Raw genomic sequence first — 57,671 nt, forward strand, 5'->3', positions numbered from 1 at the left:
TGCATCAGGCTGATGAATCTTAATTCGATTGGTTTTCGAATAGTCCTTGTTATTAGATTCTGCGTTCATCGTGACAGCCTTTTACTGCTTTAATATTGGACGAAAACTGGCTTATTATACCCATATTACTAATGGTTATTCACTTATGTTGGACTAAAAGATGAAAGGTTGGATCATATTAGCGCTCCTTTGTGGTGCATTATATTACTTATACACAGAAACCGACAAACTAGATGCACCTATAGCTAAAACAGAAGAAATGGTTCAGAAGATAGAAAGTAAAGTGAGTTCAGCAATGGGCACTCAAATAATTAAAATGGATCAAAATCTAACAAAGGTCCGCAAGGATATATTAGAGCGCCTCTCTGCCGCCGAAGTTGAAGAATTTAATAAAATCCCACTTACCGAAGATGGCATTGCCGATTTTAAAGAGAGCTACTGCGGCACTAATGCAGTTGAGCATTCTACTTTTAGCCAAGACAACTTGCTGTTTATCTGCGACAACCTCTAATCACACTCCAGAGACAAGCGGAATTTGGCATCCAATCTAAGCGTAACGCTTAGATTGACCAACTGCATTATTCCGCCTAGCCTCAGAGCTTCAACAACATAGGCCTTATATCATGACTCAACCAGTATCAGACACTTTCGATCCTACATTGTGGGATGAAGTCAGCGGATTTAGCTTCACCGATATTACTTACCATAGAGCCAAAGCCCACGGCACTGTACGTATCGCCATCAATCGACCTGATTGCCTCAATGCCTTCCGTCCAACAACAGTCGATGAGTTATATATCGCCCTCGATCACGCTCGCCAATGGTCCGATGTTGGTTGTGTCTTACTCACAGGCAACGGTCCCTCAGCCAAAGGTCAATACTCGTTTTCCTCCGGTGGCGATCAACGCATTCGTGGTAAAGATGGTTATAAATATGAAGGCGCAGAGGAAGGCAAAGCCGATTTAGCTAGGATGGGGCGTTTACATATCCTCGAAGTGCAAAGATTAATCCGCTTTATGCCTAAAGTGGTTATCGCAGTTGTGCCAGGGTGGGCAGTTGGAGGTGGCCATAGTTTACATGTTGTCTGCGACTTAACCTTAGCCTCTAAGGAACACGCCATATTCAAGCAAACCGATCCTGATGTCGCGAGCTTCGACTCTGGCTACGGCAGTGCTTATCTTGCCAAGATGATTGGTCAAAAACGCGCCCGCGAAATTTTCTTCTGCGGTTTTAATTACAGTGCCGATGAAGCCTTTGCCATGGGCATGGTGAATAAATCGGTTCCCCATGCTGAACTCGAAGTCGAAGCATTAAGATGGGCCAAAGAGATTAACTCTAAATCCCCAACAGCGATGCGCATGTTGAAGTACGGTTTTAACATGACCGACGACGGCATGGTTGGCCAGCAACTGTTTGCCGGTGAAGCAACACGTTTAGCCTATGCCAGTGCAGAAGCCCAAGAAGGGCGTGATGCCTTCCTCGAGAAACGCGATCAAGACTTCTCTGCCTTCCCTTGGCATTACTAATCGAAGCTGATTGCCATATAAAGCCCTCATTGGAGGGCTTTATACTTTTTAACGCTTATAGATAGAAAAAACCGTTTAAACTAATCTCAAAATACGGGTTTAAATTTTAATGAGAATTGTTATCATCTAATCATTCCCAAAAGGGGCTAAAATTAGAGGATAGAATCATGACCAAGACACTTACTTTTGCCGTATTACATTTCACCGTTGCTTTTACTGTCACTTATTTATTAACAGGCAGTGTGCTTGTTGGTGGGGCAGTCGCATTAGTAGAGCCCGCGATAAACACTGTAGTGTTTTATTTCCACGATAAAGTATGGAAACGTTTAGAAGCAAAAAAGCAACACGCGCTTGATGCGATAACAGCTTAATAGCCTAAGCCACCAGCAAATAACTCTAATTAAGCCCCAATAAAAAACCGCCTAAGTGGCGGTTTTTTATTGGCTTTGATTTATTCCACCGTCACCGATTTAGCAAGGTTGCGCGGTTGATCCACATCTGTGCCCTTAATTAAGGCAACATGATACGAGAGCAACTGTAATGGGATAGTGTAAATCAGCGGTGCCATAAAGATATCGCAGTGTGGAACCGGGATAACCTTCATGGTTTCGTCAGACTCGAACTCCGCATCCACATCGGCAAACACATACATTAAACCGCCACGGGCACGCACTTCTTCAACGTTAGATTTCAGCTTTTCTAATAATTCGTTGTTTGGTGCCACCACGATGACGGGCATATCGGCATCAATCAAGGCCAGAGGGCCATGTTTTAATTCGCCAGAAGCATAAGCCTCTGCATGAATGTAGGAGATCTCTTTAAGTTTTAGCGCGCCTTCCATCGCAATCGGGTATTGATCGCCACGGCCAAGGAATAGCGCATGGTGTTTGTCAGCAAAGTCTTCTGCCAGCTCTGCAATCGCACCATCTAAGCCTAATGCTTGCTCCACTTTAGCGGGCATAGACTGTAGGCTTTGGGTGATCTCGGCCTGCATTTGCTCTGACATGCCATTATGTCGACCGATCACCGCCGTTAACATTAATAAACCCGCTAATTGCACGGTAAAGGCTTTAGTTGAAGCAACGCCAATTTCGGCGCCTGCTTTCATCATGTACGCCATATCTGACTCACGAACTAAGGAAGAGCCAGGCGCGTTACAGATGGTCAGTGTCGCTTTATAGCCCATTTCTTTGGCTAGGCGCATCGCTGCCAGCGTATCGGCAGTTTCACCGGATTGAGAAATAGTCACCAACAGGCTATTGGGGAATAAATGCGACTTACGGTAGCGGAATTCGGAGGCGATTTCGACATTACAAGAAACGCCAGCCCAATCCTCTAACCAATAACGCGCCGCCATGCCCGCATGGTAGCTAGTACCACAGGCAATAATCTGTACGTGCTTGATATCTTTTAAGAACTCAGCGGCATTATCACCAAAGGCCGTGTCCAGCACTTGCTTGTTAGCGATGCGACCTTCGATAGTGCGTGTCAGTGCCAATGGCTGCTCATAGATTTCTTTGAGCATATAGTGGCGATATTCGCCTTTGTCGCCAGCATCATGGGTGATTTCTGACTCTTTAACTTCGCGCTCAACTTTATTGCCATGCACATCGAAAATGCTCACGGTGCGACGAGTCACTTCGGCCACGTCACCTTCTTCTAAAAAGGCGAAAGAGCGGGTGACAGGCAGCAGTGCCAGTTGATCGGAGGCGACAAAGTTTTCACCTAAACCAAAACCAATCACTAATGGGCTGCCTGAGCGCGCGACAACCATGCGCTCGCTGTCGCGGCGGTCAATCACCACAGTGCCATAAGCGCCTTCGAGTTGTTTAACCGTGGCTTGCACCGCGGCCAGTAAGGTGTCGTGGGTTTTTAATTGGTGATGAACTAGGTGGCAAATCACTTCAGTATCGGTATCAGAGCTGAAGTGGTAGCCGTGTTCTTTAAGCATTTCACGCAGTTTATGATGGTTTTCGATAATGCCATTGTGCACAACGGCAATATCGCCTTCAGATAAATGTGGGTGAGCATTGCGCTCGCTTGGCTCACCGTGGGTAGCCCAGCGCGTATGCGCAATGCCAGTGCCACCCGCTAATGGGTCGGTTTCGAGTGCAGTAGAGAGCTCCTGCACTTTACCCACGCGGCGCGTGCGATTGAGTTCGCCATTGTGGATAACGGCAACACCTGCGGAGTCATATCCACGATATTCTAAACGACGTAAACCTTCGACCAGAATTTCAGCCACATCCCTTTGCGCCACGGCGCCAACGATTCCGCACATAGTTTTTACCTATAAATGAAAAATAAAAATGAAGTTATTTTAGTCATTTGCTCTGACTTATCACGGGCAAATGCCTAAGGCGAGTAGGGCGCTAAGATGACTTTCACGCCTTGCTCGGTAATTTGGTTAAGGGCGCTCTCTTCGATGCGCGCATCGGTGACTAACACGCTAATTTGCGACCACGGCAATTCTAAATTAGGGATCCGCTTGCCTATTTTGTCCGAATCCACCATCACGATGACTTCGCGGGAAACCTCAGCCATCACCTTACTTAAACCTGTCAGCTCATTAAAGGTGGTGGTACCACGTTCAAGATCAATACCGTCGGCACCGATAAACAGTTGGTCGAAGTTGTAGGAGCGTAATACCTGCTCGGCGACTTGGCCTTGAAAGGATTCAGAATGCGGGTCCCAGGTTCCACCTGTCATCAATAGGGTCGGCTCATTTTCAAGCTCATGAATTGCATTAGCTAAATGCAGGGCATTGGTCATGACCACCAGCCCACGTTTATGGTTGAGTTCAGCAATCAAGCCAGAGGTGGTGGTACCGCTATCGATGATGATGCGATTGTGATCTTTAATCAGCTGCGCCGCAGCTTTAGCAATGGATAACTTATTAGGCGCAATCTTGGCAGAAAACTGTTGCGTGACTTCATCAGGTATAGCCACAGCACCACCGTAGCGGCGTAGCAGCAGTCCGGTTTTTTCAAGTTCGGCCAGATCTTTACGAATAGTCACTTCTGAGGTTTCGAAACGTAATGACAACTCATCGACACTCACTTCACCCTGTTCATTCAGGATGCTAATGATACTGTGGCGTCGTTGCTGTGTGTTTCGTTTATTCATAAAACCTTTCAGTTAAGTTTCGAATCGAAAGATATATTATAAAGAAACGAAACTTTTTTGCTAGTATTCGAAAGATAATTTCGAATCAAGATGGGTAGCCTTTAAGTTGGATTAATTAACTTTATGAAAAATAATAAAAAAGCAGTTAACCCAAAGGTAAACTGCTTTAATTGTATGAAACTTAAAAGGGGAGCTGAGCTTAAAACTTAGCCTCAAGCGCCACACTGAAGTTACGATCTTGGCCAATAGTGACCATCTTATCGCTACCACCATCTAAGTATTCAGTATCAAATAGGTTTCTCACGTTTGCACGGATGCTAACTTCTTTACCCATAATATCCATAGTATAGGCAGCACCAACATCAAAACGGACGTAACCATCTTTGGTGATAGTGTTAGCAGTATCAGCAAAACGCTCACCAACGTAGATAGCACCAAAGTTCATCGCAAAGTTGTCAGTTACTTCGTAACGAGTCCAGATATTGGCCGACCATTCAGGGGCATCGATAGGCGTTTTACCTTCGCGAGCATCACCCGTCTGATATTCAGCATCTAAATACATCATAGATGAAGTCACAAACCAGCTATCTCCAATTTTGCCTTGGGCACCCATTTCAAAACCACGGTGCTTTTGCTCACCGCCTTGGGTAGTGATATCAGTATAATCACCAATAGGTGTTGGCAATTTCTCAGAAATGGTGATGTTTTCAAGTGTGATATCAAATACCGCTGCCGTTAGCAGCAAACTATCGTCAAACAGTTCCCACTTTGTTCCCACTTCATATTGAATACCGTATTCAGGCTTTAGGTTAAGTTTGTTATTGATATCGTATTCGTTATTCACTGCACCTTGTGGGGTGAAGCTTTTTGAATAGTTGACATAAATACTGCCATTATCCATAGGCGAATAAATCACCCCGAATTTTGGCGATACGGCATAGCTATTTTCCCCTTCACCGTCTTTTTTCTGCTCGTCATAACGCACACCTGCAAGCAATTTCCATTGTTCGTTGATGGTCATTAAATCTTGCAGATAGAAACCGTAGTATTTGTATTCGCTTGGAGCACTTAATTTACCCTGGTGGTAATCAAGGTCAGGCTGAACAACCGGTTGTCCAGGGATCACTGTTTGAGTTGCGCCACGGGCGATTTGTTGCTGGTAGAAGTAATCTAAATAGTTGGCACCAATAAGGAATTGATGTTCCAAGCCTGCTAATTCAAACTCACCCGTAAAATCAACATAAGCAGTTTTATGCTGCCAATCGTCATATCGATCAAAAGGCTTGATGCTATACCCCTTGGTGAAGGGATCTGCCGAATAAACCGGAGCTGAATCGAAACGTTGGCGATTAAACTGTTGATCGTTGTAACCGACTTTAACTTTCCAGTCGTTACTCATTTGCCAAGTTAGATCAGCACCTAAATTTGAGACGGTATTATCGGTAAAGGCCCAAGGCGCATCCCATACAGTTTTACGCTCGCCAATCACATTACCTTGTTTATCTAACCAACCACCCGCATCGATGCCCGCTTTATCTTGGGTATGGTCGTACTTAACCGATAACAGAACATCATCACTGATATCAAATTCTAAGTTTAAGTAACCCAGCCAACGATCACGCTCTTGGTTTTCATTAGTAGTTGAATATTCGCGCCAGTATTTAGTGTCTTGTTTGACTAACACACCACGATAACGAATGCTCTGCGCTTCGTTTAAGCTACCACCCGCATCTAACTGCGCACGGGTAGAGCCGTAGCCATCAGTATCAAATCCTAAATCGAGCATTGAATCATAGGTCGGCTTTTTGGTGACCATATTCACTAAACCGCCAGGACCGGATTGACCATACAGCATACTTGAAGGGCCTTTAAGTACTTCTACCTGCTGCAGCGTTTCGATAGGTTGAACGTAATGAGACCATTGCTGGTGGCCATTGATGAGATAACCATTACCGGAATCGAGTTCGAAGCCTCGGATACTGAAGACTTGACGGTTCCAACGGGTGGTTCCCGCTGTCACACTTGAATCGTTTACCAATACTTCGGCAAGGTTAGTCGCTAATTGCTCATCGGTAACAAAGTCGGGGATCACATTCACTGACTGTGGGGTATCCATTAAGTCAATATCGCCACGCATGGCGCCCGATGCACTACCGACCTTGTAGTCGTTAAAAGTACGGCCTGTTACATTAATACGTTCAATGTTTGCATCGTTTGGCGCTTCTGCCATAACAGGCATCGCCATTAATGCAGCCCCAACGGCCAAACCTACAACTGAATATTTAAATAGCATTGCCAACACCTCAAATAGACCTTTCGTCTTAGAATTGCAGGCAATATAAATAAGAATTGTTTTTATTTAAGGTTATTTACACGAATTTACAATCTTGCGTGATACAGATCAAAATTAAACAAAAACAACAAATTGCTCATACCACAAAAGCATTAACTCAATATTAATTCGACTGTTTTTGTAAAACTAAGGATTTTGACCTTTGACAAAAAAACATAAAGCGGCTAATTGCCGCCTTATATTACAAAAGATTAGCGGTTACTTCTTTATTTTAACCGGGCGCTGCCAGCCTGTGAGGTGTTTTTGTTTAACACGGGTGATCACTAGCTCGTCCTCACCCACATCACGGGTAATGGTTGACCCTGCACCGAGCGTCGCGCCTTTACCAATGGTCACCGGTGCCACCAGTTGAGTATCACTCCCCACAAACACATTATCTTCAATCACAGTGAGATGCTTATTCGCCCCATCGTAATTGCAGGTGATAGTGCCAGCACCAATATTCACGCCAGCACCAATTTGCGCATCACCCAAATAAGCTAAGTGACCCGCCTTAGAACCCACACCTAAAACGGCTTTTTTCATCTCAACAAAGTTGCCGATATGGGCATCTTGCATTAATTCAGCACCAGGACGTAAACGGGCAAAAGGCCCTGCGCTTGCTGCAACACCCAGTTTAGCGCCTTCGATAATAGAGTTAGGTTTGATTTCGGCATTATCGGCAATTTCACAATCAATAAGAATTGCGCCAGCACCAATAGTGACATTATTACCTATTACCACTTTACCTTCGAAAATCACGTTCACATCGACCATCACATCCATACCGACAGTCACTTCACCACGGATATCAATACGGCTTGGGTCACGTAGATTCGCACCAGCAATCATCAGTTTTTCGGCTTCACGGGCTTGGTAAGCTCGCTCTAATTGGGCGAGCTGCACGCGGTTGTTAGCACCTTCCACTTCGATAGCAGATTGCGGCTGAGCGGTATTAATCTCAATCCCGTCGGCGTGGGCCATGGCGATAATATCAGTGAGATAGTATTCGCCCTGAGCATTGTTATTCGATAAACGGCCAAGCCAGGTTTTCAATGCATTACCTGGGACAGCCATAATGCCCGTATTGACTTCATTAATGGCAAGTTGTTCTGGATTTGCATCTTTTTGCTCAACAATGCCAATCACCTTACCTTGCTCACGCACAATTCGGCCATAACCCGTTGGATTAGCAAGATTAACCGTTAAAATCGCCACGCCATTATCGGGACGCGCAGCAAGCAAAGCTTCAAGCGTAGAGGCTTGGATTAATGGCACATCACCGTAAAGGATCAGTACAGTATCATTATCGTCGATATTCGGAATGGCCTGCGCCACAGCATGGCCTGTGCCCAACTGCTCCGCTTGCAACATCCAATTCAGCTTTTGTTCGCCCAATGTGGATTTTAATTTATCGGCACCGTAGCCATAAACGAGCTGAATAGAGTCACTGCCAATACTGTTTGCAGTATCAATCACATGCTGCACCATGCTCTTATGGGCGATAGGATGTAATACCTTAGGAAGATCCGAGCGCATGCGAGTTCCTTTTCCTGCCGCTAAGATCACTACATTTAATGCCATTGCCATATCCTTGATTAACATCCCAAAGGGATAAACTGAGCTCGATTTTATGACACAATTTTAACGGAAAGGCACAGCAAAGCGAAAGGCAGATATCAAAACGCAGCGAAAAAACCAACAAAAAAGGCGGGTATCTTTCGATAACCGCCTTTTATCACAAACAATAACCTTTATCTGGCAATGTTTTTCTTGATGGTTTCAACAACACGTAATTGAGCCATTGCTTTCGCTAACTCAACCATAGCGGCGTCATAATTGAAGTCCGCACCCGCAGTTGCCATATGGGCTTCTGCACGACGCTTGGCTTCTAATGCTGCCTGCTCATCAATATCTTTGGCACGCATAACCACATCAGCCAACACAGAAACAGAAGAAGGTTGTACTTCCAGTAAACCACCAGAAAGGTAAAACACTTCTTCGCTGCCGTCTTGTTTGACGATGCGCGCCATGCCAGGTTTGATATAGCTTAACAGTGGAGCGTGGCCATGCATGATGCCCAACTCACCTTCAGAACCGGTCACTTGTAGGCTAGCTACGCGACCAGAGAAGATGCTGCTCTCTGCGCTTACTATATCAAGCTGTACTGTCATGGCTGCCATCCCGTTCTCCTTAAAAAACTAAGTATGACTACTTAGTTATTTCTTTTTGTTAGCTTTCTCGACAGCTTCGTCGATAGAACCAACCATGTAGAACGCTTGTTCTGGAATGTGGTCGAACTCGCCACTCAGAATTCCCTTGAAGCCACGGATAGTGTCTTTCAGAGATACGTACTTACCAGGAGAACCAGTAAAGACTTCTGCTACGTGGAAAGGCTGAGACAAGAAACGCTCAATCTTACGTGCACGGGAAACGGTCATCTTGTCATCATCTGACAATTCGTCCATACCCAGAATCGCAATAATGTCTTTCAGCTCTTTGTAGCGTTGCAGAACAGTTTGTACACCGTTAGCTACGTCATAGTGCTCTTGACCAACCACTAATGGATCTAATTGACGAGAAGTCGAATCCAATGGGTCAACCGCTGGGTAAATACCCAGAGAAGCGATTTGACGTGACAATACAACAGTCGCATCTAAGTGAGCGAAGGTTGTTGCGGGTGACGGGTCAGTCAAGTCGTCCGCAGGTACGTATACCGCTTGTACAGAGGTAATAGAACCCGTCTTAGTTGAAGTAATACGCTCTTGCAGAACGCCCATTTCTTCAGCCAGAGTGGGTTGGTAACCTACTGCAGAAGGCATACGACCTAACAGTGCTGATACTTCGGTACCGGCTAGGGTGTAACGGTAGATGTTGTCAACGAACAACAGAACGTCACGACCTTCGTCACGGAATTTCTCAGCCATAGTCAGACCGGTCAGTGCTACACGCAGACGGTTTCCTGGTGGCTCGTTCATTTGGCCATACACCATGGCTACTTTGTCGAGAACGCCAGAATCCTTCATCTCGTAGTAGAAGTCGTTACCCTCACGAGTACGCTCACCTACACCGGCGAATACAGAAAGACCTGAGTGAGCTTTAGCGATGTTGTTAATCAGTTCCATCATGTTAACTGTCTTACCAACACCCGCACCACCGAACAGACCTACTTTACCACCCTTAGCGAATGGACATACAAGGTCGATAACCTTGATACCAGTCTCTAACAGTTCAGTCGTGTTTGATTGCTCTTCGTATGAAGGAGCGCTGCGGTGAATCACATAACGTTCTTCTTCACCGATTGCACCCGCTTCATCAATAGGGTCACCTAAAACGTTCATGATACGGCCAAGAGTGGCTGTACCAACAGGAACAGAAATAGGTGAACCTGAGTTTACTACCTCAAGACCACGACGCAGACCATCAGAAGTTCCCATAGCGATGGTACGAACTACACCACCACCTAGTTGTTGCTGAACTTCCAGCACCAAACCATTACAGGAGCCTTCACCTGTGATCTTCAGAGCGTCATATACCTGAGGTACGGCATCTTGTGGAAACTCTACGTCCACAACCGCGCCAATCACTTGGACAACAGTACCTGTGCTCATGATTAATCCTCTAAAACTTGTATTCGTTACCTAACCTAAACCGCAGAGGCACCAGAAACAATTTCCGACAGTTCCTGCGTAATCGCAGCCTGACGAGCCTTGTTATAGACCAATTGCAAATCGTCAATTAGTGTACCCGCGTTGTCAGTTGCCGCCTTCATCGCCACCATACGGGCAGCTTGTTCAGAAGCAATGTTTTCAACAACACCTTGGTAAACCTGAGATTCTACATAACGAACCAATAAGGTATCCAAAAGGGCTTTTGGATCAGGTTCGTAAATGTAGTCCCAACGATGAGCAACCTCATCATCTTCCGATTTAGGCAAAGGTAGCAGCTGCTCGATCACAGGAGTCTGCGTCATAGTGTTGACAAACTTGTTGAACACTACATACAGACGATCCAGTTTGCCTTCGTTGTAAGCTTCTAACATGACCTGCACAGTACCAATTAAGTCATTCAATTTAGGTGCATCACCTAAACCCGATGCTTGTGCCGATACTTGTCCGCCGAAACTTTTGAAAAACTGCACACTACGAGCACCAATTGGGCAAAATTCAAATTCTGCACCTTGCTCTTTCCAGCTTTTCACGTCTGCTACAACCTTTTTAAAGAGGTTGACGTTCAGACCACCACAAAGGCCACGGTCGGTTGCTACAACAATGTAACCAACCCGCTTAGCCTCTCTCACCTCTAAGTAGGGGTGTTTATACTCGAGAGAACCTTGCGCTACGTGACCGATCACCTTACGCATGCTTTCCGCGTATGGACGGCTCGCAGCCATGCGTTCCTGCGCTCTGCGCATTTTGCTGGCTGCCACCATTTCCATGGCGGACGTGATCTTCTGAGTGTTTTTAACACTCGCGATCTTGGTTTTAATCTCTTTAGCGCCGGCCATCTCTACTCTCCAATCTGGACCTGAGGTGCCTTAAGACACCTCTATCATTGTTACCAGGTTTGGGTTGCTACGAACTTGTCGAGGCCAGCTTTTAATTCAGCTTCGATATCGGCGTTATAATCGCCAGTCTCGTTGATAAGCTTGATTAAAGCAGCATGCTCGCTGTTCATGTACGAGAGCAGAGCGGCTTCGAAATCACCAACTTTTTTCAGCTCAACGCCCTTCAGGTAACCTTTTTCAGCTGCGAAAATTGACACAGCTTGAGCGGCTACGCTCATAGGAGCATATTGTTTTTGCTTCATCAGTTCGGTAACACGCACACCATGCTCTAATTGAGCACGAGTTGCATCGTCAAGATCAGATGCAAACTGTGAGAACGCAGCAAGTTCACGATACTGTGCTAGAGCGGTACGGATACCACCAGACAGTTTCTTGATGATCTTAGTCTGAGCCGCACCACCAACACGAGAAACAGAAATACCTGGGTTAACCGCTGGACGTAAGCCAGAGTTAAACAGATCGGTCTCAAGGAAGATCTGACCGTCAGTAATCGAAATTACGTTGGTCGGTACGAATGCAGATACGTCACCCGCCTGAGTTTCAATAATAGGCAGTGCGGTTAAAGAACCAGTTTTACCTGTTACTGCACCTTTAGTGAACTTTTCTACATACTCTTCGTTTACGCGTGAAGCACGCTCTAATAAACGAGAGTGTAGATAGAATACGTCACCAGGATAAGCTTCACGGCCTGGTGGACGCTTCAGCAGTAACGAGATCTGACGGTAAGCAACAGCTTGCTTAGACAGGTCATCGTATACGATCAGAGCATCTTCACCGCGGTCGCGGAAGTATTCACCCATAGCACAACCAGAGTACGGTGCTAAGTATTGCAGTGCTGCAGCTTCAGAAGCTGTTGCAACCACAACGATAGTGTTAGCTAACGCACCGTGTTCTTCTAGCTTACGTACAACGTTAGCAATAGTAGAAGCCTTTTGGCCTACCGCTACGTACACGCACTTAATGCCAGAATCACGTTGGTTGATGATTGCATCGATCGCCATCGCTGTTTTGCCAGTTTGACGGTCGCCAATGATCAATTCACGTTGGCCACGACCGATTGGGATCATAGCGTCAACGGCTTTATAACCAGTTTGAACTGGTTGATCTACTGACTTACGTTCGATAACACCTGGAGCAATCACTTCAACAGGAGAGAAACCATCGTTGTCGATCGCTCCTTTACCGTCGATAGGCTCACCCAGAGTGTTAACTACGCGGCCTAACAGGCCACGACCGACTGGAACTTCCAGAATACGGCCAGTAGTTTTAACTTTTACGCCCTCTGCTAAATCAGCATAAGGGCCCATTACTACGGCACCGACAGAATCACGTTCAAGGTTCAACGCGATTGCAAAACGGCTACCAGGCAGTTCGATCATTTCACCTTGCATCACATCGGCTAGGCCGTGGATGCGGATAATGCCGTCACTTACCGCAACGATAGTTCCTTCGTTACGAGATTCGCTAACGACTTCGAACTGCTCGATCCGCTGCTTAATCAGATCGCTGATTTCAGTGGAATTCAGTTGCATGCTCAAACTCCCAATTACGACTGCAGCTTTTCAGACAGACGCGATAATTTACCGCGGACAGAGCCATCAATGACTAAGTCTCCTGCCTTAATGATTACACCGGCGATGAGCGCGGCGTCAGTGCTGCAATTCAGCTTAACTTTGCGTGCGAGACGTTTCTCTAAAGAAATACTGATCTGCTGCTGTTGTTCAGAGCTGAGCTCAGCTGCAGAAACCACATCGGCTTCCACTTCTTTTGCCCACTCATTACGGTATTGAGCAAAAAGCTCAGATACAGCAGGTAGTACCTTTAAGCGACCGTTTTCAGCCATTACCTTTATCAAGTTCTGACCTTGCTCATTGATTTGCTCACCACACACACTAATAAAGAGTGCGGCAAGTTTAGTGCTGGCTAAAGAGCCAGTCAGCAGTGGCTTCATGGTTTCGTTTTCACTAACCAAAGCGGCAAACGTGAGCATTTCAGCCCAGTTATCCACTGCATTGTGTTCAACAGCAATGTCAAAAGCTGCCTTTGCGTAAGGGCGAGCGATGGTGGTTAATTCAGCCATAACTCAAACTCCCTTATCAAATTTCAGCGACAAGTTTATTAACTATGTCACTGTGGGCGGCTGGATCAATAGAACGCTCAAGGATCTTCTCAGCACCCATGATGGCAAGAGTAGCAACCTGCTTGCGCAGATCCTCTTTCACGCGATTACGTTCAGCTTCAATTTCTGCTTTACCCTGAGCGATGATTTTTGCACGCTCAGCGTCTGCTTCGGCTTTAGCTTCTTCCACTATTTGAGCTTTACGCTTGTTAGCTTGCTCAATAATTTCGTTAGCCGTCACCTTGGCTTCTTTTAGTTGGTCAGTCGCTTTCGCTTGAGCCAACTCTAGGTCTTTTACCGCACGATCAGCATCAGCTAGACCGTCAGCAATCCTTTTTTGGCGCGCTTCGATGGCATTCATCAAAGGGGGCCATACAAACTTCATGCAGAACCACACGAAGATGATAAAGGCGACCGTCTGACCGATTAGGGTAGCGTTGAAATTCACAACAGCCTCCTATTTAGAGTTAAGACAGAAGCGTTTTCTTACAGCATTGCACCCAGCGGGTTGGTGAACAGCATGAATAATGCGATACCAACACCGATCATTGTTACGGCGTCTAACAGACCCGCTACGATGAACATTTTAACTTGCAGCATAGGAGCCATTTCTGGTTGACGCGCAGCGCCTTCCAGGAACTTGCCACCTAATAAGCCGAAACCGATTGCAGTACCAAGAGCACCCATACCAATCAGCAGAGCAACAGCGATAGCTGTCATGCCTAAAATCGTTTCCATCTGTATCTCCAGTATCTAAAATCTAAATCTAATTAGTTGATGATTTAGTTTAAAATTTCTTCAGCAATCCTTAATGATCTTCATGAGCCATGCTTAAATAAACAATGGTCAGCATCATGAAGATAAACGCCTGCAGCGTGATAACCAAAATGTGGAAAATTAACCAACCTAGTTGCAGAGTCACACCTAGGGAAGATAATAACAAGTTGGTTCCATACATCAGCGCAATAAGGATGAAGATCAACTCACCTGCGTACAAGTTACCAAATAGACGCAATGCCAATGAAATTGGCTTAGCGATTAAAGTAACAGTCTCTAATAGGAGGTTGACGGGTATCATTGCCTTATGGTTAAAGGGCTGTAGCGTCAGTTCTTTAACAAAACCAGACACGCCTTTGACCTTAATGCTGTAGTAAATAATCAGCACAAACACACCGATAGCTAAGCTGAAGGTGATGTTTACGTCAGTCGTCGGAACCACTTTTAAGTATGGAATTCCCGCTAAACTTGCTAACCAAGGTAGCCAGTCTACAGGAAGCATATCCATGAAGTTCATCATGAATACCCATACAAAAATGGTCAGAGCTAAAGGCGCGATCAGGGCATTGCGGCCATGAAAACTTTCTTTCACGCTGTTATCAACGAACTCTACGATCATCTCGATAAAGCATTGCAGCTTACCGGGAACACCTGAAGTCGCTTTTTTACCAACACTACGGAAAATCCACAGGAACAGAACACCAAGACCAACCGAAAAGAACAACGAATCAATGTGCCATGTCCAGAAACCTTCACCAACGTGTAGGTTGGTAAGGTGATGCTGGATATAGCCCTGCGGTGTTAACGCTTCACCAGGTGCAGCCATGATTCATCCCACTTAACTTTGCTTGAAGTATAAAGGAGCTGTCCAATGCACGATTAACGTCAGCACGTAACAAACAAAAAGCGGCATAAATGCGACCTTAAGATTGATAAACACTAGCGAAAACATTGCTATGGTTAACAGCAACTTTACCGCTTCCCCCCAGTAAAAAGTTTTAATCACTTTTGCAGCTGAACTTGCTCCCGTATGGGAGAAAGCGAGGGTCGCGAATACAAAATTAGGGAGTACAGCAATTGAACCACCTGCTAACGCAGAATAGCCAAACTGAACTCCCCACACGACGAAAAAGAGAATTGAAGCACCCCCAGCCACCGCCGCCTGCATCATCACCAATTTATAGGCTGACCACCGGCCACGGCGCGCTAAAACCTTACTCAACTCATCTTCTCCGCATTTATACTTTTTGTTTCGATGACCGGATGACAAATATCCGTATTTATGTCCATGCACAAAAAGCTTGCGAAAGTATACCTTTTCACGCCTTCATTGCAACTTAGAGATAAGGAAAAACAGCACTTTTAACGTGATATAGCGCCAAAACAGTCAAAATCCAAAATTAACAAATGTCACAAATTTACATTAAAAACTGTTAATCTACAGACATTAACGAATTTTGCTAAGAATTCCGTCTAATTCAGCCAGATTCTGATAGTTAATTACAATTTTACCCTTACCCTTACTGCTATGAGCTATCGAAACTTTGGCACCTAATCTTTCAATTAACTGCTGCTCTAAACGACAAACATCTTGATCTTTAGTCGTAGTTTCGACGGGTTTGGGCGGATTTAAGGTTTGATTAATTAATCGTTCAGTTTCACGAACGGTTAATTCCTTGGCTGCAACTAATCTCGCCAGGTTTGTTTGTTCTTCACCCTCAATTGCGAGTAAAGCGCGCGCATGGCCCATATCAATATCGCCATACTCGAGTAGACGCTTAACCGGTTCATTTAAACCGTTTAAACGCAACAAGTTAGATACACTCGCCCGAGATTTTCCCACAACATCGGCAACCTGTTGGTGAGTCAGTTCAAATTCTTGCATTAAACGTTGTAATGCTATGGCTTCTTCCATCGCATTTAAGTCTTCACGTTGAATATTTTCGATCAACGCGATAGCAACAGCAGCTTCATCGGGAACAGGTTTTACAATACAGGGAATTTTATCCACACCAGCCAATTGAGAAGCACGCCAACGGCGTTCACCCGCGATGATCTCATACTGGGTCTCACTCACAGGGCGTACCACAATTGGCTGGATAATGCCTTGATTGCGAATCGAATGGGCTAATTCTTCCAAGGCTTCTGGAGACATGTCTTTACGTGGTTGATACTTTCCAGGCTGTAAAAGGTCGAGATCTAAATGAATCAGCTCTTCTTTTTTATCGACAACAGCCACTTCTTCCGTCTGTTTTTTATTGGCGGCGTGACTATGGCTCAGTAAAGCATCTAGCCCTTTACCTAACCCTCTTTTCTTTAACGTCATGGTTATCCTTTACGCTCGCTTAGCCTGAATGTTCTGTTCGGAACGGCGGATCATTTCACCAGCCAATGCCAGATATGCTTTAGCGCCCGCGCTCGACTTATCGTAATACATCGCAGGCGCACCAAAGCTCGGCGCTTCAGCCAAGCGCACATTTCGAGGGATAACTGTACGGTAGACCTTATCACCAAAATGTTGTTTTAGCTGATCGGACACATCATTTGAGAGACGATTACGGGGATCATACATAGTCCGTAGAATCCCTTCGATACCCAGCACAGGGTTAACCACGGCCGCCAACTTGGTAATGGTATCAATAAGTGCTGTTAAGCCTTCAAGCGCAAAATACTCACACTGCATAGGTACGAGCACAGAATCTGCTGCTGACATCGCATTTACCGTCAGCATATTGAGTGAAGGAGGGCAATCGATAAAGATATAATCGTATTGATCTTTTATTGGCGCCAGCGCATTACGCAGGCGAACTTCACGGGCGAAAAACTCCATCAGCTTGATTTCAGCTGCCGTGACATCACCATTACTGGCAATCAGATCGTATTTACCCGTGGTATCTTTCACCACTATGTCATTAAAGGGCTTTTCTTCTACCAATAATTCGTAAGCCGTATTTTCGACTTCATATTTATCGACGCCACTGCCCATTGTGGCATTGCCCTGAGGATCGAGATCGATGAGCAGTACTTTGCGCTTAGTCGCCGCTAAAGAAGCCGCTAAGTTGACACACGTTGTTGTTTTCCCTACGCCACCTTTCTGGTTGGCCACGGCAATTACTTTACCCACAATGTCACCCTGTATGTAAATTCTGGTTTATTGCCTACTTAAAAATCCATGCAAAAATGAGGAGCTTTAAGCCTGTTATTCTTTGATTATTTTGAGTAAATGTCTTTGCTCATCGAGTTTAGGCACTTTGAGTTCGATGGTTTCGGTCACCACAAATCCAGCTGGGATTTGTTGCATCTCTTCATCACTCAGTTGTCCCTTGAGCGCATAAAATTGCCCATGTTCAGCGGGTAAATGATGGCACCATGTCAACATATCATGGATTGACGCAAAGGCACGGCTCAGCACACCATCAAACTTCTGCTCAGGTTGATAGGCCTCAACTCGACTCTCTATCGAGCTAATATTATGAATACCGAGTTCAAAGGCGACCTGCTTTTGAAAACGAATACGTTTACCTAAGCTATCGAGTAATACAAAGGTTTTATCTGGATTCATAATCGCTAGCGGAATAGCAGGAAGCCCAGGTCCAGTACCTACATCAATAAAGCGATCACCTTGCAGATGTATCGAAACCACTAAGCTGTCCATAATATGACGGACAAGCATGATCTCAGGATCCCTTACAGACGTTAAGTTATAGGCTTTATTCCATTTGTTGAGCATGCCAACAAAATCAAGCAGTTGTTTTTTCTGCTCAGCGGTGGCGGGCAGATTAATTTCGGCTAAATAGGCCTCTAACTGGGCAGATAACACTGAACAACCTCAATAAAGATGCGATGATAAACTCGTTGGCTATTATGAAGCCCTGAAACGTCGAAGGGAAGCCTGAATGCTTCCCTTCTGCGACCAAACTGGCGATTAAGCTCGCTTTTACGCGCTCTTGCGTAATAAACCGCGTTTTTTCAAATGTACAAGCAAGATTGAAATCGCTGCCGGAGTAATACCAGAAATACGCGATGCTTGGCCAATGGTTTCGGGCTTATGGCTATTTAACTTAGCAATAACCTCATTTGAAAGCCCTGGAACCTCTTTGTAATCAAGGTTTAATGGCAGCCCCGTATTTTCGTTACGTACGGCTTTGTTAATCTCTTCCTGCTGACGTTGGATATAGCCAGAGTATTTCACTTGGATCTGTACCTGCTCAGCAGCGAGCGGATCGGCAAGTCCTGGACCAAAGCCTTCAATCTGCATCAGTTTGTTGTAATCCATTTCAGGACGACGCAGCAGCTCTTCAAACGACGCTTCACGGGAGATCGGCGTGTTTAAATGCGGATTTAACACTGGTACCAATGGTGAATTGGGATGGATCCATTGGCTACGAAGACGTTGTAACTCTAACTCGATCGATTCCATTTTTTCACTGAATGCAGCCCAGCGAGCATCATCCACTAAACCGAGCTCACGCCCTTTGGCCGTTAAACGCAGATCGGCGTTATCTTCACGGAGCAATAAACGATATTCCGCACGGCTAGTGAACATGCGGTAGGGTTCTTTCGTGCCCAAAGTTGATAAATCATCAACTAATACGCCAATGTAAGCTTCATCACGGCGAGGGCACCATGCTTCTTTGCCTTGAACTTGCAGTGCTGCGTTCATCCCAGCGAGTAAACCTTGGGCACCGGCTTCTTCATAACCTGTAGTGCCGTTGATTTGGCCTGCGAAAAATAACCCATTGATAGTTTTAGTTTCTAATGAGTTTTTAAGATCTCTAGGATCAAAATAATCATACTCAATCGCATAACCAGGACGCACAATCTCAGCATTTTCCATGCCTTTGATCGAACGAACTAAATTTAACTGCACATCAAATGGGAGGCTGGTGGATATGCCGTTAGGGTAGATCTCGTTAGTGGTTAATCCTTCCGGCTCGATAAAGATCTGGTGCGATGATTTATCTGAAAAACGATGGATCTTATCTTCAATTGACGGACAGTAACGTGGACCGATCCCCTCGATCACACCTGAATACATTGGGCTTCTATCTAAGCCGCCACGAATAATATCGTGAGTTTTTTCATTGGTATGGGTGATCCAGCAAGAAATCTGCTTAGGATGATGACTTACATCACCCATAAATGACATCACAGGTAATGGTGTATCGCCTTTTTGTTCGGTCATTTGCGAAAAATCAATTGTATTGGCATCAATACGTGGTGGTGTACCGGTTTTTAACCGACCGACACGAATAGGTAATTCGCGTAAGCGATGGGCCAGTGCGATGGATGGTGGATCGCCAGCGCGGCCGCCGCTGTAATTCTCTAAACCGATATGGATCTTACCACTGAGGAAGGTTCCAGCAGTTAGCACTACCGCTGATGCTTCAAAGGCTAAACCCATTTGAGTAACTACACCAACAACGTGATCGTTTTCCACAACAAGATCATCTACTGCTTGTTGGAAAATACGTAAATTAGCTTGGTTTTGCAGAATATTTTGGATCTTTTGACGATATAAAGCGCGATCTGCTTGAGCACGAGTCGCTCTTACTGCTGGACCTTTACTCGAGTTTAAGGTTCTAAATTGGATCCCTGCATAGTCGGTAGCGATCGCCATTGCACCGCCTAAGGCATCAATTTCTTTGACTAGATGACCTTTACCAATGCCCCCGATCGCAGGATTACATGACATTTGTCCTAAAGTATCAAGATTATGCGTTAGCAATAATGTCTTAGAGCCCATTCTTGCTGCTGCCAATGCGGCTTCAGTCCCGGCGTGACCACCACCAACAACAATAACATCAAACCGTTCATGAAAATGCATGACCTTACCTTTAATAACTTATGAGACCCAACAATAGCCGATCATTTTAGCATTTGCTTTGAATCAGGTGAATGATCATTTTTCGAAAATAGATCCGGTGGATCGGGACTAATAGATCTTAAGATCTTTATATAGATCTTCTTATTATGTTTACTATTAGGATCGCACTTTGCTGTGGGTAAGCCTATTTTCCCTTTTAGATCATTATGTAACGTGTAATCAATCCTGTGATCTACGCGAGATCTATTACCATAAAAGATGGGGATAGATCCGCCTTTTATCCACAGGGTGGATCTTTGAGCGGATCATGATGTGAATAGCACAGAGGTTGATCAGATCTAAATAATAGTTTATCCACAAAAATATACATAAAATTAGTTTTTTGTGGATAAATAGGATCTAAACTGTGGGTTGTTTAAGGTATTTTGCAAAAGAAGATCTTAAATTTGATCTTGCCATTGTGCCAACCACGCTAAAGCTGGGTCTTCTGGCACAGGATCTTGTTGTACATCGATCTGGATCTTATCCACAACGGCTTTTGCACCGCTATATTCAAGTGCTTCTATTAGCTTCTCTGGGCCTTGGCAAAAGGTGTCATAACTTGAATCGCCAATGGCACATAATGCGAATTTTACTTGGGTAAGATCTGGCGTGTTGAGTAGAAGTTCTTTACAAAATGGCTGTAAATTATCGGGAAGATCACCAGCGCCGTGGGTGGATGAAACAAGGATCCAGAGGGGATAGGGTTTTAGCCCATCTAGCGTTGGATGCAGGAAGGTATTTACCTCATGTCCTAAAGGGGCTAGCTGAGCCTGCATTTCATCTGCTATATATTCGCTGCTGCCGAGGGTGGTACCGACTAATATCGCGATCTTGGTCATGGTTACTGCTCTCTGTGGTCGTTAATTTTCTATCATTTTTGGGGTTTACATCTATTTACCGTGTTTTGTTGTATAAATTTAGCCAATATTGATTTGCAGTCTGTTAGTATTCTTGGCTGCAATCTTGGTTTTATACCTATAACCGTAAGTTTTTTATAACAATTATAATAGGATAACAGATGACTACACCTGTTGATGCGCCAAAATGGCCACGTCAAATCCCCTATATTATTGCCAGTGAAGCCTGTGAGCGTTTTAGCTTTTACGGCATGCGCAATATTCTAACACCTTTCTTAATGACGGCACTTTTGCTGTCTATCCCTGAGGAGCTCCGCGGAGCAGTGGCAAAGGATGTGTTTCACTCCTTTGTCATAGGTGTGTACTTTTTCCCCTTACTGGGTGGTTGGATAGCCGATCGTTTTTTTGGTAAATACAATACTATCTTATGGTTAAGTTTGATTTATTGTGTTGGCCATGCTTTCTTGGCTATTTTTGAGCACAGTGTGCAAGGTTTTTATACTGGGTTATTTTTAATTGCTTTAGGTTCTGGTGGGATAAAACCTTTAGTATCTTCCTTTATGGGCGATCAATTTGATCAAAGTAATAAGTCGTTGGCTCAAAAGGCCTTTGATATGTTCTATTTTACGATCAACTTTGGTTCCTTCTTCGCATCATTATCTATGCCACTGTTACTTAAGAATTTTGGTGCTGCCGTGGCTTTTGGGATCCCTGGTGTGCTGATGTTTGTCGCGACGGTATTTTTCTGGTTAGGTCGTAAGCGTTATGTGCATATGCCGCCAGAACCAAAAGATCCCCATGGTTTTTTACCTGTGATCCGCAGCGCATTGCTTACTAAGGTGGAAGGTAAGGGAAATATCGGTTTAGTGCTTGCACTCATCGGTGGCGTTTCTGCGGCCTATGCGCTGGTTAATATTCCAACCCTTGGCATTGTTGCAGGCCTTTGTAGTGCCATGGTGCTAGTGATGGGATTTGTTGGCGTCGGCGCTTCGTTACAACTTGAACGCGCTAGAAAAAGTCATCCAGATGCTGCGGTAGATGGTGTGCGTTCAGTTCTTCGAATTTTGGTTTTATTTGCTTTGGTGACCCCATTTTGGTCGCTATTCGATCAAAAGGCTTCGACTTGGATTTTACAAGCTAACGATATGACTAAGCCTGATTGGTTTGAGCCTGCCATGATGCAAGCCTTGAATCCACTGTTAGTGATGCTTTTGATCCCATTCAATAACTTTGTGTTATATCCAGCCATTGAGCGTATGGGGATTAAACTGACTGCGCTACGCAAAATGGGAGCGGGTATTGCGATCACGGGGCTAAGTTGGATTGTGGTTGGTAGCATTCAATTAGTGATGGATGGCGGTTCGGCACTCTCCATTTTCTGGCAAATCTTACCTTATGCCTTACTGACCTTTGGTGAGGTACTGGTATCTGCCACTGGATTAGAGTTTGCTTACAGTCAGGCTCCCAAAGCAATGAAAGGGACTATTATGAGTTTTTGGACTCTGTCGGTCACTGTCGGTAACCTCTGGGTATTGCTGGCGAACGTCAGCGTGAAAAGCCCGGCGGTGACGGAGCAAATTGCCCAAACGGGGATCAGTATTACGGCGTTCCAGATGTTTTTCTTCGCGGGATTTGCCATCTTGGCGGCATTGATATTCGCGCTTTATGCCCGTTCATATCAAATGCAAGATCACTATCGGCAAGTGACATAACGCAGCGCTTACCGTGTTGAGTTTGAAAACAAAAAAGCCCATGAAAATAATGGGCTTTTTATTGGCTTAAATTTAATGGATTGTCTATTTCCCGATGCAGAAACTAAAAATGTAAAAAAACACTCAAAGTGTTAGAAAGCGATTGGCGCACATGTAGAGTGCAACCTTTTGTTAGGTTTTGCCATGGAAGAACCCATTCTTGGGAATTTTTAGTATTTTAAAAGTGGGATATCTGGGAAAGTAGGAAGTAATAAATAGACTTTTGATTCATTAACTTGAAACCTTTTATATTTAAATAATTTATTATTTGGCCGTGCAACAACATGCTAGTAGTAAGCCTGCCATTGTTAGGACTAGCTTACTACTATTCCTTGGGGAGCCTAGGAGCCTACACTCAGTACACATGTATAGGTGTTTATCCTTTGGTCGTTTTGGAATTATTACGTCTTACTAGCTTGTCTTGTGTGCCGATGACAAAGACAAAAAAGATCGGAACAAAGAATATTGCTAGTATGGTTCCGCTAAGCATACCGCCGAAAACACCGGTGCCGATAGCATGCTGAGTTTCTGCACTCGCGCCGCTTGCAAGCATCAAGGGGACGACGCCAAGGGTGAAGGCTAGCGAAGTCATCAAGATTGGACGCAGACGCAGACGTGCAGCGGTTACTGCTGCATCGACCAAACTGCGTCCCTCGGCGTGTAATTGGCGGGCAAATTCGACGATGAGAATGGCGTTTTTCGCTGATAGGCCAATGATGGTAATCATCCCCACCTTGAAAAACACGTCATTAGGCATGCCTCGTAGCATAACCGCTGCTACGGCTCCGATGAGTCCCAGCGGTACTACCAGCATTACCGATAGCGGAATTGACCAGCTTTCGTACAGTGCAGCAAGAACCAAAAATACCACCAGCGCAGACAACAACATCAGCAGCGGCGCCTGTGTAGCCGATTGGCGCTCCTGTAATGATGCCCCCGTCCACGCTATCGTATAGCCTGGTGGCAACTGTGCCACTAGACGCTCCATTTCAGCCATAGAGGCTCCGCTGGAAATGCCTGGCGCAGCACCTCCCGAAATTCGCACTGCCGGAAAGCCTTGAAAGCGCACAATTTGTTGTGGCGATTCACTCCATTTGGGTGTCACGACTTCTCGCAGTGGTACCATGCCACCGCTAGCATTACGTACCCGCAGGCTTAGCACGTCATCTAGCTGCATACGTGCAGATGCTTCCGCTTGCAGAATGACCTGCTGCATACGTCCATTATTTGGAAAATCATTGACATACATTGATCCCATGGCCGCCGAAAGCGTGCTGCTTACCACTGCGAAAGATAGGCCCATAGCCTCGGCTTTTGGTCGATTGATATCTAGGTTAATGCTTTCACCGGGCGGTAAACCATCTGGGTAGACATTGTTAACCACCTTGCTTTGAGCCGCTAACTCGAGCAGTTGCGCCTGTGCAGCAAGTAACGAGGCCTCGCCACGGTTGGCTCGATCTTGCAGATATAGAGTGAAGCCTGATGAGGTGCCTAATTCGTCGATGGCAGGTGGCATTAGGCTCATGACTGTGCCTTCGACGTTATCTGCCATCGCTTGTTGTGCTAGTTCTGCTTCCTCTGCCGCTGTGGCACCATTACGTTTATCCCAATCTTTGAGCATAGTGAAAGCCATGGCGGCGTTTGGGCCTGAGCCTGCAAAGCTAAAGCCCTGTACTACCATGTTGGTATCCAATGCTGGGCGAGTGGCTACGTGTGCTTCATATTTTTTTACCACTTCTAGTGTACGTTCGCTCGTTGCGCCAGTGGGTAATTGAATAGAGGTCATGAAGTAGCCTTGATCTTCGTCGGGTAGGAAGGACGAAGGTAATTCCTTAACCGCTAATACGAGTACAGCGCATATCACTGCAAATGCTGCCATCATTCGCCCGCTACGCCCTACCAAGTGCACTAACCGTGCACTGTAACGAGTCGTCAAGCGTTCGAAGGCGCGGTTAAAAGCACCAAAAAATCCGCTTTTGTGTTGGTGATCTGCACTGACCGGATGCAATAGTGTCGAACATAGGGCTGGAGTTAAAGACAGGGCGAGGAAGGCCGAAATTAGGATCGACACCGCCATAGACAAACTAAATTGTTGGTAGATCACGCCCACCGAGCCGTTACCAAAGGCCATGGGAATAAACACCGCCGTTAGCACTAAGGTTATACCAATTACCGCACCGGTAATTTCCTTCATCGCCCGTGAGGTCGCTTCTTTTGGAGATAACCCTTGGGTTGCCATCAGCCGTTCCACGTTTTCAACCACCACAATAGCGTCGTCAACAATAATGCCAATGGCTAATACCATGCCAAACATAGTCAGCGAATTTATTGAAAAACCCGCCAGCAACATTACGGCAAAGGTACCGAGCAATGCGATGGGGGCGACGATGGCTGGAATTAGCGTGTAGCGCAGCTTCTGTAAGAACAGAAACATGACCAGAAACACTAAGCCCATAGCTTCAAACAGGGTATAGATTACTTTTTCGATAGACACTTTGACGAAGGGTGCAGTGTCGAAGGGCACCGAATAGCTCATGCCTGAGGGCATGCTGGTTGCTAGTTCGGCTAAGCGTTCTCGCACAGCTGAAGCGGTGCGAACGGCGTTGGCGCCCGGGGATAGTTGAATCGCGGCACTGGTTGCCCTTACGCCATTCTCACGGTTCGAAAAACCATAGGACTGAGCGCCCAGCTCAACTCTAGCCACATCTGCCAACACCAATTTGGCGCCATCGACACTTGAACGTAAGACAATAGCGGCGAACTCCTCGGGTGTGGTCAGTTGTCCTTGTACGGTCAATGGGACTGTTAGGCGTTGTCCAGGCAAGGCTGGTTCATCCCCGAGTCGGCCAAGGGCGATTTGTGCGTTCTGCTGTTCAATCGCCAGAGCGAGGTCGTTCATTGTCAGGCTATAGGCGGTGAGTTTATTGGGGTCAACCCAGACACGCATGGCTTGCTCTGCTCCAAATAATTGCACTCGTCCCACACCGTCGATTCGGCGTAGTTGCTCGACAACATTTCGCGCCAAATAGTCGTTTAGCGCGACTTCGTCGAATTGACCATTAGGTGACGTCATGCCAATCATCATCAGAAAGCTCGATGCCGCCGACTCAACCTGTAGACCGCTCTGCCGTACTACTTGAGGTAAGCGTGGTTCGACTGCCTTAATGCGATTTTGCACATCAACTTGGGCAAGTTCCGCATCTGTCCCCGGTTTGAAGGTGGCGGTAATTTGTGCACTGCCTGAGCTGTCAACTGATGATTCAAAGTACAGTAGGTTTTTTACCCCCGATAGTTCACGTTCGACAAGGCTTATCACAGAGTCATTAAGTGTTTGTGGCGTGGCTCCTGGATAAGCGGCATAAATGCTCACCGACACGGGGGCAACCGAAGGGTAGCGAGAGATAGGTAATTGCGGAATCGAGATGACACCAATCAGTACGATAAAGAGGGCGATCACCCATGCAAATACTGGGCGGTTAATAAAAAACTGTGGCATGGTATGTCTCCAAATCAGCGCACATCGGCACTTAATTGCTGCTCTGCTGTGGGTTGCCAAAGCCGAGCATGAACCTGTGCATCAGGACTTAGGCGTTCGATGCCTTCAACGACTATCTGCTGGCCAGCAGATAGTCCTGATATCACGCGGTAGCGGCCTGCCACTAGCTCATCGACTTTAATTGCTACTGGCTGTACCTTGCCCTCCGCATTGAGTACCCATACTTGGGGTTGACCCGCCTTACGGGTGACCGTCTGTTGTGGCACTCTCAGAGTGGAAGAATAGTAAGTCTTTGGAACCCGAGCTTTTACGAAAAGACCGGGCAATAGGCGATGTTGTGGATTATCAACGAGTATACGCAGCAGTACATCGCCAGTACCTGTATCCACTTCGGAGCCCGAAAATAAGATATGACCTTTCATGCCAAGAGACTCTCCGCTGCTGCTCAGGATCTCTTCGCTTAACTCTGGGTTAGCTTCGTTTGCTTGCTGACGCATGCTGTCTAACATAGATGCTGGCAGTCGAACATCGACATACACTTGGTCAATTTGTTGGATCCTCGCCATTGGGGTGGTATCAGTCGGTGAGACTAAGGCTCCTTCACTCACTAAGGCTTGATCAATTTGCCCTGAGATAGGGGCTTTGACGCTGGCAAATTCTAAATCTAACTGGCGCCGCGTAAGTGTCGCTTGGGATTGGGCGACATCTGCTGCGGCTTGATCGCGCAGGGAAATTGCATCATCAAACATTTGTTGGCTAACCGCTTCGGTTTTTAACAGGGAGGCCAAGCGTGCCGTTTCCTGGCGAGAACGAACCAATACGGCTTCGGCTCGCTGCAAGGCGGCCGCCGTAATAGCAACATCGGCTTTAAATTGTGCAGGATCGATTTGGAACAGTACTGTGCCAGATGTTACCTCGCTGCCTTGTTCGAACAGACGACGTTGAACTATGCCGCTAACTTGCGCGCGGATCTCTGCACTGCGAACTGCAACAACGCGCCCAGGTAGATCTTCAGTGACCAATAGTGCTTCGTTATCCAATGTGATTACAGAAACCTGAATTAGAGAGGGGGGATTTTCCTCCTGCTTCGCGGAGTCGCAACCCATCAATCCCATTACGGCAATTCCTACCAGGAATACCAAGTTTAAATGCCGTTTTTTGCTGAACATAACCAACTCTCCTCAATGTGCTATGTTCTCACTGATGACATTGACCAATGCTTGAGAACTCATTGAATTATGACGAGTCGCTATTGCGAATTATTCGAGGCTTTGTGGAGAATGTGTGGAGGGAGTGATAAAGTTCTTCAATTTCAGCCTTGGAGCTATTCATGTCCAATCTCAATGCCACAAAAAGTCAGATGACTTCGGCACTTGTACTGATTGCCGAAGATGAAGCCGAGATTGCCGAGATCCTGATTGCCTATTTACAGCGCAGTGGGCTGCGAACTCAACACGCTATCGATGGTATCCAAGCGCTAGCTATGCACCAAACATTTAAGCCCGATCTATTACTGCTCGATGTACAGATGCCGAATCTCGATGGCTGGAAGGTATTGAATGAAATTCGCTCCCGTGGCGATACACCAGTGATCATGCTCACCGCGCTTGATCAGGATATCGATAAATTAATGGGATTACGCCTCGGTGCTGACGACTACGTGGTTAAACCATTCAATCCCGCCGAGGTGGTGGCGAGGGTTCAAGCTGTGTTGCGACGCGTCCGAATTAACCCGTCTACCAATAGTCAAATATTGCGCGTCGGCCAGTTCCAAATCGACTTAGACAACCACGAGGCTAGCGTAATCTGTAACGGTCAGCAGCAAATACTCGATCTGACACTCACTGAATTTAAACTGTTAGCCTGTCTGATGCGGGCGCCAAAACGTGCTTTTAGCCGTGAGGAGCTGCTGATTAATTGCTTGCCCGAAGGTGATACTCAGGAACGCACTGTAGATAGTCATATCAGTAAGCTGCGTAAAAAGCTTGAAGCCCTTAATATTCAAGGAGTGCCGCTCAGTGTCTGGGGGGTTGGCTATCGCTTTGGTGGTGAAGTATGAGGCAAACACCGGGTTTACGCAGGCAAATTATTCAATCCTTAGCGGCAATGACGCTGGGGATTATTTTCCTGTCGGTGTTTGGTTCCTATGTTTTCTATGCTATTGCGGTGACCTACTTGCCTGGCAGTATTTCTGAAACTTGGATGCCTTCTCGGGTGGAGATGATCTGGATTGTTTGCACTATCGCCGCCGCATTGGGGATGTCGCTTTTTGTCGCTATTCGTCTGTCTCGGCGAATCCTTAATCCATTGAATTCTGTGGCATATAGTCTACGCGAAGTCGCCTTGGGTAAACTCAACGCGCGTGCGCAAATGGATCAAGATACTATGGGAGAAACCGCTCAACTGGTCAGTGACTTTAATGCGATGGCTGAGCGCTTAGAGTGCATGACCCGCGAACGGGAGTTTTGGAATGCGGCCATTGCCCATGAGCTTCGCACTCCGGTCACCATTTTGCGTGGTCGATTGCAGGGCTTAGCAGAAGGTGTTTTTAGTCCTAATAGTGAATTGTTCGAGGGATTGTTACGGCAGGTCGAAGGCTTAAATCACTTGATAGAAGATTTACGAGTGCTTAGCCTCAACGACAGTGGCCACTTAGAGTTACATCGTGTAGAGGTTTGTTTAGCGGATGAACTTAGTACTGTGATTGAGACCTTTGCAGCGGTTTTAGATGCCAGAGGACTCAAACTTAAGTTGGAACTCGATTTTAGCCTTCAAGTTTACTGTGATGCCATCCGTATCCGTCAGGCGCTAATCGCACTACTAGAAAATGCTCGCCAGCATGCAGATCCCGGCGAGTTAACCGTGCGGCTCTATCATTCGGATGATAATTGCTATCTAAGTGTGGAAGATGAGGGACCTGGTATCCCTGATGCTGTCGCCAGTCACGTATTCGAAGCATTTCGTCGAGTCGATCCTTCTCGCTCACGAAAAAGTGGCGGTAGCGGGCTTGGTCTTGCTGTGGTTAAGGCTGTTATTGAAGCCCATGGTGGCAGTGCGGTTTGCTTGCCATCTGGCTGTGGTGGAACAGTATTCATCCTTTGTTGGCCAATTAAGCAAGCATAGGCGTCATTATTGTCTAATACTGTATGTGTTTTGATTTTAAACGATTTTATTGCATTCCAAATGTGTTCCAGAATTTATTTTTGGAACACATTTGGTGCTAGAGTCGACAAAACCCTTCAAATCACTCATCTCCAAGTAAAACAAAATTATTTTAAAATCATAATGTTGTTTTGATTTGGTTTGATGCGTTTTACTATTTTACTTCCCAATACAGAATGAACTAAAAATTTTGCCGAGTAGATCGTCTGAGGTAAAACGGCCAGTGATTTCAGACAGGGCGAGTTGCGCCATTCTGAGTTCTTCCGCTAATAGTTCGCCCGCGAGGTAAACTTCTAATTGTTCTTTACCTAGTTGCAGGTGGTTTGCGGCTATCTCTAAGGCCTCAAGGTGACGACGACGGGCGATAAAGCCACCTTCGAGGTTGCTTTGATAACCCATTAGCGATTTTAGGTGCTGTTTTAACTCATCTACACCAAGACCCGTTTTGGCCGAAATCCGATACACGCTATAGCCTTTTTCTTCGGTCATTTTGAGGTTTTCACCGGTAAGATCCGCTTTATTACGGATAACCGTTACCCCTAAATTGGCGGGGAGGCGATCGATAAAATCGGGCCAAATATCGTGGGGATCGACAGCATCCGTGGTGGTGCCATCGACCATAAATAACACCCGATCGGCACTGTTGATTTCATTCCACGCGCGTTCGATACCAATTTGTTCAACTGTATCGGTTGTATCGCGTAAACCAGCGGTATCTATAATATGCAGCGGCATACCATCTAAATGGATATGTTCGCGCAGCACATCGCGTGTGGTGCCGGCTATTTCGGTCACAATGGCCGACTCTTTACCTGCGAGGGCGTTGAGTAGGCTAGATTTTCCGGCATTTGGCCTACCAGCAATCACCACCTTCATTCCTTCACGAATGATAGAGCCTTGCTTGGCACTGGCTTGGACGGCGCTGAGTTTATCGATGATTTTGTAGAGCGAGTTGGCAATTTTACCGTCACTTAAAAAGTCAACTTCTTCATCGGGGAAATCAATTGCCGCTTCGACGTATAAACGCAGATGGGTGACTTGGTCCACCAGCTCGTGTACTTCTTTTGAAAACTCACCTTGGAGCGATTGCAGCGCGCTTTTGGCCGCTTGTTCACTGGTGGCATCAATAAGGTCGGCAATGGCTTCGGCTTGAGTTAAGTCGAGCTTATCGTTCATAAAGGCTTGTTCGCTAAACTCGCCGGGTTTAGCGATACGGATGCCTTCAACTTCGAGCACGCGTTTGATCAGCATGTCGAGAACGATTTGCCCCCCGTGGCCCTGTAGCTCTAAAACATCTTCACCGGTGAAGGAGTTTGGGCCTTTAAAGAACAAGGCAATGCCTTGGTCTATGACTTGGCCAGAGGCATTTTTAAAGTCACAGTAATCGGCGTAACGGGGTTTAGGTAAATGACCCAATATAGCCATGGCCACATCGGTTGCCTTATCACCAGATATACGAATGATACCCACGCCGCCCCGTCCGGGCGCGGTGGCCTGTGCCACGATAGTGTCAGTTGTCACGGAAATACCCATTAATATCGATCAAATCATCTAAAGGAAAAGGCGGCTAATTAAGCCGCCTTTTTGAATATGCACAGAGCCGTTAGCTCCTATCTAGCGCTTGGGCTTATTTTAAGCCTTTTTTCTCTAGACCTGCATAAATAATCTTCTGCTGGATGATGGCAACAATGTTACCCACTAACCAGTACAGCACCAGACCTGATGGGAACCACAGGAAGAATACGGTAAAGATCACTGGCATCCACTGCATCATCTTCACTTGCATTGGGTCCATCGTCGGTGCGATGGGTTGCATCTTCTGCATGATGTACATAGAAACACCCATCAGCAGCGGCAGAATGTAGTATGGATCTTGGACCGATAAGTCGTGGATCCATAACATAAATGGCGCATGACGCAGCTCGAAGCTTTCTAACAATACCCAGTATAAAGCGATGAAGATTGGCATTTGTAACAGGATAGGTAAACAGCCACCCATAGGGTTAACTTTTTCCTTCTTGTACAGTTCCATCATGGCTTGACCCATCTTTTGACGGTCATCACCGAAGCGCTCTTTTAAATCCTGCAGTTTTGGCTGTAGGTTACGCATCTTCGCCATTGAGGTGTACTGCGCTTTGGTGAGCGGGAACAGTAAACCACGAACGGTTAAGGTGATCAGAATAATTGCCACACCCCAGTTACCCACAAATGATTGATAGAACATCAATAACCAGTGGATTGGTACTGCTAACCACCAGAGGAAACCGTAATCGACTACTAGGTTTAAGGTATCAGATAACGCTGACAGCGCTTTTTGATCCTTAGGGCCAACATAGAATTGAGAGCTAATTTCTTGAGTTGCACCTGGTGCAACATCGTATACCGCACCGCGGAAACCAATATTGGCTAAACCGCCAGCGCTCACACTTGAGAAAATGGTGTTGCTATCGGTAGCTGGTGGGATCCAAGCGGATACGAAGTAATGTTGCAACATCGCAGCCCAACCACCGATGGTCGGTTGGTTGAGGTTGTTTTTGCCCATATCTTCGAAGTTGTACTTTTCGTAACGTACGCTGGCAGTAGAGAATGCGGCGCCACGGTAAGTTGGCATCATCATGCTGCTTTCAGATGGCTTGATGGTCTGTTTAATCTGACCGTACATCTGAACTTGTAATGGTGCCGCTGAAGTGTTGTTGATTTTGTAATCGATATCGACATTAAACTTGCCGCGATGGAATACAAACACTTTCGTGTAAGTCACACCATTCTCAGCTACATAGGTCAGTGGTACTTCTAAACTGTCTTGGCCGTCGGCTAGGGTAAATTCGGTTTTGCTTGCAGCAAATGTAGCGCGACCCTTAGCACTGCTATCGATACCATCACGACCAATTAGGCCGCTCTGCGCGATATAGGTGAAATCTTTGGTTTGCTCAAGCAAAACAAATGGCTGGTCTTTACCCTGTTCCAACTTGTGTGAAACCAGTGCAGCATAAACAATGTCACCACCCACAGGGTTGATTTGCACATCTAGCTGATCGGTTTTAACCGTGATTAGATTTTGCGTAGCCGCGACTGCTGCTGGTACGCCTGTATCCGCTTCTGGAACATCAGCACTGTGATTAGTGGTTGCATTCGCCACAACAGACGATTCGGTTGCAACGGGTTTTGGAGCTTTGTCTGCTTGCCACTGTTGCCACAGCAAAAAGCTGACAAACAGTAGTCCTATTAGCAATATATTGCGTTGAGATTCCATAGCCTATTTATTACACCTGTCATTTTTAGGGGGGACGGGATCACTACCGCCGGGATGCAAAGGGTGACATTTTAATATGCGTTTCAATGCAAACCAACAACCTTTCGCGGTTCCGTGCACTTTTATTGCCTCAATGGCGTAATGAGAGCAAGTGGGATTGAAACGGCATCGAGGTCCCAAGATTGGGCTGATGAAGATTTGATAGCCACGAATTAACGTGGTCGCTAGCCATTGTAGCGGCGACTGAGTTTGCGCCATAGCTTTTCTATCAACTTGTTTAGCTCAGCATTTTCCATTTCCATCACCCCATTTCTAACCAGCACAACAATATCAAGGTGAGGGATGTTGTGTTGATTGAGTCGAAAACTATCTCTGATTACTCGCTTAATGCGATTACGCTGATTGGCGCGTTTTACATAGCGTTTAGCAACAGTAAGGCCCAGACGCGGATGTTGCTCCGAATTAGGAATGGCAAGCAAGGTTATTTCAGCAGAAGATGCTTTGATGGGATTGGAGAATACAGATTTAAATTGCGCGGGAGTTAGCAATCGTAACTCCCGCGTAAAGGTATAGCTAGTCAACTAGTTATCCACTTAATTAAGCAGATAAACGAGCGCGACCTTTCGCACGACGACGTGCAAGCACCTTACGGCCGCCTGCAGTAGCCATACGAGCGCGGAAGCCGTGAGAACGCTTGCGCTTCAGGTTGCTAGGTTGAAAAGTACGTTTACTCATGATGGCAATCCGTCTTTGTTATTAGTGAACATATCCTTATCTCTACTGCTAGAGGTAAGGGTAAAAAAGAGGCCGAATTGTAATCACTTTACTTGTCCCCGTCAACAACGAAAGTCAGCAAGTGGGTTATTTCTGCCAGCGTATCCTTAGATCAATTCCCCATATACACAATAAGATGTGGATAACTCTGTGTATGGACACTACATATAGTAGTGAAGGGGATCTATTAACAGATCAAAGGGGCGCCATTATAGATCAATCTGGATCGCTTAATAAAGCGGGATTTTCCCTATTTGTTGAATAAAAGGATCGAATTTGATCTTTGATGATCGAGGATATCTACATAGAATGATCTTGTTGGGGATAATTATTTTTTAAGGATAGCGATCCTTGAGATCTCGCTATAGAATACACCTCTTTTGATGATCTTTTGGGGATAACTTAGTGGCGGTTTCACTTTGGCAACAATGTATCGGACGACTGCAAGATGAGCTTTCTGCTCAGCAGTTCAGTATGTGGATCAGACCGTTACAAGCCGAAATGGATGGAGATACTTTGGTGCTATATGCGCCTAACCGCTTCGTGCTCGATTGGGTTAGGGATAAATACATCAATATCATTAATCAGTTTTTTACTGAGCAAATGGGTAATGATGCGCCTAAGTTACGTTTCGATATTGGTAGTCGTCCATCAGCTAAAAAGCTTGAGCCAGCGCCCGTTGCTGCTGTGCGTGTGCCCAGTCCCCAAACCAAAGCCTCTGTAGGTACGGCATTTAATACTACAGAGCCTGTTGCTAATACCAATCATCGCAGCAATATCAATCCGACTTACCAGTTCGATAATTTTGTTGAGGGTAAGTCAAACCAACTGGGTAAAGCCGCTGCGTTGCAAGTGGCAGAAAATCCTGGTGGTGCCTATAACCCACTATTCTTATATGGTGGAACAGGTCTGGGTAAGACTCACTTGTTGCACGCTGTTGGTAATGGGATCATCAAAAATAATCCCAATGCTAAAGTGGTTTATATGCATTCCGAGCGTTTTGTGCAGGATATGGTTAAAGCGCTGCAAAATAATGCGATCGAAGAATTTAAACGTTACTACCGTAGTGTTGATGCGTTGTTTATCGATGATATTCAATTCTTTGCTAACAAAGACCGATCGCAGGAAGAATTTTTCCATACCTTTAATGCGCTGCTTGAAGGTAATCATCAAATCATCCTAACGTCGGATCGTTATCCAAAAGAAATCGACGGTGTTGAAGACAGATTAAAATCCCGCTTTGGTTGGGGCTTAACGGTGGCGATCGAGCCACCCGAGCTTGAAACTCGCGTGGCGATTTTGATGCGTAAAGCCCAAGAGAGCAGTATTAACCTGCCCGATGAAGTGGCGTTCTTCATTGCTAAACGTTTACGTTCTAACGTCCGTGAATTAGAAGGGGCCTTAAACCGGGTGATTGCTAACGCAAACTTTACCGGCCGCCCAATAACGATTGATTTTGTGCGCGAAGCCCTGCGTGACCTCTTGGCACTGCAGGAAAAATTAGTCACTATAGATAACATTCAGAAAACCGTAGCTGAATACTACAAAATCAAGATGGCTGATATGTTGTCTAAGCGTCGTTCGCGCAGTGTTGCGCGCCCAAGACAAGTGGCTATGGCGTTATCTAAAGAATTAACTAACCAGAGCTTGCCGGAAATTGGTGATGCCTTTGGCGGTCGAGATCACACCACAGTGTTACATGCCTGTCGTAAGATTGCTCAGCTACGGGAAGAGAGTCACGACATTAAAGAAGATTATGCTAACTTGATTAGAACCTTATCTTCTTAAAATCAAGGAATTTGGACACTATGAAATTTTCAATTGATAGGGACGCCCTATTAAAGCCGCTTCAATTGGTTTGTGGTGCGGTAGAAAGACGCCATAACTTGCCTATTTTGGCAAATCTCCTTGTAGAAGTTAGTGGTCACTCACTCAAATTAACAGGTACAGACCTCGAAGTTGAGTTAGTCGGTCAGGCGGTTATTCATGGTGATATTGAAGAAGGTCGCACAACAGTTCCTGCAAAGAAGCTGTTAGACATCGTAAAATCCTTACCCGAGCAAAGCGAGTTAAAGGTTGAGCAACAAGATAACAAATGGTTGTTGCGCTCTGGACGTAGCCGTTTTTCGCTGGCAACACTGCCCGCGGAAGAGTATCCGAATGTCGAAGCCTTCCAAGCCGAAATCGAATTTACCCTTAAGCAAGGTGTGCTCAAGTCGCTGATTGATGCGACCCAGTTTTCGATGGCTAACCAAGACGTACGTTACTACCTTAATGGATTATTGATTGAAACCGAAGGTAATATGCTACGCGCTATTGCAACCGACGGTCACCGTTTGGCCTTAAGTCATCGAGTTATTGAAGCGCAATTACCTGAGAAGCAAGTGATTGTGCCTCGTAAAGGCGTGATGGAAATGGCGCGTTTGTTGGAAGCGGATGATTTAGATATCATTATTGCCATTGGTGATAATGCTATACGAGCCACCACAAACAGCACTGTTTTTACCAGCAAATTAGTCGATGGACGCTTCCCTGATTATCGCCGCGTATTACCGAAAGGCGGTGATAAAATCGTTATTGCGAGTCGCAACCACTTCAAACAAGCTTTAACGCGAGCTTCTATTTTATCGAATGAGAAGTTTCGCGGTGTGCGCATTCAGTTAGAAACGGGATTGCTGAAAATCACCGCCAATAACCCTGAGCAGGAAGAAGCGGAAGAAATCATCGATGTGGATTACAACAATCTGCCACTCGAAATTGGTTTCAACGTCAGCTACTTATTGGATGTATTGAACAATCTTAAGTCCGATGATGTGCGTATCACCCTAATCGATGGTAACTCGAGCGCCTTGCTGGAAAACCACTTGGAAGAAGATTCCATGTATGTGGTTATGCCAATGCGCTTATAGTCATCCCATTTTTAAGCAGTACCATACGCCGCTTTTTAGCGGCGTATATGTCTTCAAACTGTGTCATATGTCCTCTTATTTTACTCGGATAGAAATGAATTGCGGTATGATGATCGTCCTGAGTATTGGCCTAAGCCGTTGATGCGGTTTGATGAGTAACGCATGAGCCTTATCCGTCTTAACATTGATTCTTTTCGCAATATCCAGTTGGCGCAGTTGAGCCCAAGCGAAGGGATCAACCTGATTTATGGTCAAAATGGCAGTGGCAAAACCAGCATACTTGAAGCCATTTATTTTCTAGGCATGGGGCGTTCGTTTCGCAGTCACTTATCCCAGCGAGTGATCAATAACGACCAAGACAAATTAACTCTGTTTGCAACCTTAAATCTGCCCCGAGGCGACAGTAAAATAGGCCTGCGGCGTTTTCGCAGTGGCGAAACCGAAGTCAAAATTGATGGTGAAAAGGTCAAACGGCTATCGACTTTAGCTGAAACCTTACCCATTCAAGTCATTACGCCAGAAAGCTTTTCGTTACTGTTCGAAGGCCCAAAATCCCGCAGGCAGTTTATCGATTGGGGGGCCTTTCATACCGATCCGCAGTTTTATGCGGCATGGATGAATGTAAGGCGTGTTCTTAAACAAAGAAATCAAATGCTTAGGAATGGTTCTCCCTACAATCAAATCCAATATTGGGATAGGGAGTTTGTCCGTTATACCGAGCAGGTCACTGAAATACGAAACCGTTATGTAGACTCGTTAAATGAGCTACTTAAGGGTATAATCGGAGAGTTTTTACCGCAGGTGGATGTTAAGGTTTCATTTACCCGCGGCTGGGATAGCAAAACGGATTTTGCACAACTTCTCGAATCACAATATCCCAGAGATTTGGCCACAGGTCATACCGTCAGCGGTCCCCATAAAGCTGACTTAAGACTTCGTGTAGGCACTTTGCCGGCGCAGGATGCCCTGTCCCGTGGTCAATTGAAATTATTAGTCTGTGCACTGCGTATTGCACAGGGAAAGTTGCTCAAACAACAAATAGATAAACACAGTATTTATCTTGTGGATGATCTTCCATCCGAGTTGGATGCACAGCATAGGCAGCTATTGCTTAAGCAGCTAGTGGACACGGGTGCACAAGTGTTTGTGACCGCCATTGAGCCAGCAGCAATAGTCGATTCGTTACACACGCCTCCCAGTAGGATGTTCCATGTGGAACAGGGACGTGTAACGGTAATTGAATAACCATTGAGAGAATAATATGTCAGAGAATAGTTACGATTCTTCGAGTATTAAGGTCCTTAAGGGCCTTGATGCAGTACGTAAGAGACCTGGGATGTATATTGGTGACACCGACGACGGTACGGGTCTACATCATATGGTGTTCGAAGTAGTCGATAACTCTATCGATGAAGCCTTAGCGGGCCATTGTACTGATATCACAATTACTATCCATGTGGATGGTTCGGTTTCTGTAAAGGATGATGGCCGTGGTATTCCGGTCTCTATCCATGAAGAAGAAGGCGTATCGGCAGCAGAAGTTATCATGACGGTACTGCATGCTGGTGGTAAGTTCGACGATAACTCCTATAAAGTGTCAGGTGGTCTGCACGGTGTGGGTGTGTCGGTAGTAAACGCGCTTTCTAAAAAGCTGCAATTAACCATTCGCCGCGATGGCAAAGTCCACGAGCAGTTTTACACCCACGGTGTACCTGATGCGCCAATCAAAGAGATTGGTGATGCAACTAAAACCGGAACCGAAATCCGTTTCTGGCCAAGTGAGCAAACTTTCAGTGATGTTGAGTTTCACTTTGAAATCCTGGCTAAACGGGTGCGAGAACTATCGTTCCTTAACTCTGGTGTGGGGATTCGCTTAGTCGACGAGCGTGATAATAAAAACGAATTCTTTAAATACGAAGGCGGTATCAGCGCATTCGTTGATTACTTGAACCGTAATAAAACGCCGGTAAACAAAGATGTATTCCACTTTATGCAGGAGCGTGACGACGGCATTACCGTTGAAGTGGCGATGCAGTGGAACGATGGTTACCAAGAAAACATATTCTGTTTTACTAACAACATTCCACAGCGTGATGGTGGTACTCACTTAGCAGGTTTCCGTAGTGCGTTGACACGTAACCTCAACAACTACATGGAAAACGAAGGTTATAACAAGAAAGGCAAAACTAACGCGACTGGCGATGACGCCCGCGAAGGCTTAACTGCGGTCATTTCAGTTAAAGTGCCTGATCCTAAGTTCAGCTCGCAAACCAAAGACAAGTTAGTGTCTAGCGAAGTGAAAGCCGCGGTTGAACAAACCATGGGTGAGAAGCTAAACGACTATCTATTGGAAAATCCTGCCGATGCTAAGTTAATCGTTGGTAAAATTGTCGATGCGGCTCGTGCCCGTGAAGCGGCGCGTAAAGCCCGTGAAATGACCCGCCGTAAAGGCGCGCTCGACTTAGGTGGTTTGCCAGGTAAGCTGGCGGATTGCCAAGAGAAAGACCCTGGTCTTTCAGAAATCTACATAGTGGAAGGTGACTCTGCTGGCGGTAGCGCTAAGCAGGGACGTAACCGTAAGAACCAAGCGATTCTGCCACTGAAAGGTAAAATCTTAAACGTTGAGAAGGCGCGTTTCGATAAAATGCTTTCTTCTCAAGAGGTTGCCACGCTAATCACTGCGCTTGGTTGTGGTATTGGTCGTGATGAATACAACCCGGATAAGACCCGTTACCACAACATCATCATCATGACGGATGCTGACGTCGACGGCTCGCACATTCGTACCTTGCTGTTGACCTTCTTCTTCCGCCAAATGCCTGAACTGATCGAACGTGGTTACGTGTATATTGCTCAGCCGCCTTTATTCAAAGTGAAGAAAGGTAAGCAAGAACAATATCTTAAAGACGAAGCTGCACTGACTCAGTATCTGACCACTCAAGCGTTAGATGGAACCAGCATTTATCCATCTCAAGGTGCGCCTGGTATGTCGGGTGAGCCATTAGAGCGTTTAGTGACTCAGTACCGTGAAGTGGAAGCGATTGTTGCCCGTTTAGAGCAACGTTATCCAACCCATATCACTAATCGGATGCTTTACCACCCAATGATCAGCAATGAGATGTTGGCTGATGAAGCTAAGATGAAGGAATGGATAGACGCCTTTATCCATGAGCTGGTGGAATTAGAAAACAGCGGTGTGCTGTATTCTGGTGAGCCGGTGTTGGACCCTGAGCGTAAAGTGTATCTACCAAAGATCACCATCCGTAAACACGGTATCGACACGCATTACCTATTTAGCTATGACTTCTTCCAATCAATGGATTATCAACGTATTGCTAAGTTAGGTGCAGCCCTTGAGGGTTTGATTGAAGTCGGTGGTTATGTACAACGTGGCGATCGAGTGAAAGAAGTCGGCAGCTTCATTGAAGCGTTAGATTGGACCATTTCTGAAGCGAAACGTGGCTTATATATCCAACGTTATAAAGGATTGGGTGAGATGAACCCTGAGCAATTGTGGGAAACCACGATGGATCCTGAATCTCGCCGTATGCTGCAAGTAACGATTGATGATGCTGTTGGTGCGGATCAGCTGTTTACTTGTTTGATGGGCGACCAAGTTGAACCACGCCGTGACTTTATCGAAGCCAACGCGCTAAACGTGGCTAACTTAGACGTTTAATATCTAGACGTTTAATATCGTTATTGATTGATAAAACTGATTGATAAATAAGGGAAAGCTGAGCTTTCCCTTTTCTTTTTCAAAAAATTACCTATCAACACCCGCCTCATCGGCGTCCACTATTTCAGTCTCTATTTTGGCTGCTGTTATCCAAGTCTGCATTTCTGGTTGGCTCACGATAAATTCCATATAAGCTCGGCTCGCTTGCGAGACTTCAATCTCGTAGGTAAAGAAGCGCATTACCACTGGTGCAAACATCATATCGGCGATTGACCACTGGCCAAATAACCAAGTGCCCTGAGTTTGGCATGGGGCAAATTCAGCCATTTGCTGAGACCAAATGCTATCCATGCGAGCAATCTCTTGCTGAACAGCAGGGCTTAGCTCGACATATCGACGGGCGCGGATATTCATAGGTAACGCATTTCGCAGGGCATGAAAGCCTGAATGCATTTCACAGGCGAGGGAGCGAGCCTTGGCTTTTTGTTTTGGATCTTGTGGCCATGCCGCGCCTGAAAGATAACGATCATTGATATATACACAAATTGACAGTGAATCCCAAACGGTAATGTCACCATCGAGCAGTGTTGGTACTTTTAGCGTTGGTGAAATAGATTGGAGTTGCTTATAGAAGCTATCAGTATCGAGTTGTAAAAGGACTTCATCGAACTTAATGTCAGATTTTGCAGCCATTAACCAAGCTCGGAGCGACCAGCTAGAGTAGTTTTTATTGCCGATGTAGAGTTTCATTAGTGCCTTCCAATTTTGAGTCGTGCCAATCACTATACATGATGAAATCGTGATAACCATTAAGCGAGCAGATATTAGAACCCTTTAATATTTAGGTTGAAGGGATGATTAAGCAGAGTTTGTTTTTCGCTGAGCAGCAGGGTAATTACATGCTCATATTCAGTCATTCAAACTGCAAATTGCTCACGCAATCAAGCTAAATTGGCATAAGGTTTCACGTGGAACAATTCGATAAGGTAACCAAGTCTTAAGTTTCGGAACATATACTCAAGCTGGGCATAATACTGATAGTGCCTGTTCTAGCATATCAATTACAATGGATGGATAATGTAAGGCTGGCTCAGTAAACACTGTTTTTATAGGTTGGAATATTTTGATTAAGTCCATATTCAACAAAATTTTTAATATCCGTGAAGAGGCAACTCTTGAGCGACCGAAAAGCTTTAGTCAGACCGATCTCAGCAAACCTATAAATACGGTCGTGCCACAAAAGCCTGCTGAAGAGCGGTGTGATACTTCGGCGTGTGTTGACTTAGAGGCATTGTTTTATAGCCTGTTATTTCCTGCTAGAACAAAAGATTCTGGTGGTGTTGCTAATAACCTTGAACGCCATGTGATGGCGGAAATTGAACAGGCCTTAGCATCCCCCCAAGTGATTGCCGAAAAAGTGCTAAAGCTTCCTTCTAAGGTATTGGAGTTAGACCGTAAGTTAGCTGACCCACAGTTTGATACCAAGGATTTATTGGCTTTAATTGAACAAGACCCTTTACTCAGTGTTGAAGTGCTCAAGCTTTGTAATTCACCAGCATTTAAGAGAAGTGAGCGAGAGGTGACTAGCCTGCAGCAGGCCTTAGTTCAGCTTGGTCGGGAGCAATTACGGCGCTTCGTGACCAGTTGTTTGGTCCGTGAAATGCTAGACATTAAACCCATTTATTTCCGCCGTTTTGGGGCTGAAATTTGGCGTCACTCGATGCAAGTGGCCTTTTTAGCGAGTGAACTTAGCGAAAATGATAGGGACACGGCATTTTTATTGGGGTTGCTCCATGATGTGGGTAAGCTCGCCATTTTTAAAATGCTACTTGATGCTTTCGCGCAAGCTGAACCTGGCGAGCAGCCAAACTCTTGGTTATTTAGGCAAGTGATGACGGCAAAATCGCTGACCTTAAGTACGTTATTAGCAAAATATTGGCAATTACCTAGCATCTTTGAAGCTGAACTGGATAAACTCGCCCATGTGCATACTCGGCCGAATGAGGGAATTGCTGCCGTAGTATGGCGTGCAAACGTGATTAGTGAGATCTCTATGTTGCTGCAAGCGGGTAAATTGCCAGACGATATGCTAACCAAGTTGTTAATGCTCGTCGGGCTTGAGCAAGCTCAGTTTGATGAGTTGCATGAAAAACTCCAACAGTTTTAATGATTTTCAGCCATAAAAAAACGCGCTTAAAAGCGCGTTTTTGTTAACCGTGATTTTTACTTAAATCACTTACTGAAGCAGAGAAATATCCGCTACATGTAAGAATTGTTCACATAGGTTATTGAGCAGTGCCAAACGGTTGTTACGCAGCGCGGTATCGTCCGCCATCACCATGACATCCTCGAAGAACTGGTCAACACTTTCACGTAAGCTTGCCAGCAGCGTTAAGGCTTGTTGATAATCCGCATTAGCAAACAGTGGAGCAAGCAGAGGCTGAAGTTCAGTAAGCTTAGCTGCTAACGCTTGCTCGGCAGCTTCGGTTAACAGAGCTGAGTTAATCGCGGTCGGTAATTCGCCTTCCACTTTCGCCAGAATGTTAGACACACGCTTATTCGCCGCTGCTAGAGCGCTAGAGGCTTCTAAGCTTCTGAAGTGTGATACTGCGTTAATGCGGCTATCAAAGTCGGCAGGGCGAGTTGGACGGCGGGCTAATACTGCAAGGATCACGTCAACGTTGATACCTTTATCTTGGTACCAAGCACGGAAACGCGCCATTAAGAACTCAAGCACTTCATCGCTTGCATTCGCGTTGCTTAAGTTGGTGCCATGGAGTTCTTGAGCCTTAGCAATCAACGTTACTAAGTCCAGTGGCAGCTTGTTCTCAACGATAATGCGTAGCACACCGATAGCGGCGCGGCGTAGGGCAAATGGGTCGGCAGCGCCCTTAGGTGCCTGACCAATACCAAAAATACCGACTAAGGTATCGAGTTTATCGGCTAAGGCTACTGCGCAAGAAACTGCTGCTGTTGGAACTGTATCGCCAGAAAACTTAGGCTTGTATTGTTCTTCCATAGCTAAGGCGACAGCTTCTGTTTCACCGTCTAGGCGGGCGTAATGCATGCCCATAGTGCCTTGCGTATCGGTAAACTCCATCACCATATTGGTCATTAAGTCTGTTTTAGACAATAAACCTGCGCGGGCTGCATCAACGATATTTGCACCTGTTTGCTCAGCAATAAAGGCGGCTAGGGCGGATATACGAGTCACTTTGTCTCTTAAGGTGCCGAGCTGTTGCTGGAACAATACGGTCTCAAGACTAGGTAAACGCGATTCTAGCGTGTGCTTTTTATCGGTATTAAAGAAAAACTCAGCATCGGCCAAGCGTGGGCGTACCACCTTCTCGTTACCAGAGATAATTTGCGCAGGATCTTTTGATTCGATATTGGCGACAAAGATAAAGTTTGGCAGCAATTTGCCCGCATCATCGAACACTGGGAAGTATTTTTGATCGCCCTTCATCGTATAAACCAAGGCTTCTGAAGGCACGTTTAAGAACTTTTCTTCAAAGCTTGCCGTTAACACGACTGGCCATTCAACCAAAGAGGTCACTTCTTCTAGTAGGTCATCTTCGATATCGGCGGTGCCACCAATCTTAGCGGCCGCTTTTTCGGCATCGGCTTTAATTAAGGCTTTACGGCTTTCAAAATCGGCGATGACTTTCCCTTTTTCTTTTAGCAATGTCAGGTAGTTGTCCGCATGGTCAAGCTCGAAGCCGGTACCCATAAAGCGGTGACCACGGATATTCCGCGCTGATTTAATGCCGAGCAATTCGCCTTCAATTAACTCACTGCCTAATAGCATAGTGGCGGTGTGAACAGGGCGAATAAATTGAGTCTTGCTGCTTCCCCAACGCATTGGTTTTGGAATAGGTAATTTATCTAGCGCTCGTTGTGCCATAGCTGCAATTAAGCTTTTGGTTTCAACGCCTTCAACTTTAGCGTTATAAACCAGCCATTCACCTTTGTCGGTCACTAAACGTTCTGCCTGATCGACAGTGATACCGTTGCCACGTGCCCAACCTTCGGCAGCTTTTGTTGGTTTACCTTCGGCATCAAAGGCTGAGCTGACCGCTGGGCCGCGTTTTTCAACGATTTTATCTGCTTGGGCAATAGCGAGTTCAGTAATATTAATCGCCAGACGACGGGGCGCTGCATACCAAACCGCGGATTTAAAAGCTAAATCGGCTTTGGTTAATTCTTCAGTAAAGTTCGCTAAGAAAGACTCAGCCAGTTTACGTAGCGCCTTTGGCGGCAGTTCTTCAGTGCCTAACTCGATGAGTAAGTTTTCAAAATTCATGTGTTACCTCTACTTACACATTGGGAAGCCAAGTGCTTCGCGTGCCTGATAATAGGATTCGGCAACGGCTTTTGCCATAGTACGTACGCGCAGGATATAACGCTGACGTTCAGTCACTGAAATGGCGTGGCGTGCATCGAGCAGGTTGAAGGCGTGTGAGGCTTTCATCACTTGCTCATAGGCGGGTAGAGGTAATGGTTTTTCAAGCGACAATAAGTGCTGACACATCTTTTCGCATTGATCGAACAGGGTAAACATAAAGTCTACATCGGCGTGTTCAAAGTTATAGGTTGATTGCTCAACTTCGTTTTGGTGGAACACATCGCCATAGGTGATGCGACCCATTGGGCCATCGGTCCATACGAGGTCGTACACGCTATCCACACCTTGGATATACATCGCCAGACGTTCTAAACCGTAGGTGATTTCACCCGTGACAGGGCTGCACTCCAAGCCGCCGACCTGTTGGAAGTAAGTAAACTGAGTTACTTCCATACCGTTTAGCCAGACTTCCCAGCCTAGACCCCAAGCACCTAACGTTGGTGATTCCCAGTTGTCTTCCACAAAGCGGATATCATGGATTTGGGTATCAATACCAAGGGCTTGCAGAGAACCTAAATAGAGTTCTTGGATATTATCCGGTGACGGTTTTAACACGACTTGGAATTGGTAGTAGTGCTGCAGACGGTTTGGGTTTTCACCGTAGCGGCCATCTGTTGGGCGGCGCGAAGGCTGCACATAGGCACTACTCATTGGCTCGGGCCCTAGAGAGCGTAGGAAAGTTTGTGGGTGGAATGTGCCCGCACCGACTTCCATATCTAAAGGTTGAACGATTGCACAGCCTTGCTGCGCCCAATATTCCTGTAGGGTTAGAATGAAACCCTGAAATGTTTTTACGTCGTGTTTCGTCGTCATGTCTACTTGTCTACTGCCGTCAGCTTGAATAGAAAATGGTTTCGATTATACCTTGTAGATCTCTGCTTATGTAGGTTATTTTTTACCTTCTTCGTTAAAACGTTAAGGTTGATGACCATGGAAGAAATCCGCTGTAATTGGGTCAGTGATGATCCCTTGTATCGTGAATACCACGATAAGGTGTGGGGGCGCCCAGTTTATGATCCCAAGGAGTTATTTGCCAAGCTCTGTTTAGACGGGCAACAAGCAGGGTTGTCTTGGATTACGATCTTAAAGAAACAACAAAATTATGAACAAGCCTTTGCGGATTTTGAGCCAGCAGTGATTGCTACTTTCGATGATGCAAAAGTCGAGGAGTTGATGGCAAATCCTGGAATTGTGCGTAATCGACTTAAGATCCATTCAATTATTAGAAATGCAAAAGGGTATTTAGCTTATACGGCTGATGGCAAAGATTTTTCTGAATTTTTGTGGAGCTTCGTTGGTGGTAAACCAATAGTGAATCAATTTACTTCCATGTCGCAGGTGCCTGCGCAAACGCCGGAGTCAGAGGCTATGTCCAAGGCGTTAAAAAAGCTCGGCTTTAACTTTGTTGGTCCAACGATTTGTTATGCTTTTATGCAGGCAGTGGGGATGGTGAATGATCATATAGTTGATTGCATTGCCTATGATGCTTGCTGTGGTGGTAAATAAGTCACTAATCTTATTTAGTCACAATCCAAAATAAAAAGGCATGTTCCACGTGGAACATGCCTCTTGTTATTTCACCTTGTTGAGATTAGATTTTCTCGAAGAAGAAAGGCTTGCGCTGTTGTTTGCTGCCATTGAGTTGGTTCATCGACTCAGCGTCGAATAACTTACCATTGACCATGGTGTAAGTGACTTTATCTGTGACGCGAATATCCGCTAATGGGTCGCCATCGATAACGATCAAGTCTGCAAGCTTACCTGGCTTAATCGAGCCAAGTTGATGCTCTAAGCCGAAGGTGGTGGCAGGGTTGATGGTCGCCGTTTTCAGTACATCCATATTGCTCATGCCACCCTGGGCAAACATCCACATTTCCCAATGTGCGGCTAAACCTTCACGCTGACCATGGGCGCCAATATTTGGGTGAATGCCTAATTTATTAAACTCATTCGCCACTTTAGCAACGTTAAAATGGTTGTAGTGGCTGTCTGGTGCATGGGGGCGACGCATTGAGCGAGCCTGCAAAATATCGCTTGGTACATACATAGACAGGCGTGGATGTGCCCACACATCGGTTTTATCGTACCAGTAATTCTCACCCGAAATACCACCGTAGGCGACGACTAAGGTTGGCGTATAACCGACCTTAGTTTGACTCCAGAACTGTTTAATATCGTTATAAATACTTGCCACAGGTAAGGAATGTTCTACGGTTGTATGACCATCGGCAACCATGGTCAGGTTATGTTGTAGTAAGCTGCCACCCTCTGGCACGACCATCATTTCGAGTTCGCGAGCTGCAGCGATAACCTGTTGTCTTTGATTACGACGGGGTTGGTTGTAGCTCTTCACACTAAAGGCACCGACTTTTTTGAGCCGCTCTAAATGGAATTTTGCATCATCAATAGAGTCGATGTGTGAGGTGTATCCTGGCGCGTTTGCGCCGTAGAGAATAGTTCCTGTGGAGAAAATTCGCGGGCCCACGATGTTGCCAGCCTTTTGTTGCTCTGAAGCGGCAAATATTTCAGTCGTATCGTTAGATGGATCATGAATCGTAGTCACGCCTAAGGATAAACCAGAATAGAGCGTCCAGTTTTGTTGCGGCACGATTTCATCATCGGCTTGAGCGCCATGGGCATGGGCGTCAAACAAACCAGGCATAATGGATTTGCCGCTTATATCGATGACTTGTGCATCCTTTGGAATTACCGTATTTGCATCGCCAACGGCAACAATATGATTGTCTTTAACGATCACCACACCCTTATCGATGACTTGGTCATTTTCCATAGTGATCACTTTGCCGCCGATAAAGGCGACTGTTCCACGTGGAACATCGGCCTTTTCGGTAAAGCCTAAGTTGATAATGCTTGGCTTAGCTTGCGCGTCCTTTTTGAGAAACTGGGAATCAACATTGGCTTGGTAGAGTTCTGGGCCAAGGGTCCAATAGAGTTGATTACTCTTGCTATTCCAACTGATGCTTTCGCCGGCTCGTACACTTAACTGAGTGACGGGAAGATTGCTGGCATTAGGGCCGATTTCAACGGTTTCGCCATGTTTAGCAAAGGGCGTCACCCACACTTTAAAACGCTCTGCAAAGGCAAGTTGTTCACCGTCGGGTGAGACTCTAAATTCGGTTGCATGCTTACTGCTGTAGTGAACGCGCTTATCAAAACCGTCTAAGTTGATTGAAGCTAGCTGTGGCGTATCATCATATCCACTATTCATAAAAAAGATGCGATCAGCTGAAGCACCAAATTGAGCTTGGTAACCCTCAGTGGTGATTTTTGTATTTTGTTTGGTTTTTAATTCAACCTTGTAGAGACCTAGCTCCTGCGACCAAGTGCGAGGCGTGAGGTTTCCACCTTGAGCTTTACGATACACCACAAGTTCGCCATTAGGAGAAAAGGTGGGCTCAAGGTATTTTCCGGGTTCTGTGGTAAGTTGTTTCGCCTTGCCACCTCTAGCGCTGATCACTTGTACCGCGCCTTGATCTTGGTCATTCCAAGTGGTGAAGACGATGTTTTTGCCATCACGCGACCATTGGGGATAAAGTTCTCCAATATCGTTACCTAACTCGGTTAAGCGTGACATCTTGCCATCGGGAAGCGTCTTCAACCAGATTTTACCCAATGCTTCGAAGGCGACTTTACTGCCATCGGGGGAGACTTGTGCCATTCGCAGCATTTTTACATCGAATACATCTTTATCAATATCTTGTTTAAAGCGTACTGAAGGCTGAACGTCTAACTGGGTTTTGACACTGAAGGGAATGTTAGTGACAGTCTTATTGGCAACGTTGAGGCGGTTAATTTTGCCTTTAGCCCAGAAGAAGATATCTTTGTTGTCTTGAGTCCAAGCCATGCTTGGATAGACGCCGTGGATTGCCCAGGTTTCTTGCATATCACGGTCTAAATCGCCAAACAACTTAGTTGATTCTCCGGATTTTAAATCAAGCAAATATAATGATGATTGGAAATCATCACGCTTAATATAGGCCAGTTTGGTGCCATCAGGGCTTGGGGTTGGGCGAATAGCACCGCCAGTCCCTTCAATCAGAATTTCGATATCACCTGTTTTGGTATCGTAACGTTTGATTTTATAGATACCGTTTATTGAGTCTTTGGAATAATGGAAGGTTTTTCCTGGGGTGTCGTCTTGACTGAAATAGATATAGCGGCCATCGGGTGAATATGATGGCTCACCTAAATCCTTTTCATCGTTAGGGCGTTCGGTGAGTTTAACACCTTCGCCACCGGCTACATGGTAGAGCCAGACTTCGCCAGCCCCTAAACTACGACTGGCGGTAAAATGTTTACGACCAATTAAATATTGGGAATCAGGGCTCCAAGCTGGGCTGTTGAGTAAGCGAAAGGTTTCAGTCGTAACTGTGCGTGGATTGCTGCCGTCGGCATCCATAATCCAAATATTGTCGCCACCATCCGCATCTGAGGTGAAGGCGATGTGTTTACCATCAGGACTATATACCGGCTGCATTTGCCAGGCGATCCCTTGGGCTAATGGCTTAGCTTCGCCACCAGTGACGGGGATTTGATAAATATCCCCTAGTAAATCAAAGACTAAATACTGGCCATCAGGGCTTACGCTGAGGTTCATCCAAGTGCCTTCACTAACATCAATTTTGACTTTTTCTAGCGGCGCATTAGTGGGGGCGTTTACATCCCAGCTTGGTTTTTGCGCTTCATCCGCGTGAGCTATGAGGGGATTTAGGCTCAGTATCAGTGCGATATAAAGCGGGGTCAGTGTAGGTCTAAACATACTATATCCTGTTATCGTTATTTTAGGGTGTAGTTGTTATCAAATAAGATAAACATTTGTAAATGCTGTGTAGGTTATCGCACAAATATCCCGTAAGGAAAACGGAAATACTGTTTCAATTAATGACCGAGGAAGGCTGCTAGATGATTGGCGTAGGGGCAATGGGAGAGTAATAGGATTACTCTCCGAGGTGAAGTTGATTAGTCGCGAGTTACTGGATCACCGAGATGGATCATTGCGTCATTGAGGACGCGGCAGGTTACGCCGCCACGCCAATCTGGAGTGAGGGCTAATTCTAATCCTGGGTGCGCCATTTCCATCTTACTGCATGGATCGGTTTCGCCGGTAATTTCTAAGCTTAAATCACCGATGCGCAATTGTTTGCCCACATCAGCAGGACTAAAACTTAATCCATCTACTAATAGATTGGCGCGGCGAATCGTCCAGACTAAATCCGCATTTATGCTTTGACAGGCTGCTTGCCACTGCTGCACTGAAAGAACGGTCACTTGTCGTTTGCCTGGGCGACCAAATACATCCTTTTCAACACCGCTGTGCTGAGTGACATTAGCACACAACACTTCTTTCATTGGGCCACGTTTTACGGTTTTGTAGGCAATAGCAACTAGTTTCGGCATTTCTGATGTCCTTATCCTAATGTCGATGTTGGGACTTAGAGTCCCTTTTTAATCAAATATTGATAGGGTGTTTGGTTGGTTTCACTGGCGATCAGTGTGTGATCCATAAACTCACAAAAACTGGGAATATCACGGGTAGTCGCAGGATCATCTGCAATAATGAGCAAGGTTTCACCCTGCGCCATTTGTCTTACCGTTTTACGCACCATCATAACCGGCTCAGGACAACGTAAGCCAAGAGCATCCAGTTTGTGTTGTGCGGTTGAGAAAACGTCGTTCATATGACCTCGACTGAACGGTTAAACAGAATTGGCTAATGTTACTCCAGTGGTTTGGATAAACCAAGTTGGTGGTCTGATTTTGTGATGGAACGGGTAATTGGTTTTATTCCGTTTTATTTATCGAATAATGAGAATATGTTTCACGTGGAACAAATTATTTTACGACGATAATTTTTAAAGCTACATAAAATAAAAAGCCGGAACTGAGTCCGGCTTTTTAGAGTGATATTGATATTTAGGTGTGATTAGACTCGTTCGAAAACAGTTGCAATACCTTGTCCTAAACCGATACACATGGTTGCCAAGCCTAAGGTTGCATCTTTGTGTTCCATTAAGTTAATCAGTGTTGTTGAGATGCGTGCGCCTGAACAACCCAATGGGTGGCCAAGCGCAATGGCGCCACCGTTCAGGTTGATCTTGTCATCTACAACGTCCATCAGACCAAGGTCTTTAACGCATGGTAGAGACTGAGCAGCAAACGCTTCGTTCAGTTCGATAACATCTAAATCATTGATTGTGATGCCAGCGCGAGCAAGAGCTTTTTGGGTTGCTGGAACTGGACCATAACCCATGATGGCGGCATCGCAACCAGCAACGGCCATTGAGCGAATGCGTGCGCGGATAGGTAAGCCTAAGGCGCGAGCCTTTGACTCTTCCATGATCAACATGGCTGAGGCGCCGTCAGACAAGGCTGATGAAGTCCCCGCTGTCACTGTACCGTTTGCTGGGTCGAATACTGGGCGCAGTGCCGCTAACGATTCCATGGTCGTTTCTGGGCGGATAACCTCGTCGTGTAGCACTTTGATCAGTGCGCCAGTGGCATCATGGCCTTCAATGCCATAGATTTCTTTCGCAAAGCGACCCTCAACGGTGGCTGCGTAAGCGCGTTGGTGTGAACGCACTGCAAAGGCATCCTGCTGCTCACGGGTAATGCCGTGAAGCTTGCCGAGCATTTCTGCGGTTAAGCCCATCATACCTGAGGCTTTAGCAACGTTATTAGCTAAACCTGGATGGAAATCCACACCGTGGTTCATCGGCACGTGACCCATGTGTTCAACACCACCGATGATAAAGGTGTCACCCATGCCGGTCATAATGGCACGTGCTGCTTGGTGGATGGCTTCCATAGATGAACCACATAAGCGGTTTACCGTTACTGCGCCAGCCGTTTTCGGGATACCCGCGAGCAATGATGCGTTACGGGCAATGTTGAAGCCTTGCTCTAGGGTTTGCTGCACACAGCCCCAAATCACGTCTTCAATGGTGTTGGGGTCTAATTGCGGGTTACGCAGTAATAGACCTTTCATTAATTCGGCAGACAGTGTTTCTGCACGCACATTACGGAACACCCCAGCCTTTGAACGGCCCATAGGAGTACGAATGCAATCTACGATAACAGCTTGTTTCATAATTAAATTCCTTTCCCGCTAATTAGGCTTGGTAGTAGCTACCGTTTTTGGCTGCAAGGGCACGCATGGCGTCGGTGACTTGATATAAACCACCTAAGTGCGCATATTTGTCAGCTAGGGCGACAAAGCTGGCTACGCCCATGGTGTCTAAGTAACGGAACACACCACCACGGAATGGTGGGAAGCCTAAACCGTAGACTAAGCCCATATCCGCTTCGGCAGGTGATGCCACAATGCCTTCTTCTAAACAGCGCACGGTTTCGATAATCATTGGGATCATAGTGCGGGCAATGATTTCATCCGCATCGAATGCTTTTTGCTCACCAAAGGCGGCCTTCAGCAGCTCATAGCTGGTTGGGTCGACATCTTTCTTTGGCTTGCCGCGGCTATCCACAGAGTAAGCGTAGAAGCCTTTGCCATTCTTCTGACCGAGACGTTTGTTTTCGAACATCACGTCAATCGCGTCATTGCCAGATTTGCCCATACGATCGGGGAAACCTTCAGCCATTACTGCTTGCGCGTGGTGACCAGTGTCTAAGCCGACAACGTCTAGCAGATAAGCGGGGCCCATTGGCCAGCCGAATTGTTTTTCCATCACTTTATCGATAGCGGCAAAGTCGCCACCTTCGGCTAGCAGGCCGTTAAAGCCGGCAAAGTAAGGGAAGAGGACGCGGTTAACGAAGAAACCCGGGCAATCGTTAACAACGATTGGGGTTTTACCCATTTTGCTGGCGTAAGCAACAACTGATGCGATGGTTTCTTCCGAGCTGTGCTCGCCACGGATTACTTCAACCAATGGCATTTTGTGCACTGGGTTGAAGAAGTGCATACCGCAGAAACGCTCTGGCTTCTTCATGCTCTTCGCGAGTAAGTTGATTGAAATCGTTGAAGTGTTAGAAGCGATGATGGCATCTTCACTGACATATTGTTCTACTTCCGCTAGTACTTGTGCCTTCACTTTTGGATGCTCAACCACAGCTTCAACAACCACGTCAGCATGTTTCACTGGGGCATAGTCTAATGCTGGGGTGATGTTGTTCAGCACTTTAGCCATTTTTTCTGGGGTAGAGCGGCCACGGGCAACTTGCGCAGATAACAGTTTTGCGGCTTCGCCTAAACCTAAATCTAATGCAGGTTGAGCGATATCCTTCATCACGATTGGCGTGCCTTTGCTGGCGCTTTGGTAAGCGATACCGCCACCCATAATGCCTGCACCTAATACGGCTGCGCTTTTCACATCTTTAGCGAGTTTGCCCGCTTTCTTAGCTTTGCCTTTAACGAATTGATCATTAAGGAATATACCGATTAGTGCTTTTGCTACATCGGTTTTCGCTAACTTGATGAAAGCTTGATGTTCAATTTGTAGTGCTTCAGCGCGGCCTTTGGTTGCCGCTTGCTCAACTACATTTACCGCAGCCATTGGTGCAGGATAATGTTTGCCAGCGACAGAGAAAACCATGCCTTTAGCTGTAGTAAAAGACATCATGGCTTCGAGTTTAGGCAGTGTCAGTGGCGATAATTTGCGTTGACGGCGAGCTTGCCAATCCAGTTTTTCAGCAACCGCGTCTTTCAGCATTTGAATGGCGGCAGCTTCTAAAGCCTCTGGCGCAACAACGGCGTCAACCGCGCCTACTTTTAAGGCATCTTCTGGACGTTGATCTTTACCCGTGGTGATCCACTCAAGGGCGTTATCCGCACCAATCACACGTGGTAAACGTACTGTGCCACCAAAGCCAGGGATAATACCTAGTTTGGTTTCAGGTAAGCCGATTTTTGCCGTGGTGTCAGCAATACGGAAATCTGTTGCTAAAATGGTTTCACAACCGCCGCCTAAGGCAAAACCTTTAATGGCTGAAGCAGTTGGGAAAGGTAAATCTTCGAGTTTATTGAATACGGCGTTGGCCTGTTCAACCCAAGAGAGCAGTACAGCATCATCTTGTGCGAATAAGCCTAAAAATTCAGTAATGTCAGCGCCGACGATAAAGGTATCTTTACCTGAGGTGAGCACTAATGCCTGAATGTTTGCTTGTTGTTTGATGCTGTCTAATGCGGCATCGAGTGAGGAGAGTGTTTCTCTATCGAATTTGTTCACCGAACCGGGTGCGTTAAAGCACAGCTTGGCAATATTATCCTCGAGTAACTCAACCTGAATTGTAGGACTTTGGTAGATCATTGCTTGCTTCCTTTTGGCTTAAAAGTGATACCCACCATTATTTTTTGGTGTTAGTACGACTCTCTATCTCACAGCAGCTTCGGCCATCATTTGACCAGTTGTGTGCCAGTGTGCTTCTAAATTCGATAAATTACAACACCCAATTTAAACGACTGTTTAATTTCTTGTCGGCTAGAGTGAATTTTCAGCTTTGTGATACACTGCACAAAGTGTAGAAGTGCCAGATTACGCTAATAAGTATCTGATGGGTATTTGTACTTTAGCGGTATTGCTCGCTGGCTAAATGGATAATTTTATTTTTAGAATTAAAAACATAGGCTTAAATCGAGAATTTGCTAACCTTTGTGAAATGAGGCCGTTAGCAAAGGAAAGCGCTAAGCCTATGCGGTTAGACGGATTTGAAGTTTTTATTAACTATCGTTCATTACAGGATATGGCACATGGAACACTTGGCTCATCACTATCATGCCCACATCGCCGAGCTTAATCGTCGAGTCGCTGAAATTGTATCGCGTGAAGTACTATCAGGTTTAGTGATCCACTCGGGTCAGCCACATAGAATGTTTTTGGATGACATTAATTATCCCTTTAAAGCCAATCCCCATTTCAAAGCGTGGTTACCTGTGTTGGATAACCCAAACTGCTGGTTGGTCGTCAATGGTCGCGATAAGCCGCAATTGATCTTTTATCGCCCAGTGGATTTTTGGCATAAGGTGTCTGATGTACCGGATATGTTTTGGACCGAGCATTTTGAGATCAAGTTGCTCACTAAGGCTGATAAGGTTGCCGAGCTATTGCCTAGCGATATCGCTAACTGGGCATATTTGGGGGAGCATTTAGATGTAGCTGAGGTGCTGGGTTTTACCAGCCGTAATCCAGATTCGGTGATGAGTTATTTGCATTTTCACCGTACCACTAAAACCGAATATGAACTCGAATGTATGCGTCGTGCCAACCAGATTGCGGTGCAAGGGCATTTAGCGGCTAAAAATGCCTTCTATAACGGTGCGAGCGAGTTTGAAATTCAGCAGCAGTATTTATCAGCCGTGGGACAGGGCGAGAATGAAGTGCCCTATGGCAATATTATTGCCCTAAATCAAAATGCGGCGATTTTGCATTACACGGCGCTTGAGCATCAAAACCCGGCGCGCCGTTTATCTTTTTTAATCGACGCGGGTGCCAGTTATTTTGGCTATGCGTCGGATATCACTCGTACCTATGCGTTTGAGAAGAATCGTTTCGATGAATTGATCACTGCTATGAACAAAGTACAGCTTGAGCTGATTGATATGATGCGCCCCGGAGTGCGTTATCCCGATTTACATTTAGCGACCCATGGTAAAGTGGCGCAAATGCTGTTGGACTTTGAGTTAGCCACGGGCGATGCCCAAGGCTTAGTCGACCAGGGTATTACCAGCGCCTTCTTCCCCCACGGACTTGGCCATATGTTAGGCTTGCAAGTGCATGATGTGGGTGGCTTTGCCTTTGATGAGCGTGGTACCCATATTCCAGCACCAGAGGCGCATCCATTTTTGCGCTGCACCCGTATTTTGGCGCCAAACCAAGTGCTAACCATGGAGCCAGGGTTGTACATTATCGACACCTTACTCAATGAGCTAAAACAAGATAGCCGCGGTCGGCAGATCAATTGGAACACCGTTGATGAGCTGCGACCCTTCGGTGGCATTCGTATCGAAGACAATGTGATTGTGCATCAGGATAGAAATGAAAATATGACCCGTGAATTGGGCTTAGCGTGATTTTAGGGAGAGCGAGTGCTCGAAAGTTATTTGATCCCGAGTGAAAATGTGCAGATAGAAGAAGAGATAAAGCACAGCCGCTTTATCTCTTTTTTGTTTCATTGCACTAGTTTAGAACAATTGAAGTTAGTACTTACTGACATCAAGCGAGATTATCCCGGCGCGAGCCATTACTGCTATGCTTTTATCGCTGGCAAGCCAAACGACAGCATCTCAATTGGTTCAAGTGACGATGGTGAGCCTGCGGGGAGTGCCGGTCGTCCCATGTTAGCTGTATTGCAAGGCGTAAATATAGGCGAGATTGGTGCCGTAGTGGTGCGTTACTATGGTGGCACTAAACTGGGCGTTGGGGGCTTAGTGCGTGCCTATACCTCTGGATTACGCCAAGGCTTGGCGCAATTACCGACGCGAGTGAAACAATTACGTTATCCAGCAAAACTGCATTGTGATTACACTCAATTAAGGGATGTTGAGCACCTACTGCAGCAGTTAGAGGCGGTGATCATCGATAAGCAATTTGCCGAAGCCGTTGATATCCATTTTGAAATAGGCAAACAACAGCAGAGCATATTGAACGAATCATTGGCGACCTTGAGTCAGGGGAGCCTGCAAGCAGAGTTTGAACTGTGATGCTTGCGTAAATTATGCAAAAATGCAGTCAATACTGAAAATACCTTTGCAGCCAATGGAATAATTGAATACGAGTAATGCAATACAAAACCATAATAAGAATCATAGGCCTGCTAATCGGCCTGTTCTCGATCACAATGCTGCCGCCAGCGTTAATCGCCATTTGGTATAACGATGGTGGCGGCGCAGCGTTTATTCAGGCCTTTTTTGTCAGTTTATTTATTGGTTTTTGGCTCTGGTATCCTAACCGTCGCTGCAAAGAAGAGTTGCGCACCCGTGAGGGCTTCTTAATCGTCGTGCTGTTCTGGACAGTACTTGGCTCCATCGGTGCCTTACCCTTTATCTTCTCAAGCCAACCCGATCTCAGCTGGACCGATAGTTTTTTTGAATCTTTTTCCGCGCTAACCACCACTGGGGCTACAGTCATTGTGGGGCTGGACTCCTTGCCTAAGGCGATTTTATTTTATCGACATTTACTGCAATGGCTTGGTGGTATGGGAATTATCGTACTTGCAGTGGCGATTTTACCTGTACTGGGCATTGGGGGAATGCAGCTTTATCGCGCTGAAATCCCCGGGCCAGTGAAGGATAGTAAGATGACACCTAGGATTGCCGAAACGGCCAAGGCGTTATGGTACATCTATCTATTACTAACTATTGCTTGTGCGGGCGCTTATTGGTTGGCGGGGATGAGTGTATTCGATGCTGTGTGTCACTCGTTTTCGACCATCGCTATCGGTGGCTTCTCAACCCATGATGCCAGTATGGGCTACTTTAACAGCCCAGAAATCAATCTGATTTGCGTGTTCTTTTTGATTGTTTCGGCGGTAAACTTTAGTGTGCACTTTGCGGCATTTTCGCGCCGAGGGATCAATTTTCGAGTCTATTTTAAAGATACTGAGTTTAAGATACTGGTGGCGATTCAGTTGGTGCTAACGGCGATTTGCTTCTTAACCCTTTATAACTCAGGGGTTTATGACTCACCAGAGGAAACATTAGACCACGCCTTATTTCAAGCGGTTTCAATTGCGACGACCGCAGGCTTTGGTACTGACAGCTTCAATATGTGGCCGTTATTCCTACCTATGTTATTAATCTTCTCGAGTTTTATCGGTGGTTGTGGTGGTTCTACTGCGGGTGGGATCAAGGTAATCCGAGTTATTCTCCTACTATTGCAAGGCTCACGCGAACTTAAACGCCTCGTTCACCCTAAGGCGATGTTCTCTATTCGTATCGGCTCTAAGGCGTTGCCTGACCGGGTTGTCGATGCGGTTTGGGGATTTTTCTCCGCCTACGCCTTAGTATTCGTGCTGTGTATGTTGGCTTTGATGGCCATGGGGCTAGATGATATTACCGCCTTTAGTGCCACGGCGGCCTGCTTAAATAACCTCGGCCCAG

The 57,671-nt window shown here is 46.0% G+C and carries 48 protein-coding genes (1 of these 48 running past the window's edge); 15 read left to right on the forward strand and 33 right to left on the reverse strand.

The window, feature by feature from the left end:
- Positions 1-160: 160 nt before the first annotated feature.
- The 3 genes from H9J30_RS18760 (at position 161) to H9J30_RS18770 (ending at position 1,897) form a co-directional block, all read left to right on the forward strand.
- A complete protein-coding gene (locus tag H9J30_RS18760; RefSeq protein WP_240132402.1) occupies positions 161-511 on the forward strand; it encodes a hypothetical protein in 351 nt (116 codons plus the stop codon).
- Between the two features lie 112 nt (positions 512-623).
- Positions 624-1,526, forward strand: coding sequence for a 1,4-dihydroxy-2-naphthoyl-CoA synthase (locus tag H9J30_RS18765; RefSeq protein WP_240132403.1), 903 nt, complete (start codon positions 624-626; stop codon positions 1,524-1,526).
- A 167-nt stretch (positions 1,527-1,693) separates the two neighbouring features.
- Entirely contained in the window at positions 1,694-1,897 is a 204-nt protein-coding gene (locus H9J30_RS18770) for a DUF2061 domain-containing protein (protein ID WP_240132404.1), read from the forward strand.
- Between the two features lie 80 nt (positions 1,898-1,977).
- Here H9J30_RS18770 and glmS read toward each other — a convergent pair whose 3' ends face one another.
- The 18 genes from glmS to mioC all read right to left on the reverse strand — a co-directional run bounded on the left by glmS (position 1,978) and on the right by mioC (position 21,155).
- Positions 1,978-3,807, reverse strand: coding sequence for a glutamine--fructose-6-phosphate transaminase (isomerizing) (gene glmS / locus H9J30_RS18775; RefSeq protein WP_240132405.1), 1,830 nt, complete (start codon positions 3,805-3,807; stop codon positions 1,978-1,980).
- A 74-nt stretch (positions 3,808-3,881) separates the two neighbouring features.
- Positions 3,882-4,652 (reverse strand): DeoR/GlpR family DNA-binding transcription regulator, encoded by a 771-nt coding sequence (locus H9J30_RS18780; protein WP_240132406.1) that lies wholly within the window; start codon positions 4,650-4,652, stop codon positions 3,882-3,884.
- Between the two features lie 199 nt (positions 4,653-4,851).
- Entirely contained in the window at positions 4,852-6,945 is a 2,094-nt protein-coding gene (locus H9J30_RS18785) for a TonB-dependent siderophore receptor (protein ID WP_240132407.1), read from the reverse strand.
- A gap of 258 nt (positions 6,946-7,203) precedes the next feature.
- Positions 7,204-8,568 carry a bifunctional UDP-N-acetylglucosamine diphosphorylase/glucosamine-1-phosphate N-acetyltransferase GlmU gene (glmU, locus tag H9J30_RS18790; protein WP_240132408.1) on the reverse strand — a complete coding sequence of 455 codons (1,365 nt, stop codon included), beginning with the start codon at positions 8,566-8,568 and terminating at the stop codon, positions 7,204-7,206.
- A gap of 170 nt (positions 8,569-8,738) precedes the next feature.
- Positions 8,739-9,167: a F0F1 ATP synthase subunit epsilon gene (locus H9J30_RS18795; protein ID WP_011624645.1), complete on the reverse strand. Its 429-nt coding sequence runs from the start codon at positions 9,165-9,167 to the stop codon at positions 8,739-8,741.
- A gap of 36 nt (positions 9,168-9,203) precedes the next feature.
- On the reverse strand, positions 9,204-10,595 hold the full coding sequence (gene atpD, locus H9J30_RS18800; RefSeq protein ID WP_037413426.1) for a F0F1 ATP synthase subunit beta: 1,392 nt from the start codon (positions 10,593-10,595) through the stop codon (positions 9,204-9,206).
- A 35-nt stretch (positions 10,596-10,630) separates the two neighbouring features.
- Positions 10,631-11,491 carry a F0F1 ATP synthase subunit gamma gene (gene atpG, locus H9J30_RS18805; protein ID WP_011074331.1) on the reverse strand — a complete coding sequence of 287 codons (861 nt, stop codon included), beginning with the start codon at positions 11,489-11,491 and terminating at the stop codon, positions 10,631-10,633.
- Between the two features lie 50 nt (positions 11,492-11,541).
- Complete coding sequence (atpA, locus tag H9J30_RS18810; RefSeq protein ID WP_011074332.1) at positions 11,542-13,083, reverse strand: F0F1 ATP synthase subunit alpha; 1,542 nt, start codon at positions 13,081-13,083, stop codon at positions 11,542-11,544.
- Positions 13,084-13,097: 14 nt separating this feature from the next.
- Positions 13,098-13,631 (reverse strand): F0F1 ATP synthase subunit delta, encoded by a 534-nt coding sequence (gene atpH / locus H9J30_RS18815; protein ID WP_011074333.1) that lies wholly within the window; start codon positions 13,629-13,631, stop codon positions 13,098-13,100.
- Between the two features lie 16 nt (positions 13,632-13,647).
- Complete coding sequence (gene atpF / locus H9J30_RS18820) at positions 13,648-14,118, reverse strand: F0F1 ATP synthase subunit B (RefSeq protein ID WP_011624650.1); 471 nt, start codon at positions 14,116-14,118, stop codon at positions 13,648-13,650.
- Between the two features lie 38 nt (positions 14,119-14,156).
- Positions 14,157-14,408, reverse strand: a complete 252-nt coding sequence (gene atpE / locus H9J30_RS18825) for a F0F1 ATP synthase subunit C (RefSeq protein ID WP_006083840.1) — start codon at positions 14,406-14,408, stop codon at positions 14,157-14,159.
- A 70-nt stretch (positions 14,409-14,478) separates the two neighbouring features.
- Positions 14,479-15,273 carry a F0F1 ATP synthase subunit A gene (atpB, locus tag H9J30_RS18830; RefSeq protein ID WP_240132409.1) on the reverse strand — a complete coding sequence of 265 codons (795 nt, stop codon included), beginning with the start codon at positions 15,271-15,273 and terminating at the stop codon, positions 14,479-14,481.
- A gap of 12 nt (positions 15,274-15,285) precedes the next feature.
- Positions 15,286-15,669 (reverse strand): ATP synthase subunit I, encoded by a 384-nt coding sequence (locus H9J30_RS18835; RefSeq protein WP_011074336.1) that lies wholly within the window; start codon positions 15,667-15,669, stop codon positions 15,286-15,288.
- A gap of 225 nt (positions 15,670-15,894) precedes the next feature.
- Positions 15,895-16,773 (reverse strand): ParB/RepB/Spo0J family partition protein, encoded by an 879-nt coding sequence (locus H9J30_RS18840; protein WP_240132410.1) that lies wholly within the window; start codon positions 16,771-16,773, stop codon positions 15,895-15,897.
- Between the two features lie 9 nt (positions 16,774-16,782).
- The gene (locus H9J30_RS18845; protein ID WP_240132411.1) at positions 16,783-17,571 is read right to left on the reverse strand and encodes a ParA family protein; all 789 of its coding nucleotides are present in this window, start codon (positions 17,569-17,571) and stop codon (positions 16,783-16,785) included.
- Between the two features lie 75 nt (positions 17,572-17,646).
- Positions 17,647-18,267, reverse strand: coding sequence for a 16S rRNA (guanine(527)-N(7))-methyltransferase RsmG (gene rsmG, locus H9J30_RS18850; protein WP_240132412.1), 621 nt, complete (start codon positions 18,265-18,267; stop codon positions 17,647-17,649).
- Between the two features lie 117 nt (positions 18,268-18,384).
- A complete protein-coding gene (gene mnmG / locus H9J30_RS18855) occupies positions 18,385-20,274 on the reverse strand; it encodes a tRNA uridine-5-carboxymethylaminomethyl(34) synthesis enzyme MnmG (protein WP_240132413.1) in 1,890 nt (629 codons plus the stop codon).
- Positions 20,275-20,714: 440 nt separating this feature from the next.
- On the reverse strand, positions 20,715-21,155 hold the full coding sequence (gene mioC / locus H9J30_RS18860) for an FMN-binding protein MioC (protein ID WP_240132414.1): 441 nt from the start codon (positions 21,153-21,155) through the stop codon (positions 20,715-20,717).
- 179 nt (positions 21,156-21,334) lie between these two features.
- Here mioC and H9J30_RS18865 point away from each other — a divergent pair, with 179 nt between their 5' ends.
- A complete protein-coding gene (locus tag H9J30_RS18865; RefSeq protein ID WP_240132415.1) occupies positions 21,335-22,885 on the forward strand; it encodes a POT family MFS transporter in 1,551 nt (516 codons plus the stop codon).
- A gap of 415 nt (positions 22,886-23,300) precedes the next feature.
- Here H9J30_RS18865 and H9J30_RS18870 read toward each other — a convergent pair whose 3' ends face one another.
- Together H9J30_RS18870 and H9J30_RS18875 are read right to left on the reverse strand one after the other, a co-directional pair.
- Positions 23,301-26,420: a multidrug efflux RND transporter permease subunit gene (locus H9J30_RS18870; protein ID WP_240132416.1), complete on the reverse strand. Its 3,120-nt coding sequence runs from the start codon at positions 26,418-26,420 to the stop codon at positions 23,301-23,303.
- Between the two features lie 14 nt (positions 26,421-26,434).
- Positions 26,435-27,589 carry an efflux RND transporter periplasmic adaptor subunit gene (locus H9J30_RS18875; RefSeq protein ID WP_240132417.1) on the reverse strand — a complete coding sequence of 385 codons (1,155 nt, stop codon included), beginning with the start codon at positions 27,587-27,589 and terminating at the stop codon, positions 26,435-26,437.
- A 161-nt stretch (positions 27,590-27,750) separates the two neighbouring features.
- Between H9J30_RS18875 and H9J30_RS18880 the strand changes: the two genes are divergently transcribed.
- Positions 27,751-28,479 (forward strand): response regulator, encoded by a 729-nt coding sequence (locus tag H9J30_RS18880; protein ID WP_240132418.1) that lies wholly within the window; start codon positions 27,751-27,753, stop codon positions 28,477-28,479.
- The gene (locus H9J30_RS18885) at positions 28,476-29,543 is read left to right on the forward strand and encodes an ATP-binding protein (protein WP_240132419.1); all 1,068 of its coding nucleotides are present in this window, start codon (positions 28,476-28,478) and stop codon (positions 29,541-29,543) included. Before H9J30_RS18880 ends, H9J30_RS18885 begins: the two co-directional genes overlap by 4 nt.
- Positions 29,544-29,741: 198 nt before the next feature.
- On the opposite strand, the gene mnmE is transcribed toward H9J30_RS18885, so the two are convergent.
- The 5 genes from mnmE to rpmH form a co-directional block, all read right to left on the reverse strand.
- A complete protein-coding gene (gene mnmE, locus H9J30_RS18890) occupies positions 29,742-31,103 on the reverse strand; it encodes a tRNA uridine-5-carboxymethylaminomethyl(34) synthesis GTPase MnmE (RefSeq protein ID WP_240132420.1) in 1,362 nt (453 codons plus the stop codon).
- A 106-nt stretch (positions 31,104-31,209) separates the two neighbouring features.
- Positions 31,210-32,835 carry a membrane protein insertase YidC gene (gene yidC / locus H9J30_RS18895; protein ID WP_240132421.1) on the reverse strand — a complete coding sequence of 542 codons (1,626 nt, stop codon included), beginning with the start codon at positions 32,833-32,835 and terminating at the stop codon, positions 31,210-31,212.
- Positions 32,836-32,838: 3 nt separating this feature from the next.
- Positions 32,839-33,093 carry a membrane protein insertion efficiency factor YidD gene (yidD, locus tag H9J30_RS18900; RefSeq protein ID WP_011070421.1) on the reverse strand — a complete coding sequence of 85 codons (255 nt, stop codon included), beginning with the start codon at positions 33,091-33,093 and terminating at the stop codon, positions 32,839-32,841.
- Positions 33,060-33,416, reverse strand: a complete 357-nt coding sequence (gene rnpA, locus H9J30_RS18905) for a ribonuclease P protein component (protein WP_011070422.1) — start codon at positions 33,414-33,416, stop codon at positions 33,060-33,062. The genes yidD and rnpA overlap by 34 nt, the downstream gene beginning before the upstream one ends.
- 16 nt (positions 33,417-33,432) lie before the next feature.
- Positions 33,433-33,570 (reverse strand): 50S ribosomal protein L34, encoded by a 138-nt coding sequence (gene rpmH / locus H9J30_RS18910; RefSeq protein ID WP_011070423.1) that lies wholly within the window; start codon positions 33,568-33,570, stop codon positions 33,433-33,435.
- Between the two features lie 444 nt (positions 33,571-34,014).
- Between rpmH and dnaA the strand changes: the two genes are divergently transcribed.
- The 4 genes from dnaA (at position 34,015) to gyrB (ending at position 40,197) form a co-directional block, all read left to right on the forward strand.
- Positions 34,015-35,397, forward strand: a complete 1,383-nt coding sequence (gene dnaA / locus H9J30_RS18915) for a chromosomal replication initiator protein DnaA (protein ID WP_240132422.1) — start codon at positions 34,015-34,017, stop codon at positions 35,395-35,397.
- Between the two features lie 20 nt (positions 35,398-35,417).
- Positions 35,418-36,518, forward strand: coding sequence for a DNA polymerase III subunit beta (gene dnaN / locus H9J30_RS18920; RefSeq protein ID WP_240132423.1), 1,101 nt, complete (start codon positions 35,418-35,420; stop codon positions 36,516-36,518).
- 162 nt (positions 36,519-36,680) lie between these two features.
- Complete coding sequence (recF, locus tag H9J30_RS18925; protein ID WP_240132424.1) at positions 36,681-37,763, forward strand: DNA replication/repair protein RecF; 1,083 nt, start codon at positions 36,681-36,683, stop codon at positions 37,761-37,763.
- A 16-nt stretch (positions 37,764-37,779) separates the two neighbouring features.
- On the forward strand, positions 37,780-40,197 hold the full coding sequence (gene gyrB / locus H9J30_RS18930; RefSeq protein WP_240132425.1) for a DNA topoisomerase (ATP-hydrolyzing) subunit B: 2,418 nt from the start codon (positions 37,780-37,782) through the stop codon (positions 40,195-40,197).
- An 87-nt stretch (positions 40,198-40,284) separates the two neighbouring features.
- Here gyrB and H9J30_RS18935 read toward each other — a convergent pair whose 3' ends face one another.
- Positions 40,285-40,947 carry a glutathione S-transferase family protein gene (locus tag H9J30_RS18935; protein ID WP_240132426.1) on the reverse strand — a complete coding sequence of 221 codons (663 nt, stop codon included), beginning with the start codon at positions 40,945-40,947 and terminating at the stop codon, positions 40,285-40,287.
- A gap of 373 nt (positions 40,948-41,320) precedes the next feature.
- On the opposite strand from H9J30_RS18935, the gene H9J30_RS18940 reads away from it, so the two are divergent.
- Positions 41,321-42,364 (forward strand): HDOD domain-containing protein, encoded by a 1,044-nt coding sequence (locus H9J30_RS18940; protein ID WP_240132427.1) that lies wholly within the window; start codon positions 41,321-41,323, stop codon positions 42,362-42,364.
- Positions 42,365-42,433: 69 nt separating this feature from the next.
- Here H9J30_RS18940 and glyS read toward each other — a convergent pair whose 3' ends face one another.
- Both glyS and glyQ read right to left on the reverse strand, forming a co-directional pair.
- Positions 42,434-44,500: a glycine--tRNA ligase subunit beta gene (gene glyS / locus H9J30_RS18945; RefSeq protein ID WP_240132428.1), complete on the reverse strand. Its 2,067-nt coding sequence runs from the start codon at positions 44,498-44,500 to the stop codon at positions 42,434-42,436.
- Between the two features lie 9 nt (positions 44,501-44,509).
- Positions 44,510-45,415, reverse strand: a complete 906-nt coding sequence (gene glyQ / locus H9J30_RS18950; protein ID WP_220056912.1) for a glycine--tRNA ligase subunit alpha — start codon at positions 45,413-45,415, stop codon at positions 44,510-44,512.
- A gap of 117 nt (positions 45,416-45,532) precedes the next feature.
- Here glyQ and H9J30_RS18955 point away from each other — a divergent pair, with 117 nt between their 5' ends.
- Complete coding sequence (locus tag H9J30_RS18955) at positions 45,533-46,108, forward strand: DNA-3-methyladenine glycosylase I (RefSeq protein ID WP_240132429.1); 576 nt, start codon at positions 45,533-45,535, stop codon at positions 46,106-46,108.
- Between the two features lie 85 nt (positions 46,109-46,193).
- Here the strand turns inward: H9J30_RS18955 and H9J30_RS18960 are convergent, their stop codons facing one another.
- The 5 genes from H9J30_RS18960 to fadB all read right to left on the reverse strand — a co-directional run bounded on the left by H9J30_RS18960 (position 46,194) and on the right by fadB (position 53,883).
- Positions 46,194-49,382: an amidohydrolase family protein gene (locus H9J30_RS18960; RefSeq protein WP_240132430.1), complete on the reverse strand. Its 3,189-nt coding sequence runs from the start codon at positions 49,380-49,382 to the stop codon at positions 46,194-46,196.
- A 200-nt stretch (positions 49,383-49,582) separates the two neighbouring features.
- Positions 49,583-50,020 (reverse strand): MOSC domain-containing protein, encoded by a 438-nt coding sequence (locus H9J30_RS18965; RefSeq protein ID WP_088586449.1) that lies wholly within the window; start codon positions 50,018-50,020, stop codon positions 49,583-49,585.
- 35 nt (positions 50,021-50,055) lie between these two features.
- Entirely contained in the window at positions 50,056-50,301 is a 246-nt protein-coding gene (gene tusA / locus H9J30_RS18970; RefSeq protein ID WP_023266036.1) for a sulfurtransferase TusA, read from the reverse strand.
- A gap of 245 nt (positions 50,302-50,546) precedes the next feature.
- Complete coding sequence (gene fadA, locus H9J30_RS18975) at positions 50,547-51,710, reverse strand: acetyl-CoA C-acyltransferase FadA (RefSeq protein ID WP_240132431.1); 1,164 nt, start codon at positions 51,708-51,710, stop codon at positions 50,547-50,549.
- Between the two features lie 22 nt (positions 51,711-51,732).
- A complete protein-coding gene (fadB, locus tag H9J30_RS18980; RefSeq protein WP_240132432.1) occupies positions 51,733-53,883 on the reverse strand; it encodes a fatty acid oxidation complex subunit alpha FadB in 2,151 nt (716 codons plus the stop codon).
- Positions 53,884-54,323: 440 nt separating this feature from the next.
- Here fadB and pepQ point away from each other — a divergent pair, with 440 nt between their 5' ends.
- From pepQ to H9J30_RS18995, 3 genes are all read left to right on the forward strand, one after another.
- A complete protein-coding gene (gene pepQ / locus H9J30_RS18985) occupies positions 54,324-55,643 on the forward strand; it encodes a Xaa-Pro dipeptidase (protein WP_240132433.1) in 1,320 nt (439 codons plus the stop codon).
- A gap of 15 nt (positions 55,644-55,658) precedes the next feature.
- Positions 55,659-56,273, forward strand: coding sequence for a YigZ family protein (locus H9J30_RS18990; protein ID WP_240132434.1), 615 nt, complete (start codon positions 55,659-55,661; stop codon positions 56,271-56,273).
- A 77-nt stretch (positions 56,274-56,350) separates the two neighbouring features.
- Positions 56,351-57,671 carry the 5' portion of a TrkH family potassium uptake protein gene (locus H9J30_RS18995; RefSeq protein ID WP_240132435.1) on the forward strand. Its footprint extends 137 nt past the window's final position, so the window shows 1,321 of its 1,458 coding nt (coding positions 1-1,321); its start codon is at positions 56,351-56,353; its stop codon lies beyond the right edge, outside the window.

The sequence above is a fragment of the Shewanella cutis genome (assembly GCF_022410515.1).
Lineage (GTDB): Bacteria > Pseudomonadota > Gammaproteobacteria > Enterobacterales > Shewanellaceae > Shewanella > Shewanella cutis.

Excerpts from the sequence above, each read along its gene's own strand:
- dnaN (WP_240132423.1), top strand. The coding sequence starts at position 35,418 with ATGAAATTTTCAATTGATAGGGACGCCCTATTAAAGCCGCTTCAATTG.
- gyrB (WP_240132425.1), top strand. The coding sequence starts at position 37,780 with ATGTCAGAGAATAGTTACGATTCTTCGAGTATTAAGGTCCTTAAGGGC.
- H9J30_RS18870 (WP_240132416.1), bottom strand. The coding sequence starts at position 26,420 with ATGCCACAGTTTTTTATTAACCGCCCAGTATTTGCATGGGTGATCGCC.
- fadB (WP_240132432.1), bottom strand. The coding sequence starts at position 53,883 with ATGATCTACCAAAGTCCTACAATTCAGGTTGAGTTACTCGAGGATAAT.
- rpmH (WP_011070423.1), bottom strand. The coding sequence starts at position 33,570 with ATGAGTAAACGTACTTTTCAACCTAGCAACCTGAAGCGCAAGCGTTCT.
- recF (WP_240132424.1), top strand. The coding sequence starts at position 36,681 with ATGAGCCTTATCCGTCTTAACATTGATTCTTTTCGCAATATCCAGTTG.
- pepQ (WP_240132433.1), top strand. The coding sequence starts at position 54,324 with ATGGAACACTTGGCTCATCACTATCATGCCCACATCGCCGAGCTTAAT.
- fadA (WP_240132431.1), bottom strand. The coding sequence starts at position 51,710 with ATGAAACAAGCTGTTATCGTAGATTGCATTCGTACTCCTATGGGCCGT.
- glmU (WP_240132408.1), bottom strand. The coding sequence starts at position 8,568 with ATGGCATTAAATGTAGTGATCTTAGCGGCAGGAAAAGGAACTCGCATG.
- H9J30_RS18840 (WP_240132410.1), bottom strand. The coding sequence starts at position 16,773 with ATGACGTTAAAGAAAAGAGGGTTAGGTAAAGGGCTAGATGCTTTACTG.
- mnmG (WP_240132413.1), bottom strand. The coding sequence starts at position 20,274 with ATGCATTTTCATGAACGGTTTGATGTTATTGTTGTTGGTGGTGGTCAC.
- H9J30_RS18955 (WP_240132429.1), top strand. The coding sequence starts at position 45,533 with ATGGAAGAAATCCGCTGTAATTGGGTCAGTGATGATCCCTTGTATCGT.
- H9J30_RS18935 (WP_240132426.1), bottom strand. The coding sequence starts at position 40,947 with ATGAAACTCTACATCGGCAATAAAAACTACTCTAGCTGGTCGCTCCGA.
- yidD (WP_011070421.1), bottom strand. The coding sequence starts at position 33,093 with ATGGCGCAAACTCAGTCGCCGCTACAATGGCTAGCGACCACGTTAATT.
- atpD (WP_037413426.1), bottom strand. The coding sequence starts at position 10,595 with ATGAGCACAGGTACTGTTGTCCAAGTGATTGGCGCGGTTGTGGACGTA.
- H9J30_RS18795 (WP_011624645.1), bottom strand. The coding sequence starts at position 9,167 with ATGGCAGCCATGACAGTACAGCTTGATATAGTAAGCGCAGAGAGCAGC.
- H9J30_RS18960 (WP_240132430.1), bottom strand. The coding sequence starts at position 49,382 with ATGTTTAGACCTACACTGACCCCGCTTTATATCGCACTGATACTGAGC.
- tusA (WP_023266036.1), bottom strand. The coding sequence starts at position 50,301 with ATGAACGACGTTTTCTCAACCGCACAACACAAACTGGATGCTCTTGGC.
- atpE (WP_006083840.1), bottom strand. The coding sequence starts at position 14,408 with ATGGAAACGATTTTAGGCATGACAGCTATCGCTGTTGCTCTGCTGATT.
- H9J30_RS18875 (WP_240132417.1), bottom strand. The coding sequence starts at position 27,589 with ATGTTCAGCAAAAAACGGCATTTAAACTTGGTATTCCTGGTAGGAATT.
- H9J30_RS18780 (WP_240132406.1), bottom strand. The coding sequence starts at position 4,652 with ATGAATAAACGAAACACACAGCAACGACGCCACAGTATCATTAGCATC.
- H9J30_RS18785 (WP_240132407.1), bottom strand. The coding sequence starts at position 6,945 with ATGCTATTTAAATATTCAGTTGTAGGTTTGGCCGTTGGGGCTGCATTA.
- H9J30_RS18965 (WP_088586449.1), bottom strand. The coding sequence starts at position 50,020 with ATGCCGAAACTAGTTGCTATTGCCTACAAAACCGTAAAACGTGGCCCA.
- H9J30_RS18760 (WP_240132402.1), top strand. The coding sequence starts at position 161 with ATGAAAGGTTGGATCATATTAGCGCTCCTTTGTGGTGCATTATATTAC.
- H9J30_RS18880 (WP_240132418.1), top strand. The coding sequence starts at position 27,751 with ATGTCCAATCTCAATGCCACAAAAAGTCAGATGACTTCGGCACTTGTA.
- H9J30_RS18765 (WP_240132403.1), top strand. The coding sequence starts at position 624 with ATGACTCAACCAGTATCAGACACTTTCGATCCTACATTGTGGGATGAA.
- H9J30_RS18770 (WP_240132404.1), top strand. The coding sequence starts at position 1,694 with ATGACCAAGACACTTACTTTTGCCGTATTACATTTCACCGTTGCTTTT.
- glyQ (WP_220056912.1), bottom strand. The coding sequence starts at position 45,415 with ATGACGACGAAACACGACGTAAAAACATTTCAGGGTTTCATTCTAACC.
- H9J30_RS18885 (WP_240132419.1), top strand. The coding sequence starts at position 28,476 with ATGAGGCAAACACCGGGTTTACGCAGGCAAATTATTCAATCCTTAGCG.
- atpG (WP_011074331.1), bottom strand. The coding sequence starts at position 11,491 with ATGGCCGGCGCTAAAGAGATTAAAACCAAGATCGCGAGTGTTAAAAAC.
- atpB (WP_240132409.1), bottom strand. The coding sequence starts at position 15,273 with ATGGCTGCACCTGGTGAAGCGTTAACACCGCAGGGCTATATCCAGCAT.
- atpA (WP_011074332.1), bottom strand. The coding sequence starts at position 13,083 with ATGCAACTGAATTCCACTGAAATCAGCGATCTGATTAAGCAGCGGATC.
- glmS (WP_240132405.1), bottom strand. The coding sequence starts at position 3,807 with ATGTGCGGAATCGTTGGCGCCGTGGCGCAAAGGGATGTGGCTGAAATT.
- yidC (WP_240132421.1), bottom strand. The coding sequence starts at position 32,835 with ATGGAATCTCAACGCAATATATTGCTAATAGGACTACTGTTTGTCAGC.
- H9J30_RS18865 (WP_240132415.1), top strand. The coding sequence starts at position 21,335 with ATGACTACACCTGTTGATGCGCCAAAATGGCCACGTCAAATCCCCTAT.
- atpH (WP_011074333.1), bottom strand. The coding sequence starts at position 13,631 with ATGGCTGAATTAACCACCATCGCTCGCCCTTACGCAAAGGCAGCTTTT.
- mioC (WP_240132414.1), bottom strand. The coding sequence starts at position 21,155 with ATGACCAAGATCGCGATATTAGTCGGTACCACCCTCGGCAGCAGCGAA.
- glyS (WP_240132428.1), bottom strand. The coding sequence starts at position 44,500 with ATGAATTTTGAAAACTTACTCATCGAGTTAGGCACTGAAGAACTGCCG.